The following is a 55,990-nucleotide window of genomic DNA, read 5'->3' on the forward strand; positions in this document are numbered from 1 at the left end:
CGAGGGCCACGGCCGCGACGAGCGTGTAGGCGCCGATCGTGTTGCCGACGACGGTGGTCAGCGCGGCGCGCCGCCCGTGGGCCAGCGCCCGCCCGACCACGAAGAGCACGCTGGGGCCGGGGATCACGATCAGCAGGGAGGACAGGGCCGCGAAGGCGAGCAGCCGGTCGGTGGACACCATGGGCTCATGCAAGCACAGGGCTGCCACCGCCCGGCAAGCCGTTTTCCTCAGGCCACCGACTCGATCCGCCCCACCCGCTGGGCCGCCGTGTCGTGGTGGATCGGGGTGTGCGCACCGGTCAGCGACACCCCGCTGCCGCCCCGCCGGGCCGCGACGATCTCCGCGGCGATCGACAGGGCCGTCTCCTCCGGCGTACGGGCGCCGAGGTCCAGGCCGATCGGGGAGCGCAGCCGGGCCAGCTCCAGCTCGGTGACACCGACCTCGCGCAGGCGCAGGTTGCGGTCGAGATGGGTGCGCCGGGAGCCCATCGCACCGACGTAGGCGACCGGGAGGCGCAGGGCGAGCCGGAGCAGCGGTACGTCGAACTTGGCGTCGTGGGTGAGGACGCACAGGACGGTGCGGCCGTCGACCTCGGTGCGCTCCAGGTACTTGTGGGGCCACTCGACGACGATCTCGTCGGCCTCGGGGAAGCGGGTCCTGGTGGCGAAGACGGGCCGGGCGTCGCACACCGTGACGTGGTAGTTCAGGAACTTGCCGACACGGACCAGCGCCGAGGCGAAGTCGATCGCGCCGAAGACGATCATGCGGGGGGCGGGGACGGAGGACTCGACCAGCACGGTGAGGGGCGCGCCGCAGCGCGAGCCCTGTTCGCCGATCTCCAGGGTGCCGGTGCGGCCGGCATCCAGGAAGGCGGCGGCCTCGGCGGCGACGGTGCGGTCTAGCTCGGGGTGGGCGCCGAAGCCGCCGTCGTAGGAGTCCTCGGGGGAGCCGTCGGGGCGGACCAGGAGGGCGCGGCCCATGAGTTCGGCGGGGCCCGAGACGATCCGCGCGACCGCCGCCGCCTGTCCACGGGCGGCGGCGGCCAGCGCGGTTGCGAGCACCGGCCGGGCGGGACCGTCCGCCCGGACCGGGGTGACCAGGATGTCGATGATGCCGCCACAGGTCAGGCCGACGGCGAACGCGTCCTCGTCGCTGTACCCGAAGCGTTCGAGGACGGTCTCCCCGTCCTCCAGCGCCTGCCGGCACAGCTCGTACACGGCCCCCTCCACGCACCCGCCGGAGACCGAGCCGATGGCCGTGCCGTCGGCGTCCACCGCGAGGGCGGCGCCGGGCTGGCGCGGTGCGCTGCCGCCGACGGCCACCACGGTGGCGACGGCGAAGTCACGGCCCTGCTCGACCCACCGGTTCAGCTCCTCGGCGATGTCCAGCATCTCTCGGTCTCCTAACGGGGTTACGTGGACGAGGCGTTGACCGGTCCGGCTACTTCACGCCGAGCCAGGCCTCGATGGGATGGAGTGCGAAGTAGATCAAAAAGATGACCGTCAGACCCCACATGAATGCCCCGATCTCACGGGCCTTGCCCTGGGCCACCTTGATGGCCACGTAGGAGATGACGCCCGCGGCGACACCGGTGGTGATGGTGTACGTGAACGGCATCAGGACGACGGTCAGGAAGACGGGGATCGCGGTGGCCCGGTCGGCCCAGTCCACGTGCCGTGCGTTCATCATCATCATGGCGCCGATGACGACGAGGGCCGCGGAGGCGACCTCCTGGGGGACGACCGCGGTCAGCGGGGTGAAGAACAGGCCGGCCGCGAACAGCAGACCCGTGACGACCGAGGCGAGACCGGTGCGGGCGCCTTCGCCGACGCCGGTGGCGGACTCGATGAAGACGGTCTGGCCGGAGCCGCCCGCGAGGCCGCCGATCGCGCCGCCGGCGCCGTCGATGAACAGCGCCTTGGACAGGCCGGGCATCCGGCCCTTGTCGTCGGCCAGCTCGGCCTCGGTGCCGACGCCGATGATGGTGGCCATGGCGTCGAAGAACCCGGCGAGCACGAGCGTGAAGACGATCATGCCGACGGTCATCGCGCCGACCTTGCCCCAGCCGCCGAACTCGACGTGTCCGAAGAGCGAGAAGTCGGGCATCGAGACGGCGCTGCCGTGCAGTTCGGGGGCGCCGCCCGCCCACTGCTCGGGGTCGATGACGCCGGCGCCGTTGAGGACGGCGGCGACGACGGTGCCGGAGACGATGCCGATCAGGATGGCGCCGGGGACGTTCCGCGCCTGGAGCATGAAGATCAGCAGCAGGGTGCCGGCGAAGAGCAGCACCGGCCAGCCGGTGAGCTGGCCCGCGGGGCCGAGGCTGACCGGGGTCGCCTCGCCCTTGTGCACGAAGCCGGACTTGTAGAGACCGATGAAGGCGATGAACAGGCCGATGCCCATGGTGATGCCGTGCTTGAGCGCGAGCGGGATCGCGTTCATGATCATCTCGCGTAGGCCGGTGACGACCAGCAGCATGATGACCACGCCGTACATCACGCACATACCCATGGCCTGAGGCCAGGTCATCTGCGGGGCGACCTGCGAGGACAGCACGCCGGAGACGGAGAGGCCGGCGGCGAGCGCGAGGGGGACCTTGCCGACGAAGCCCATCACCAGCGTGGTGAAGGCCGCCGCGAGCGCGGTCGCGGTGATGAGCGCCTTCTGCCCGAGCGTGTCGTGGTGCGCGTCCTTGCCGGACAGGATGAGCGGGTTGAGCAGGAGGATGTAGGCCATCGCCATGAAGGTGGTGACGCCGCCGCGCACCTCACGCGCGACCGTGGATCCTCTGAGGGATATGTGGAAGTACCGGTCGAGCCAGGACCGACCTGCGGGGACGCGGCTGCCATCGCCGGCGTCGTCGCTTGCGGTCCTCGGCTCCACTGACTGCTGGGTCATGGTGCCATCTCCCAAGGTTCACAGGGGCACCCGTGCAACCGCCTTGACGGCCACGGGATTTGGGAATGGACGACCCGGGGGACGGCCCGAGACGAACGAATTTCCTGGTACTTCAAGGACCGCGAGCGGTGCGGAACTCAAAGGGGGTTCCTCCGGGCGGCGCGGCGGAGTGTGTGACGTTCCCTCACGCCGCCCGGAGAGCTGGGGTGTTACGCGGTCCCCGTGAGGTGCTCGGGCCGAACCGGAGTGCGGTTGAGCTCCAGCCCCGTCGCGTTCCGGATCGCCGCGAGGACGGCCGGGGTGGACGACAGGGTCGGGGCCTCGCCGATGCCGCGCAGCCCGTACGGGGCGTGCTCGTCGGCGAGTTCGAGCACGTCGACCGGGATGGTCGGCGTGTCGAGAATCGTGGGGATCAGGTAGTCCGTGAAGGAGGGGTTCCTGACCTTGGCGGTCTTCGGGTCGACGATGATCTCCTCCATCACCGCCACGCCCAGGCCCTGGGTGGTGCCACCCTGGATCTGGCCGATGACGGAGAGCGGGTTCAGCGCCTTGCCGACGTCCTGGGCGCAGGCCAGCTCGATCACCTTGACCAGGCCGAGTTCGGTGTCGACCTCGACGACGGCGCGGTGTGCGGCGAAGGAGTACTGGACGTGGCCGTTGCCCTGGCCGGTGACCAGGTCGAAGGCCTCGGTCGGCCGGTGCCGCCACTCCGCCTCGATCTCCACGGCCTCGTCGCCGAGGACGTCGACCAGGTCGCCGAGGACCTCGCCGCCGTCGGTCACCACCTTGCCGCCCTCCAGCAGGAGTTCGGCCGTGGCCCAGGCCGGGTGGTAGGTGCCGAACTTGCGCCGGCCCAGCTCCAGGACGCGCTCGCGGACGAGTTCGCAGGCGTTCTTGACGGCACCGCCGGTGACGTACGTCTGCCGGGAGGCCGAGGTCGAACCGGCGCTGCCCACCTGGGTGTCGGCCGGGTGGATGGTCACCTGGGTGACGCCGAGCTCGGTGCGGGCGATCTGCGCGTGGACGGTGACACCGCCCTGGCCGACCTCCGCCATCGCGGTGTGCACGGTGGCGACCGGCTCGCCGCCGATGACCTCCATGCGCACCTTGGCGGTGGAGTAGTCGTCGAAGCCCTCGGAGAAGCCGACGTTCTTGATGCCGACCGCGTAGCCGACCCCGCGTACGACGCCTTCGCCGTGCGTGGTGTTGGACAGGCCGCCGGGCAGCTGCCGTACGTCGGCGCCCTCGCTGGACTCCCACTGGCGCTCGGGCGGCAGCGGCATCGCCTTGATGCGGCGCAGGAGTTCGGCGACCGGGGCCGGGGAGTCGACCGGCTGCCCGGTCGGCATGATGGTCCCCTGCTCCATGGCGTTCAGCCGGCGGAACTCCACCGGGTCCATGCCGAGTTCCTTCGCCAGCTTGTCCATCTGCGCCTCGTAGGCGAAGCACGCCTGGACCGCGCCGAAGCCGCGCATGGCGCCGCAGGGCGGGTTGTTGGTGTAGAGGGCGATGGCCTCGATGTCGACGTCGTCGACGACGTACGGGCCGACGGAGAGCGAGGAGGCGTTGCCGACGACCGCCGGGGAGGCGGAGGCGTAGGCGCCGCCGTCCAGGACGATCCTGCACTTCAGGTGCGTGAGCTTGCCGTCCTTGGTGGCGCCGTGCTCGTAGTAGAGCTTGGCCGGGTGCCGGTGGACGTGTCCGAAAAAGGACTCGAACCGGTTGTAGACGATCTTCACCGGCTTGCCGGTGCGCAGCGCCAGCAGGCAGGCGTGGATCTGCATCGACAGGTCCTCGCGACCGCCGAAGGCGCCACCGACGCCGGCCAGCGTCATGCGCACCTTCTCCTCGGGCAGGCCGAGGACGGGCGCGATCTGGCGCAGGTCGGAGTGCAGCCACTGGGTGGCGATGTAGAGGTGGACGCCGCCGTCCTCCTCGGGCACGGCGAGGCCGGACTCGGGGCCGAGGAAGGCCTGGTCCTGCATGCCGAAGGTGTACTCGCCCTTGACGATGACGTCAGCGCGCCTGGCGGCCTCGTCCGCGTTGCCGCGGACGATCGGCTGGCGGTGGACGATGTTCGGGTGCGGGACGTGCCCGGCGTGGTGGTCGTCGCGGCCCTCGTGGACGAGGATCGCGTCGGGCGCGGTCGCGGAGGCCTCGTCGGTGATGACGGGCAGCTCCTTGTACTCCACCTTGATCTTGGCGGCGGCGCGCCGGGCCGTCTCCGGGTGGTCGGCGGCGACGATCGCGACGGGCTCGCCGTGGTGGCGTACCTTGCCGTGCGCGAGGACCGGGGTGTCCTGGATCTCCAGGCCGTAGTTCTTCACCTCGGTGGGCAGGTCGTCGTACGTCATGACGGCGTAGACACCCGGCGTCGCGAGGGCTTGGCTCGTGTCGATCGAGACGATCTCGGCGTGCGCGACGGTGGAGCGCAGGATCTGGCCCCACAGCATGTCCTCGTGCCACATGTCGGACGAGTACGCGAACTCACCGGTGACCTTGAGGATGCCGTCCGGGCGGAGGGTGGACTCGCCGATGCCGCCCTTGGTCTGTGAACCCTGCGTGATCTTCGTGGGAGCGCCGTTGGTCGGCATGCTCAGACCCCCTCGGACTGGCGGGCCGCGGCGAGGCGCACCGCGTCCATGATCTTCTCGTAGCCCGTGCAGCGGCACAGGTTGCCCGACAGTGCCTCGCGGATGTCCGCGTCGCTCGGGTTCGGGTTGTTCTCCAGCATCTCGTCGGCGGCGACGAGCAGACCCGGGGTGCAGAAGCCGCACTGGACGGCGCCGGCGTCGATGAACGCCTGCTGGATCGGGGACAGTTCGGTGCCCTCGCCGGTCTGGGAGTCGGTGCCCTTGGCCTGCCACTGCTGGGCGGCCTGGAGGGACGTACCGCAGGCGCCGGTCGCGCAGCCGCTCTCGGCGCGCTGCTTGGCGTAGTCCGCGAGGCCCTCCACGGTCACGACCTCGCGGCCCTCGACCTGGCCGGCCGCGACCAGGCAGGAGCAGACCGGGACGCCGTCCAGGCGCACGGTGCAGGAGCCGCACTCGCCCTGCTCGCAGGCGTTCTTGGAGCCGGGCAGGCCGAGGCGCTCGCGCAGGACGTACAGCAGGGACTCGCCCTCCCAGACGTCGTCGGCCTCCTGCGGACGTCCGTTCACGGTGAAGTTGACGCGCATTACGCAGCTCCCTCAGATGCGCGGCGGGCGCCGCGGTACGACTCCCAGGTCCAGGTGAGCGTCCGGCGGGCCATCACGCCGACCGCGTGGCGGCGGTAGCTCGCGGTGCCCCGGACGTCGTCGATCGGGTTGCAGGCGGCGGAGCACAGGTCCGCGAACTGCTTGGCGACCGACGGGGTGATGATCTTTCCGTTGTCCCAGAAGCCGCCCTCTTCCAGGGCCGCGTTCAGGAAGTCCTCGGCGGCCTTGGCCCGCACGGGGGTGGGGGCGGCGGAGCCGATGCCGGTGCGGACCGTGCGGGTCTCGGGGTGCAGGGCGAGCCCGAACGCGCACACGGCGATGACCATGGCGTTGCGGGTGCCGACCTTCGAGTACTGCTGCGGTCCGTCCGCCTTCTTCACGTGCACGGCGCGGATCAGCTCGTCGGGCTGGAGCGCGTTGCGCTTGACGCCCGTGTAGAACTCGTCGATCGGGATGAGCCGGGTGCCGCGGGCCGCCGACGCCACCTCGACCTCCGCGCCGGACGCGAGCAGAGCCGGGTGGGCGTCACCGGCGGGCGAGGCCGTGCCGAGGTTGCCGCCGACGCCGCCGCGGTTGCGGATCTGCGGGGAGGCGACCGTGTGCGAGGCGAGCGCGAGGCCCGGCAGCTCGGCACGGAGGCTTTCCATGATCCTGGTGTACGGGACGGAGGCACCGAGCCGTACGGTGTCCTCGCCGACCTCCCACTCGTAGAGGTCGCCGATGCGGTTGAGGTCGAGGAGGTACTCGGGCCGGCGGTGGTCGAAGTTGATCTCGACCATCACATCGGTGCCACCCGCAATCGGCACAGCGGTGGGGTGCTCGGCCTTCGCGGCGAGCGCCTCCTCCCAGCTGGCGGGGCGAAGGAAGTCCATGACCGGCTCTCTTCTTCGTCTCGTGGGTCGTTCAGATTGAGCCAATCCGTGTGCGGCGGGCCCGGCTCGTTCATGTCCTGTTAACGCGGAGTGGAGCAAGTACACCGCTCCGTACTCCGGCGGGGTCAGTCACCGAAACCATGAAGGAGTTGGCTGGCCAGGGCGATCGTCTTGTAGATTCGTATGAACAGAGGCCCTCGGTAACCTCTCAGTTTTCCTGGGGAAACACAGGAAACAGCCCGGCGACCTCGCAGGACGGCCCGTGCGCCCCCGCACTGGACCCCTTTCCTGTCCCCCACCGAGATTCATCGTAGGTTTCGAGACAAAGAACGGCGGCGACGAGATGCGGCTGCGCGCACTGCTGGACACCGATGCGCTGGGCCTGCGGCTGCTCGGCGGCGAGGACGAACTGGACCGCACCGTGCGCGGGGTCATGACGACCGACCTGCGCGACCCGAGCCGCTACCTCTCCGGCGGCGAACTGGTGCTGACGGGCCTGGCCTGGCGCCGGGACGCGGACGACTCCGAGCCCTTCGTACGGATCCTGGTGCAGGCCGGGGTGGCGGCCCTCGCGGCCGGTGAGGCCGAGCTGGGCGATGTGCCGGAGGACCTGGTGCTGGCCTGCGCGCGGCACCGGCTGCCGCTGTTCGCGGTGCACGAGTCGGTGGCGTTCGCGACGATCACCGAGCACGTGGTCCGGCAGGTCTCCGGCGAGCGGGCCGGGGACCTCGCGGCCGTGGTGGACCGGCACCGGCGGATGATGACCTCGGGCCCGGCGGGCGGCGGCCCGGACGTGGTCCTGGACCTGCTCGGCACCGACCTGGACCTGCGCGCCTGGGTGCTCTCCCCCACCGGCCGCCTCATCGCGGGCTCCAAGGAGGCGGGCCCGGCACTGCCCCCGGAGACCTGCGCGAAGCTCGCCGCCGAGCACCTGGCCGCCACCCGCACCGGCCGGCGCGGACCGCACCGGGTGCTGCTCGGCGGGGCGACGTACTCCCTCTTCCCGATCCGCTCCACCGGCCGCTCCCCGCAGGCCGCCCGCGACGTGCGCGAGTCGGTGCTGTCGGACTGGCTGCTGGCCGTCGAGGCGGACGCCGGGGACTGGCCGGAGGAGCGCCTCGACCTGCTCCAGGGCGTCACCCAGCTGATCGCCGTCGAGCGGGACCGCAGGGACGCGGCGCGTACCGTGCGGCGCCGGCTCGCGCAGGAGGTGCTGGAGCTGGTGCAGACGGGCGCCGCGCCCGCCGAGATCGCCGCGCGCCTCAGGGTCGCCGCGCCGGTGCTGCTGCCCGGCCTCGGCGCCGCCCCGCACTGGCAGGTGGTCGTGGCCCGGGTCGAGTGGGAGGGCGGCGAGGTCGAGGGCGGCCCGGTCGCCCAGTCGCTGCTGGAGGAGGTCCTGGTCGACCCGCTGGCCACCGGCCCCGAGCCGTCCGACCGGATTGCCGTAGCGCACACCGGCGACGAGGCGATCGCGCTCGTCCCGCTGCCCGCCGTCTCCACCGAGCACGACGGCTCCGAGCGGGGTCTGCTCGCCGACTCCCTGCTCCAGGCGGTGCGGGAGTCGCTGTCGGCGGGCCTGAACGACGACGGGCGGCTGACCCTCGGCGTCAGCGCGGCCGTGCACTCCGCGGAGGGGCTGCGCGGCGCGCTGGAGGAGGCCCGGCACGCCCGCCGGGTGGCCGCGGCCCGCCCCGGCCGGGTCTGCGCGGCCGGCCACCAGGAACTGGCCAGCCACGTCCTGCTGCTGCCGTTCGTCCCCGACGACGTCCGCCGCGCGTTCACCGCGCGTCTCCTCGACCCCCTGAAGGACTACGACCGCCGTCACCGCGCGGAGCTGATCCCCACCCTGGAGGCGTTCCTGGAGTGCGACGGCTCCTGGACCCGCTGTGCCACCCGCCTCCACCTGCACGTCAACACGCTGCGCTACCGGGTGGGCCGGATCGAGCAGTTGACGGGACGGGACCTTTCGCGCCTGGAGGACAAGCTCGACTTCTTCCTCGCGCTGCGCATGAGCTGAGGTCACGGGGGTGCATGGCACCCAGCCCAAGTCACGCCAACCTCACGCCACTTTGTGAAATCTTTCACCCAGCCTCTTGGCCCCGCGCGGAGATTGGTGCTGGAATGCCGCCACCACTCAACAGCTCGATGGCGTGCTCGGGGAGGGCAACGTGGCGCATTCCGCCATGTCTGGTGACGGAACGACCTCCGCTGACGATCCGCTCCAGACCGCGGTATGGCGCTTGCGCTCGCGGGCCTGCTGGGCCGACGCGGCGGCCCTTCTGCCGCCCGACACCCCTGCCTCGGCGCTGCAACGGGCCGTGCTGCTGGTGGAGCGGTGCCTGTACACCGAGCGCGGCTGGGCGGAGGCCGAGGACGCCCTGCGCGTGGCCGAGGCGCTGGCCCACAGCGACGAGGAGCGGGGTGCGGCGGCCTGCGAACGCGGCCAGCTGGCCTACGCGGCCACGCTGCACGGCGTACGGGACCGGGCGGACGAGGCGCGGGCCGCGCTCGGCCGGGCGGCGGCGCTGATCCCTCCGGGGGCGCCGGACCGTTCCCTGCTGGACTTCCGCCGGGGCCTGCTCGCGGAGAACCTGACCCGCTCCCCCCAGGCGGCGCGCGCGGCCTACCGCCGCGCCCACGCGGGCGCCACCGCCCACGCCGACCCGCTGCTCCTGTCCTTCACCTGGCGCCACCTGGCCGGACTCGCCCTGCGGGACGGCGAGTTGGCGGAGGCCCGCCACGGCTTCGCCGAATCCCTGCGCATCAGGGAGGAGCTGGGCTACTTGGTGGGTACGGCCCCTGCACTGGCCTCACTCGCAGACGCCGAATCCGAGCCGGAGGCGTCCCGGCTGCGGGAGGAGGCCCGCCGCTTGTTCCGACTGCTCGGCGGCGTACCGACATGGCTGGCCCGACAGCTGACACCGCCGGCCCCGGCGCCGGGGGTGGCTACGGCGTAGGCGGGGTGCCGCCGTAGCTGCGGGAAGTCGTGCCGCAGGGCGGCCGATCAGCTCGCGCCCGCGAAGTGCTCCCCCACCAGCCCCCGCACCACATCGAGGTCACGGGCGATCAATGCATCCAACAGCGCCGTATGCTCCGCCGCGTCCGCCAGCAGGTCCGCCCTCCGCTGCCGCACCGGCCCCCCGACCAGCGGCAGCTGCGCCCGCCGGTGCAGATCCTCCGCGATCTGCACCAGCTGCCCGTTGCCCGACAGGGACAGCAGCGCCCGGTGGAAGGCCCGGTCGGACTCCGCGTACGTCGCCGCGCAGCCGGAGGACGCTGCGCGCACCGTCTCCTCCGCGAGCGGCCGGAGCTCGGCCCACCGCTCGACGGCCACCGTACGGGCGAGCCGCAGCACCACCGGCACCTCGATCAGCGCCCGCACCTCCGCCAGCTCGGCCAGCTCACGGGCCCCCCGCTCGACGACCCGGAAGCCACGGTTGGGCACGACCTCGACGGCGCCCTCGAGGGCGAGCTGCTGCATGGCCTCCCGCACGGGCGTCGCGGAGACCCCGAAGCGCTCCCCGAGCACCGGCGCCGAGTAGACCTCGCCGGGGCGCAGCTCGCCGGCGACCAGGGCCGTACGCAGCGCGTCCAGAATCTGCCCGCGCACGGAGGAGCGCTGTACGGCGGGGCGCTGCTGCGGAACCGTCCGCTCACTGTGCGTGTGCTCACCAGGCGTGCCCCACACGGCGGCGGGAAAGCCCTGTGCGCCCTGCTCCACGGGGTCCTCCTGGCGGCTTGTCGGCACTTGGGTCATTAACGACGGGTTGTCTCCTGTTCGTCAAGCACCTTAGGCGTACCAGGCGGTAGTTCAAACTCCGAGCCAAATCAGTAAGGTTAGGCTTACCTTTTCAGGTCGTCCTTCCCTGTCCCCGCGTCCACTAAGATCATCCCGATCGGACCGCCCATCCCGGATGGGTAATTCACGTCTTCCTCACTCATCACGGGAACTTTCCGAGGAAGCATCCGTACGGGTAGTCTTATTCGAACTCAACTCCCGCCCCTCATGCGGCAGTTCGAGCAGAACGCCGTCCTGGGCATCCCCTTGCACTTCCTTGGCGGCCTCTTGCCCCGAAACCCCCTGAGGGCCCTCGGGAGTGGGCCACTATGGCGGGCGTTACGCCCTATCCCAATGCAAGGGACCCCTGATGAGACTGACCGACATATCGCTGAACTGGCTGCTTCCGGGCGCCGTACTGCTCCTGGGCATGCTGGCGGCGGTGGCGGTGCTCGCGCGCGGCAAGCGCTCCTCCGGGGAGAACGCGAGCGCGGAGGACTCGTGGGAGCGCAGCGAGGAGCGCCGCAGGCGCAAGGAGGCCATCTACGGCACGGCCTCCTACGTGCTTCTTTTCTGCTGTGCGGCGGTGGCGGCTGCCCTGTCGTTCCACGGTCTGGTGGGCTTCGGCGAGCAGAACCTCGGGCTGACCGGCGGCTGGCAGTACCTGGTGCCGTTCGGCCTGGACGGGGCGGCGATGTTCTGCTCCGTCCTCGCGGTGCGCGAGGCCAGCCACGGTGACGCGGCCCTCGGCTCCCGGATACTCGTGTGGATGTTCGCCGCGGCGGCGGCCTGGTTCAACTGGGTGCACGCGCCCCGGGGCGCCGGGCACGCGGGCGCCCCGCAGTTCTTCTCGGGCATGTCCCTGTCGGCGGCCGTCCTGTTCGACCGGGCGCTGAAGCAGACCCGCCGGGCCGCGCTGCGCGAGCAGGGTCTGGTGCCGCGTCCGCTGCCGCAGATCCGTATCGTGCGCTGGCTGCGGGCCCCCCGGGAGACCTACGCCGCGTGGTCGCTGATGCTGCTGGAGGGCGTGCGCAGCCTCGACGAGGCGGTCGAGGAGGTCCGCGACGAAACGCGGAAGAAGGATGAGGAACGGCAGCGCCGGCGCGAGCAGCAGCGGATGGAGCGCGCCCAGCTGAAGGCCATCAGCCGGGGCCACCGCGGCCTCGTCGGCCGTACCGCCGGCCGGCAGGTGGAGGTGCAGGCCGTGGAGCGCGGGCCCGCGCAGGCGACCGCGGAGCCTGCCATATCGACCGCGGAGCAGCTGCCGGTACGCTCTCGGCCCTCCCTCCAGCCGGTTCGCCGTGGCTCTGACCCGGTCGCCGTCGACCTCACCGCGGAGGACGACACGATGGCCCTGCCGCGACTGGACTCCCTGGAGCGCAAACTGAAGGACCTGGAACAGCAGTTCGGCTGAGCCGTACGTAAGCCGGGTCCAAGACTTCGGACGCTTGGCACATGACGGGCCGGGGGCGTGACCGTACGGGTCACGCCCCCGGCCCGTTTCCGTCGCCGCTCCGGGCCGTCCTTCCGTTGCCGCCCGCGCTCATGCGGCCTCGGCGCCCAGCTCGAACCACACCGACTTGCCCACCCCGTGCGGCCGCACACCCCACGCGTCCGCGAGGGACTGCACCAGGACCAGGCCCCGGCCATGGGTGTCGCCGTCCGCTTCGGGCGTGCGCAGATGCGGCCTGCGTGCCATGAAGTCCCGTACCTCCACCCGCAGTCCGCCCGGCCCGACCACGGCCGTCAGGACGGCTTCGTCGTCGGTGTGGACGAGCGCGTTGGTGACGAGTTCGCTCGTCAGCAGTTCGGCGATCTCCGAGCGGCCCGGTCTGCCCCAGTGCCGCAGCAGTTCGCGCACCTCCCGGCGTGCCTCGGGCACCGCCCTCAGATCGGCCCGCCCCAGCCTGCGCCTGAGCCGGTGCGCCCCCGCCCTCTCCACGCCGGCACCGGCACCGGCCTCTTCCGCCCCCTGTGCCGACTCCCCCGACCGCGCCGGGACGCCCCCGACGGCCACGGGTCCGCCCCCTCGTGCCTGCCTGTCCATGACCCCCGCCCGCACGCCGCTGAACTTCCCTTCCGTCGAACACGTTCACGGGGATCCTTGCCCAGCCGAATCCCGGACACTCCTGACCGCCCGCCCACGCCCGTCTGTTCGGCCACTGTTCGACACCCCCCACCGCCGGTCCTCCGGCGCCCTCCCGCCCGCGCCGCGCCCGGCGAAACCGCCGTGGGACACCGGGGAGTCGCCGCACCGCAACCCGTTCGCCCCGGCACGCAGGGGCGATGCCCCCGGCACCGGGTGTCGGGCTGCCGCCGCGGGGCGGGAAACTGGCCGGAAACCGACGTTCCGCGCCGTCCGGTCCATGCGGGGCTCAGGGCCGGGGGACGTTGCGCAGATTGGAGCGGGCCATCTGGAGCATGCGGCCGACGCCGCCGTCCAGCACGATCTTCGAGGCGGACAGCGCGAACCCGGTGACCATCTCGGCGCTGATCTTCGGCGGGATGGACAGCGCGTTCGGATCGGTCACCACGTCCACCAGCGCGGGCCCCTTGTGCCGGAAAGCGTCCTTCAGTGCGCCGGCGAGGTGCTTGGGCTTTTCCACCCGCACCCCGTAGGCACCGCAGGCGCGGGCCACGGCGGCGAAGTCGGGGTTGGTGTTCGCGGTGCCGTACGAGGGAAGTCCGGCGACCAGCATCTCCAACTCGACCATGCTGAGGGAGGAGTTGTCGAACAGAACGATCTTGACCGGCAGGTCGTACTGCACCAGCGTCAGGAAGTCGCCCATCAGCATGGCGAATCCGCCGTCCCCGGACATCGACACGACCTGGCGGCCCCGGTCGGTGAACTGCGCGCCGATCGCCATGGGCAGCGCGTTCGCCATCGAGCCGTGCGAGAACGAACCGATGATCCGGCGGCGCCCGTTGGGCGAGATGTAGCGGGCGGCCCAGACGTTGCACATGCCGGTGTCGACCGTGAACACGGCGTCGTCGTCGGCGACTTCGTCGAGTACGGCGGCCACGTACTCGGGATGGATCGGGATGTGCTTCTCGACCTTCCTCGTATACGCCTTGACCACGCCCTCCAGCGAGTCGGCGTGCTTCTTCAGCATCCGGTCGAGGAAGCGCCGGTCGGTCTTCTCCCGCACCCGCGGGATCAGACAGCGCAGCGTCTCGCGCACGTCGCCCCACACCGCGAGTTCGAGCCGGCAGCGGCGGCCGAGGACCTCGGGCCGCACGTCGATCTGGGCGATCCGCACGTCGTCCGGCAGGAACGCGTTGTACGGGAAGTCGGTGCCGAGCAGGATCAGCAGATCGCACTCGTGGGTGGCCTCGTAGGCGGCGCCGTAGCCGAGCAGACCGCTCATGCCGACGTCGTACGGGTTGTCGTACTGGATCCACTCCTTGCCGCGCAGCGCGTGCCCGACCGGTGACTTGATCTTCCCGGCGAACTCCATCACCTCGGCGTGCGCGCGGGCCGTGCCGCTGCCGCAGAACAGGGTGACCTTGTCGGCGGCGTCGATCATCGCGACCAGCCGGTCGATCTCGGCGTCACCGGGCCGGACGGTGGGCCGGGAGGTGACGAGGGCGCTCTGCGGGGCCTTCTCCGGGGCGGGCTCGGAGGCGATGTCGCCGGGCAGCGACACCACGCTGACCCCGCTCTGCCCGACCGCGTGCTGGATGGCGGTCTGCAGCAGCCGGGGCATCTGCTTCGGACTGGAGATCAGCTCGCTGTAGTGACTGCACTCCTGGAAGAGCCGGTCGGGGTGGGTCTCCTGGAAGTAGCCGAGGCCGATCTCGCCGGCGGGGATGTGCGAGGCGAGGGCGAGCACCGGGGCCATGGAGCGATGGGCGTCGTACAGGCCGTTGATCAGGTGCAGGTTGCCCGGGCCGCAGGAACCGGCGCAGGCGGTCAGCTTCCCGGTGATCTGCGCCTCGGCACCGGCCGCGAAGGCGGCGGTCTCCTCGTGGCGTACCTGGATCCAGTCGATGGCGGCGTTGCGGCGCACGGCGTCCACGACCGGGTTGAGGCTGTCGCCGACCACGCCGTAGAGGCGGCGCACGCCGGCGCGGGAGAGGATGTCGACGAACTGCTCGGCGACGTTCTGTTTGGCCATGACTCCATACAGTCACAGCACTCGCTGTTACGCCTCCCAGACGGCCGCCGCCGTACGGTCGTCCGCGTATCCCTTCACGCGCGCCTGGGCGTCCGCTAGGAACGCCGCGAGGCCGGGCGGGGTGCTGCCGGACCAGCGCCGCGCCAGGTGGGCGCTGAGCTCGGGCTCACCGCGCAGCGGGTCGGCCAGGCCCGCGCTGCACATCACCAGCGCGTCACCCGGGCGGCCTACCGAGGCCCGGAAGCGGAAGGGTGCGCGGGACGGCCGAGGGGCCGGCTCGAACGGGCTCGGCGGGGCCGGTATGCCGAGGTCCATGGTGAGGCGGTCGCCCTCGGGGGTCTCCACAGGCAGCGAGCCGAAGCCGAGGACCGCCTCGCCGGTGGTGTCCTCCGGCGACACGTCCGGTTCGATGTCCTGCCACTCGCCGTCCCGCAGCCGGAACAGTCCGCCGCCGCCGACGCCGAAGAACACGCGGGTACGGCAGTCCGGGTGGGCGGGCAGCAGCAGGCAGCGCAGGCTCGCCGTGTACTCCTCCGGGTCGATGCCCTGCTCGGCGGCGCTCGCCCGGAGCCTGCCGAGGCTGCGGTCGGTCAGCCGGTGCAGACCCGACTTCAGGTCGCCGCGCCGGGCGGCCCGGATGTCCTCGGCCAGCCGCTGGTGGCTGCGGCCCACGGCCCGCCCGATCCATTGGCACGCCTCGGCCGCCGCCCGGTGCGCGCCCGGGGTCGCGCGCGCTCCGGTCGCCATCGCCACGAGCACCAGCGCCTGCTCCCCCGTGCCGAACCGTGCGGTGAGCAGCGCGTCCCGGCGCGGCTCGCCCCGGTAGCGCGCCGAGTCCCCGCGCAGCGACACGGCCCGCAGCGTGCACACCCCGTACTGGGCCCCGTCCAGCACGGTGTCGGCGACCAGTTCACCCAGCTCTTCGGGGTCGGCGGGCGGGAGCGCGGTGGGTTCGGGGGCGTAGGTGGGCGGTCCCGTGCCCACGTAGGCGAGGGCGGCCTGCTCGGGAGCCGGTCCGGCGACGGGCTCCGCGGTGCGCTGCGCGGGCACGGAGGGCTCGGCAGGCCCGGACGGCTCCGCGGGCTCGGCGGGCGTCACGGCCTGTGCAGCAGCCTGAGGCTCCCCCGGTGGTTGCGCCGGTTCCGGTGCCGTCACCGTGTCCTTCGCCGAGGCGAAGCGGTCGTCCAGGGTGTCGGGCGCCGCCGTGGCGCCCGTGTCCTCGGTGGAGTCGTCGTACAGTTCCCGCCACCAGTCGTCCTCTTGGCGCGCGGGTCCCCCCTGCTGGCTCATGCCGGTAATTGTCCACCGCACGGCCCGCGGGAAAACGGGGCATCGAAAAAATCCTGCCGTCGGGACACCTCGAACGGCGTGTCGAGTGAAGTACTGAACAGCCGTACGACACAGGGCCGATGATGTGATGGCCTGAACTCGGCGGAGGGAAGCGGGCGATGCCGGCAGCGACAGGGCTGGAGGAGACGCACGAGGCGGCGTACCGGGCGCTGGTGTCCGTGGGCGCCGCCGATGTGCCGGATCCGGCGCGGCGCCTGACGCCGGCCGAGCAGGACACCGAGCGCGCGCTGCGCCGGCTGGAGCGGCAGGGCCTGGCGGCGCGGTCGTCGGCGCGGCCGGGCCGCTGGGTGACGGCGCCGCCCGGGGTGGCGCCGGGCGCGCTGCTGGCCCGGCAGCGGCACGAGCTGGAGCGGGCGGAGCCGGCGGCGACGCTGCCGGCCGAGGAGTACCGGGCGGCGGCGGCCGAGCCCGCGGTGCACGACCTGGCGAAGGTGGTGACCGGCGCCCCGACGGTGGCGCAGCGCTTCCTCCAGCTCCGGCTGGGCGCCGCCGAGGAGGCGTGCGCGCTGGTCGCGGACCGGCCGATGGCGGTCTCCGGGACGGAGAACGACGCGGACGAGCGGGCGGCGGCGCGCGGGGTGCGCTACCGGGTGGTGGTGGAGCGTGCGGTGCTGGACCTGCCGCACGGGCTCACCGAGCCGACGGCGGCGCTCGGCCGGGACGAACAGGTGCGGGTGGTGGACCGGGTGCCGACCAGGCTGGTGGTCGCCGACCGCTCGCCGGCCCTGGTGCCGCTGACCGCGAAGAGCACCGAACCGGCCGCGCTGGTGGTGCACGCGAGCGGCCTGCTGGAGCTGCTCACCGAGCTGTTCGAATCGGTGTGGCGCGAGGCGCTGCCGCTGCGGCTCGGCGCGGGCGGGGTGGCCGAGGAGCAGCCGGACGGGCCGGACGCCATCGACCTGGAGGTGCTGTCGCTCCTGCCGGCCGGGCTGACCGACGCGGGCGTGGCCAAGCGGCTCGACCTGGGCCTGCGGACCGTACAGCGGCGGGTGCGGCGGCTGATGGAGCCGGCGGGTGTGACGACCCGGCTGCAACTCGGCCGGCACGCGTGCGAGCGGGGCTGGGTGTCCGGCGAGCCGGCCCCCTGACACCGGGCTGTCTCTGACTGGTCTTTGACCTGCGTCTTCTCCCGCGCTCCGGCACTCTGGGCAGATGGGAGTGTGGGAACTCCTGCTGGTCGGCGTGGTGATCGTGCTCGGCCTGTGCGGAGTACTGGTGCCCGGTGTGCCGGGGTCGTGGCTGGTGTGGGCCGCGGTCCTGTGGTGGGCGCTGAAGGATCCGCGGCCGGTGGCCTGGTTCGTCCTGGTGGGGGCCACGGCGGTGCTCCTGCTGTCCCAGGTGGTGCGCTGGGCGCTGCCGCCGCGCCGGCTGCGCGCGAGCGGCGCCACACCCCGGATGGGGGTGTACGCGGGCGTGGGGGCGTTCCTCGGCTTCTTCCTGCTGCCGGTGGTGGGCGCGGTGCCGGGCTTCATGACAGGGATCTATCTGCACGAGCGGCTGCGTCTCGGCCGGCACGGCGAGGCGATGGCCGGGCTGCGGACGGCGATGCGCTCGGGCGGCTCCAGCGTGCTGGCCGAACTGTTCGCCTGCCTGCTGATCGCGGGGGCGTGGCTGGGCGCGGTGCTGTGGGGCTGAACCAGTGGCGCCGAAGCTGCGGGTGCTGAACTCTCAGCCGGCGAGCGCGAGACCGACGGCGTCGGCGACGGCGGCCATGCCCGCGTCGTTGAAGTGCAGGTGGTCGCCGGGGTCGTAGCCGGGCACGATGCGCTGCGGGGCGGCCGGGTCGCGTACGGCGGCGTCGGCGTCGGCGACCGCGTCGAAGGCGCCGCCGGTGCGGATGAAGTCGTTGACCTGCTGCCGTACCGACTCACCGGCGGCCGTGTAGGCGGGGAAACCGCCGTACGGGGTGAGGGTGACGCCGACGACCCGGATGCCGCGCGCGTGGGCGCGGGCGACGAGGGTGCGGTAGGCGTCGGCGAAGGCGGTGACGTCGGTGGCGGGCGGGGTGCCCTTGATGTCGTTGATGCCCTCCAGGACGACGAGGACCCGCACCCCGGCCCGGTCCAGGGCGTCCGCGTCCAGGCGGGCGAGGGCGCTCGGCCCGGCGCCGTCGCGCAGCAGCCGGTTCCCGGAGATGCCGGCGTTGAGGACGCCGAGCCGGTACGCGTGCAGCAGCGCGGCGAGCCGGTCGGGCCAGCGGGAGTTGGTGTCGGGGGTGGACCCGTTGCCGTCGGTGAGGGAGTCGCCGAAGGCGACGACGCTGCCGGCGGCGGTGCCCCGCACGTCGACGCCGGTGACGTAGTACCAGGAGCTGGTGCGCCGCGTGTACGCGGTGCCGTCCTCGTCACCTGCGTGCCCGGCGCCGTCGAGGGCCACGTAGCTGGTCTGCAGGGCCCCGTGGTGGTAGGTGGCGCGACCGCAGTCGACGGCGCTGCGGACGGTGACGAGCAGGTCGGCGCCGTCCGGCACGGGCAGCGCCACCGGGTCGCTGACGGTGTCCTGGCCCGGCGGGACGGTGACGGTGGGCGCTCCGCCGAAGCCGGCGGCGCGCATGCTGCCGGGCACGGCGTCCGCGCCGGCAGCCTGCCTGAGTGCGACGGTGACGGCGTCCAGCCGCAGCGGCACGGTGCCGAGCCGGTTGCTGAGCTGCACGCGCAGGGCGGTGCCGCCGACACTGACGTGGACGACGTTGCGGATGGCGGCACCGGGCAGGCAGGCGGCGGTGCCGGTAGGGGCGGTCTCCCAGGTGCCGGTCCAGCGGGCCCGATCCGTGTACGGGGCCGGTTCGGACGATTCGGCCGGTGGGGTTGCCAGCGTCGTGACCGCCAGCACAAGAAGTACCACCGAGAGAAGTCGCCCGACCCTGACCATGCCTGTGTCCGCCTTCCCGACCCCCGCAGGGCAGACGCTGACACACCGGCGGCCCGAACCGCGCCCGCCGCACCATCGAAACCCCCACTCGGCCCAACGCTGCGTCCGTCGGCCACATCGCCCTCGATGTCGTCGCGCTACGGCCGGCCGGGCTACTGTCGGGGGACGACGAAACGGCGCCCGAGGCACACACCCCAGGGCCCCGGAGGACGGCCGGCTTGCGTCAGCCGCCGAGCGCGCCCTCCAGTGTCAGCAGCCACACCTTCCGGTCGAGGCCGCCCGCGTAGCCCGTCAGGGAGCCGTCCGCGCCGATCACCCGGTGGCAGGGGCGGACGATGAGCAGCGGGTTGGCGCCGATCGCCCCGCCGACCGCCCGAACGGCGGCCCGGGAGGCGCCGACTCGCGTGGCGATCTCGCCGTAGGTGGTGGTGGCGCCGTACGGAACGGCGTCGAGGGCGCTCCACACGCGCTCCCGGAACTCGGTCCCATGGGTGCGCAACGGCAGCTGGAACTCCTTGAGTTCACCGGCGAAGTAGGCGGCGAGCTGCTCCCTGGCCGCCCGGAACGGCCCGGGGTCGTGCGACCAGCCGTCCTGGAGGGTCCGCCCGCCCTTCTGCCCGGGTACGGACAGCGAGGTCAGCGCGCCGTCCGCGTCGGCGGTGAGCAGCAGCGGCCCCACCGGTGCGTCCACACGTGCCCAGTAGATGGTCTCCATCACTCGCTCAACTCCCCCGCGACCCGCAGATGCTGGACCGCGTACGACCGCCAGGGCCGCCATGTGTCGGGTACGTCCACGCCGGGCGGCGCGACGTCGGGATCGCCGAGGGCGCGTATCCGCACCACGGCGACGAGGGCCGGGTCCATGCCGGGCAGCGCGAGCAGCGCCGCCTGCGCCTCGTCCCGGTCGACCCCCGGGTCCAGCCGCACGGTCCCGTCGGCGAGGGCGGCGGCCAGCGTGCCCAGCGGCCCGGCGGCCTGGGCCCCGGCCTCGGCCTCGGCCTCGGCGAGGACGGCGGCCTCGGGGAACAGGTGCGTGAGGCTCCCGCAGGGCGCGTCGAGCGCCTTGCCGTACCGGCGTACGAGCCGCTCCAGGGCGTCCTTCGTCCCCACCAGGGCCCGTACGACGGGCTCCAGCGGGTCGACGGCGCCGGGCGAGCGCAGTCCGGGCCGGGCGGCGACCAGCGGGGCGAGCCGCGGGTCGGCGGTGAGCCGCTCGTCCACCGCGTACGGGTCGGCGTCGAGGTCGAACAGCCGTCGCAGCCGCTGCACGGCGGTGGTCAGGTCCCGGGGATCGGTGAGGTGCAGGCGCGCCTCCAGCCAGCCGCCCGGATGCGTGCCGCCGCCGCCCGCCCTCGGCCCGCGGGCGCGCTCCTGGACGGCGACGAGCGCGGTGCCGTACGGCAGCCGCAGCGTGCGCCGGTAGGTACGGGCACCGGGGGTGCCGCTCACCTCCTCGACGCCGGGCACGGCCTCCCGCGCCAGTTGATCGAAGACGGCGGCGGCCTGGTAGGGCCCGCGGTGGGCCAGCCGCAGCGGGATGCCCGCGCCCGGCGTGGCCCGGCGGACGCCCCTGCCGCGGGGCGCGGCGGTCCGCACCTCGGTCGGCGTGGCCGCGTACACCTCGCGGACGGTGTCGTTGAACTGCCGCACACTGGCGAAGCCGGACGCGAACGCGATCTGCGTGATGGGCAGGTCGGTGGTCTCCAGCAGCGTCCGCGCGGTGTGGGCCCGCTGGGCGCGGGCGAGCGCGACGGGCCCGGCGCCGAGTTCCCCGGTCAGCTGCCGCTGCACCTGCCGGGCGCTGTACCCGAGCCGGGCCGCCAGCCCCGCGACGCCCTCCCGGTCGACCACACCGTCCGCGATCAGCCGCATGGCCCGCCCGACGACGTCCGCGCGCACGTTCCACTCCGCCGACCCCGGCGCGGCGTCCGGCCGGCACCGCCGGCAGGCCCGGAACCCGGAGCCCTGCGCGGCGGCGGCCGTGGCGAAGAAGCGCACGTTCCGCCGCTTCGGCGTCACCGCCGGGCAGCTGGGCCGGCAGTAGATGCCGGTGGTCTCGACGGCGAAGAAGAACGCCCCGTCGAACCGCCCGTCGCGGCTGCGCACGGCTTCGTACCTGCTGTCTTCCTCCATCACGCGTTCCAGTGTGGGGGTGGGCGACAGGGACGGGCTAGCGGAAATCGGACGTGGAGCTGAGCCGCACCGTCAAGCGACCGTCAAGCAGGGGCCTGGGGGCGGCAGCCCCCAGACGCCCGCTCCGGCACAGGGCGCCTACGACCAACGCCCCCGCTTGGCCTCCATCGCCGCCCTGCCCTCGGCTCCCTTCCGCTTCCAGTCCCGCCGAAGCTCCGCACGGACCCTCGCATCGGTCTTGGCCACGATCCACTGGTTCTCCCGGACCAGCTTCCGGTAGCTCTCCAGTCGGCGCACCGGAAGCTCCCCGTTCTCCACGGCGGAGCGCACCGCGCAGCCGGGCTCGGTCTCGTGGGCGCAGTCCTGGAACCGGCACTGCTCGGCCAGTTCCTCGATCTCGGAGAAGGTCTGCCCGACCCCGCTCTCGGCATCGAAGAGGCCGACGCCACGCAGGCCCGGCGTGTCGATGAGGACGCCCCCGCCGGGCAGGGCGAGGAGGTTGCGGGTGGTGGTGGTGTGCCGCCCCTTCCCGTCGACGTCGCGTGCGGCCTGTACGTCCATGACGTCCTCGCCGACGAGGGCGTTGGCGAGGGTGGACTTGCCGGCGCCGGACTGCCCGAGCAGCACGGTCGTACCGGAGCCGACGAGGGCGCCGAGCACGTCGAGCCCGTCGTCGTGCAGGGCGCTGACCGTGACGACGGGCACGCCGGGCGCGACCGTCTCGACGTCCTGGACGAGGTGGCCGAGGGTGACCGGGTCGGGTACGAGGTCGGCCTTGGTGAGGACGACCACGGGCTGCGCCCCGGACTCCCAGGCGAGGGCGAGGAAGCGTTCGACGCGGCCGAGGTCGAGTTCGACCGCGAGGGACACGGCGACGACGGCGTGGTCGACGTTGGCGGCGAGGATCTGCGCCTCGGACCGCTTGGAGGAGGTGGAGCGCACGAAGGCGGTGCGGCGCGGCAGATACGCGCGCACATAGCGGGGGTTGCCGCCGGGTTCGACGGCGACCCAGTCGCCGGTGCACACGACCCGCATCGGGTCGTGCGGGGTGACGAAGGCGGTGTCGGCGCGGACGACCCCGCCCGCGGTGACGACGTCGCACTGGCCGCGGTCGACACGGATCACCCGTCCGGGCAGCAGCCCTTCGGCGGCGTAGGGGGCGAAAGCGTCGGCCCAGTCCGCGTCCCAGCCGTAGGAAGCGAGCGCGGAGAAAACTGCAGAGGTCGAAGTCAAGGGAGACCCTTCACAAGGGTGGCCCCGGAAAGGCGCGCGCAGGGCGCCGGATCGTCAGCCGGTGGCCACGGAGGTGGACTTGAGGAGTTCCTGGATGAGGGCAGCGCCCAGCACAGTGACAGCCATCGGTCACACCTCCCGTTTCTCACTCGGCAGACGGCAGCGGCCAACAGCCACTGCGTGAAGCGGATCTCACCCTAGAGGCGGCCACATTCCGGCGCCACCCGATTTTCTGGCCGGGTCACAGGCCGTGCTGCTCGAGGAGTCGCATCAGGTTCCGTTTGCGCTTCCGGCCAGCACGCAGAGCGGCGAGGTACGCGGTGACCTCGTCTTCGGTGCCCAGGCGGCGATGACAGTCGCGCATGCTCAGCAGCAGACCGGTCAGTTGCTCGTAGATGGCGTTGCCCGTCTGTTTCATGAGCGGTCCGGACAGCCGCAGGTAGACCCCGAGCGCTTCGGCAGGACGGACGGCGCGGGCCTGGTCGGCGAGGGCGAGCCGCTGCCGGTCGTGCGCACGCGTTTGGGGCGCGGCTCGCCAGGCGGCGTCGACGTCTCCGTCGTCGAGCAGGGCATCGACCGGGACCGGGCCGCCGTACCAGGACCGCTGCCGCTGCCCGGTGTCGGCGCGCAGCAGCACAAGCGCCGGCTCCCGCTCGACCTGCCGGCAGCCGGCCGCCCGTGCCGCCGCACGCAACTGCTGGTACGCGGCCGGGGAACGGCGCGCGGCGAACCGGGCGCGGCGCAGGGCGACGGTGTCCAGGAGCCCGTCGGCGCGGGTGTAGCGGTCACAGAGGTAGTCGATCAGGGCGTTGTCGGGGGTGACGTCGTCGGGTGTTTCCTGTATGCCACGTTCCGCCCACCGCAGGGCCTCGTCCCGGCGGCCACCGGCGTCCAGTTCGCGGGCAACACTCAGGTGGGTACTGCCGTCCGGGGCGAGGTCGGCCGCGTGCACGGCGACCCATCCGTCCACGTCCCCTTCCGCCTTGGCCAGCCGCTCCATCAGGTACTTCTCCACCCAGCCGGTGCGGTTGCGGCGTCAGGCTGCAGCCGCCAACTCCCCCACCCGGCACATCCCTTGCGCGCACATGGCGCGGCGATGCTCGCGAGTGTGGGAAAACCTTCAAAGGGCGGCCCCGACTCCGGCATCTCATCCGCCGCATCGGCTTCACGGGCCACGGTGCGTTGCCCACCCCTCACCGTTCCCAAACTATAGTTGGCGACGCGTTGGTCGACACGCTTTGAAACACTGTCCGGGTCTGGTGACTTGAACGCGGTTTCCGGGGTGTCGTCGGGCCAGGGTGAGGAGAACGGATGACGGGGTGGATCGCGCGATCCGCCGCAGGAGCGGACACCAGGGCCGTACAAGCAGGCCCTCGAGCCACGCACCGGGCATGGCTCCGGCAACCGGGCACCGCAGATCGATCGACCTGCCATGAGTCGCGTCGCTCCCGCGGTACCGCGCCACCCAAACATGATCATCGTGCTGTGCGGACCGCCGCCCTCGTCGGCGAGAGGTTCCGTGTCGGTCCGCAGGTTCGGCTGCATGGGTTCAGCCGACGCGCGGTGGCCACGGACCCCGGCGGAAGGGAACGAGGATGCAGCCGATCGTGAGGACAGGCCGTCGGCAACCGGAGTGGTCACGCTGGATCGGCATGGTCAGGGAAGAGCTCGCCATACGCCGCGAAACCTACGCGGCTGCCCGGCAGATCCGCAGAGACTTGGGCCTCTCACGCGTCCAGAGCATCGACGGTCTGGTGGAGCTCGTCGCCGAACGGCGCGGCAACCCCATTACTGTACTGTACATCGACATACCACCCACCGTCAGTGCGTTCTCCCTCGCCACCCCTGACCAGGACTACATCGCAGTCGACGAGTACGCCAGCGAACTCACCCAAGTGAACTCCATCGCCCACGAACTGGGGCATTTCCTCTTCGACAAGGCGGAGGACGTCACGGTGCCTGTCGGGGCGGGCAACGACAGCCCGCTGACGAGGGAGTTGGCGGTTCAGCTCACGCCGGCGCTCAACCCCGATACGGTCACGGCGTTCTTCCAGCGGTCTCACTACGACTCGCCGGTCGAGCGAAAGGTCGAGGCCTTCGCCACTGTGGCACTGGACCGCAAGATCGCGCTCCAAGAGCTCGACGCACATGGCCTCGCCTTCAGCTTCACCCACCGGAGGACTGGTGTCTGAGAGCAGCGCGACCACTGTCTACCTGGTCATCGGCTCACTCCATCTGACGATCGCCCTCTGGAAGGCCTCGGCCCTCGTACGTTCCCCTTCTGTCGGGCTGGGCCTGCAGGTCGTCACCCACGGACTGGGCGGCATCGTCTACGTGGTCGCCTCTCCTTTCGGGTACCGGAGCCTCGGTTCGGCGTCCGGTCAACCGTGGCTCCCTACGCTGCCGATCTACCTGGGTATCCTGTTGTGCTTCGGGACGCAGCACCTGTTGACGATCTTGTGGACACCGTCCCCGTCGGATCAGCCGGGGCGGGACCAGCGGCCGATCGCGGCCTGGGCGGTCGCCTACGGCATCTCCTTGGCGGTCATGATCGTCGCGTTTCTGACCACGGATCTCGGCGGATCGGCCGATCCGCTCAAGTTCAATACCGCGCAGGTGAACCATCCGCAGGTACAGGTCTTCCTCAGTGTGTTTCTGACCATGCTCACCTGCGGAACGGTGCACACATGGCGTCGCACGCGACGTGCGCGGGCCGACGACAAGGCGATCATGCATTCCGTCCGCTGGTACGGGCGCAGCATGCTCGTGACGTCCGGGTACGTGGTGTGCTCGGCCCCCGCGGCCGCAGCCGCTGCCCTCGGTCACCACCAACTCGACGACGTGGGGGTGCTGGGCTCCGCCTTCGGAGTCGTGGGATCCATCATGACCTGCTACGGAGTCTCCGGAGCGGCGTTGAGCAAGTGGCTCGGCGAACGTCGGGACATCGCGGTCCTGCAGCCGTTGTGGGATCTCGTCGTCGCAGGGGTAGACCAGGAGCTGTCTCTGGGCTCGGGGCAGCGCCGGTCGGATCACCAGCACGCCTCAGCCGGTCCCGAGCGATCCGAGCCGAATCGCTTCTTCAATGTCCGGTGGACACTTCATCGACGAGTGATCGAGATCCTCGACGGAATCCGGCAGTTGGAACGGCGCGCCTGGATCAGCGACTTGCCGACGCGGGCGGTCGCGAGTCTGCACAGCGAGGCCATGAAGACTGACGCTCTCCGAAGCCGGCTGGGCCTGGGGAAGAAGGGCCTGTCCCCCCATGAGCTCGAAGCCGCCGTCACGGCCGCGGTCCTGCGTGACGCGGTCGAACGCCTCCAGGCGGCAGGCTCTGACGGCGCGGCACCGGCCGCTTCTGCTGGGCCCGCACTGTTCGCCCCGGGAAAGAACACGCCCGCCGCCCAGGAGAGGTCCCGCCTGGTGCGCGTGGCCCGAGCGCTCCGCTCCCCTCTGGTGGAATCATCGCTACAGGTGGTCCGCTCTACCCGGGAGGGCGAAGGAGCGCCCAGGACTCGCACAGCGGCACTGTAGTGTCCCGTCCGGTCGCGCTTCTCAGCGACGCACCCATTCGAACGGAGCTGAGCCGTCACGGGCTCGGAGGGGAGCCCCGTGCAACGGGCAGTTGTGCTTGGCGGAAGCTACGCGGGTCTACTGGCGGCCCGCGTGCTGAGCGACTTCGCCGAAGAGGTCGTCATCGTGGAACCAGACCACCTCGACGGTGAGGCAACCGGCCCAGGCGCACCGCACCGGCACCAGTTGCATGCCCTGCTCGCCATGGGGCATGCGCAGCTGGAACGCTGGTTTCCCGGCATCACCAGGGAGATGACCGCCGACGGTGCCCTGGTCGGAAGCGGCCGAGCGGTCCAGTTCTACGTCGACGGCAGGCCGCGCCCTCCCCTGGACGACGTCGACATGCTCGGCGCCACACGCCCGTTCATCGAGCGCGCCGTACGACGGCGCACGCGAGAGCTGCCCAATGTGCGCTTCCTCGCCGGCCGCGGCCAAGGACTCCTGATGCGGGGCGACCGCGTGTGCGGCGTCCGCTACGCCCCGGCCGGGCACGAGCACGAGCACGAGCACGAGACAACGCTCGCCTCCGACCTCGTCGTCGATGCCATGGGCCGGTCGAGTCGCCTGAGCAGTTGGCTCGACCGGGAGGGATGGCCCGTGCCGCCTGTGGAGCGGATGCGGATCGACCTCGGCTACGCCACGGCCGCATTCCACCGGGGCAGCGAACTCCCGGGGACAGTGATCGCGCACTCCTCCCCAGGACCCGAAAGCGGCTACCAGCCCGCGCGCTGCGAACCCGGAGCACTCGCGGCGGTCGAGAACAGCCGGTGGACGGTCGTCCTGGCCGGTTACGCCGGTCTCCGCCCTACCAGGGACCCACGGGAGTTCATCGCCAGAATGCGCCGTTGCGTCGCCCCGCTGCGGGAGGTCGCCGAGCACTGCGCGCTTCAGGGCGACGTCGGCACCTTCCACTTCCGCGAGAGCCGACGCCGCCTGTTCCGCGCGACAAGTCGCTTCCCGGGCGGACTGGTCGCGGCGGGCGATTCCATGGCCTCCGTCAACCCGGTCTACGGGCAAGGGCTCACCCTCGCGGCTCTGCAGGCCCGCGCGCTCGCCATGTACCTGCGCTCCGGAGCCGCGCCGCACGCTCCGGCCTGGGACTACTTCCGTCGCGCGGACGTCTTCATCGACGCCGCGTGGAAACTGTCGACGACCGCCGACCTGGCCCAGCCTCACGTGACCGGCCCCTATCCACGCGGCTATCCCCTGATCCGCTGGGTAGGCGACAAGATCACACAAGCATCGGTCCGGGATCCCGAGATCAACCGCGTCTACATGGACGTCGTCCAGATGCGACAGCATCCGCGAACCCTCACCCGCGCGCATGTCCTGCTGCGCACGGCGCGCGTCCTCCTGGACCGCTGACCGTCCGTGCCCGTACCGGAACCACCAACCGAAGGAGAACAGTGCCCCGATGGCCCGCGGCCCTGACCGAGGCCGGCATCGCTGACCCGACGCTGCGGCGAGCCTACGACGCCCAGCGCGACCTGGTACGGAAGTTCGCCCTCCACCAGTACCTCGCCACCCGGCTGCTACTCCCCGCGAAGCTCCATCCGTCCGTCGTCGCCATGGTCGCCTTCATGCACGAAACCGACGAGCGGATCGACGCCGGAGAGGTCAGCGCCCGCAAGGAAGCACTGGGTTCATGGCACCGTGAGGTCAGGGCGGCACTCGATGCAGGCCCCGGCCCGGGGGCTCCCGCGTCCGCTCTGCTCCGGGCGCTCGCCGACACCGCACGCCGATGGCCGCACATGGCTGCACGCGTGCACGACTTCCTGGACGGGGCGCCCGTCGAGGCCGAATGGACCGGCTTCGACAGCGAGGCCGACTACCAGGCCTACATCGACAGTTACTCGCTACCCGCCCTGATGCTCACCGCGTCGCTGATCGCGCCGGCGCCGAAGGCAGGTGTGAACGAGCTGTTCCTCCAGGGATGCCGGGCGCTGATCGAGGGGTGGCAGCGCATCGACTTCCTGGCCGATCTCGCCGAGGACGCCGAGCAGGGCCGTATCGGCATCGCACGCGAGGAACTGGACCGGTACGGGCTGACCATCGAGGACCTGCGGAGCAAGTCGCAGGCATGCGTTCCCGCTCTGGAGCGGCTGGTCGGCGCGCAAGCCGATCTCGCCGAGACCGCGCTCACCGCGTGCCGGGGACTGCCTGATCTGGTCGACGCGCCCTACCGGCCGTTTCTGCGAGCCCTGATCTCCCTTCAGCTTCTCCACCTCCAGGCCGTACGACGCAAGGGAGGTTCCCTCCTGCACGGCGGGGCGCGACCGTCGATCCCAGCCGCCCTCGGCGTCCTGGCGCGGCAGTACCGCGCCGCGAGAAGCGTGCGGCTCCTGTCGAGGTGACGGACGGTCTCCCCGGGCCGGCCGGGCGCCACGAGGCCGCGGATCGCATCGAGAAGCTGTCATCAATCGTCGTGCTTGGCCAGGCCTACCGCATTTCTGAGGATGCCCATCACGCTCCTGCGGCGTTTGGCCGACAACGAGCGCATCGTGGCGGCGAGTTCGCTGAGTTCAGGGTCCTCGTCGCCACCGTCCGCAGCCGCCGACGCCTGGGACGCGCGCTGGGCCGTTTCGACCACCTGGTGGATCGCCGCCTGCAGCTGCCGTGACAACTGGTCACTGCCGGCCGACACACCCCCCCGCAGAGCCACGCGCTGCACCCGCCGACCCTTGAGTTCGGCGATCAGCCGTGCCTGCTCCAGGACGGGCTCAAGGGCCGTCAGGAGTGCCGTCTTCGGTCCGAGCGTGAAGAAGCCCGGGGCGTTGAAGAACTCCGCCAGGTCTTTGCTGACGTCGAATCCCGGGTTGCGCGAGCCGTTCAACAGGTTGGTGATCGTCGACTTGGCCACACCGACGGCGTCGGCGACCTCCTGGAACGTGTGCTTGCGTCCGTTCTCCTTGAGCCTGGTGTCCAGGAGGAATCGCAGGCGGTCCTTGAAGGGCGGGTCGACCTCGTCAGGGCTGACGGAATCCCCCGCGAAGAGTTTGCGGACCGTCGCCTCGGCGATGCCCGTTTCGACGGTGAGCCGGTCGAAGTTGATCACCTCGATGGTGTGGCCCAGTTCCTCAAGCTCCGCCTTGATCGATGCCAGGGCCGCCGCAACGTCCTCCACCCCGGTAGTGCTCTCCATAAACAGGCGGTCTCCTGCCTCGTCGTCGGTACACCCGCGTGGGCGGCGCACAGAAGATTAGCGCCAGAGAGGCGCACCCCGCACGAGGGGGGTCACATTTGTAGCCCATCGGGAGCGTCGACGGAATGATCGAGGCGCCAATTGACATCCACGAGTAGGTGCAGCATGATCCCTGATCGTGATGGCGAGCCGACCGCCGGAGAAGTACGGCCGCCGCACCTCACCTACAGCCATCTCATGCCACAGACGTGTAAGGCGCGCGGCCCGGTCACTCACGGCTCAGGAAACCTACTGACCGGACCTGGCGTTCTCGCCTCCACAGGAGACATAAATGAGCGCTACACCATCACGGCTCTCGCCGCTCACCGATCGCCAGAGCACTGTCGCGTCATTGGCCGCCCCGGTGTCCGACGGTACGCCGGGGCAGGGTGGCGGGCTTGGGGTCGGGCCATGGTGGGCCGGCCGGTGGTGCCGATGATCCGCCTCCGGACGGCGAAGCGGACGGCCGTCCCGGCTCGGTGGTGATGTGCAGTCACAGGAGCAACGGCTTCTCGATCTCGCGGAAGCGCTCTGCCCCTGAAGCTCCGACGGTCACACCGCCACAGGGGAGCGGTGTGGCCGTCGGGTCGGTCGAGTACGCCCGGCCCGACCTCGGCGAGGCTCATCTCGACCACTCCGCAATGCTCCGCACCGTCGAGCTTCTGCGGCGACTTCTACCACGTCTTCCCGCTCCCCGGCGGCCTCTGGGCGCTCATGATCGGCGATGTGTCCGGGCGCGGCACGCCGGCGGCCACCACCATCGGAATGGTCCGCCACACCGCACGCGCCGCCGCCCGCCTCCTGAACGACCCGGCGGCGGTGGTCGCCGCCATCAACAACGCGTTGACGGCAGGCACCGCCGATGAGGACCAGTTCGTTTCGCTCGCCTACGGCGAACTGCGGCACACCGCGTCCCACCTCGCGCCCCACCTGATTCGAACAGGCCACGTCCCGCCGCTCGTGCGCCGCGCCGACGGCACGGTCGTGGAACTCGCCGAACCGGGGCGGCGGTTGGGCATCGGTCCCGACCCCGGCTTCTGCCCGTGCGGCATCGAACTGCACCGTGGCGACAGCCTGGTCCTGGTCACCGACGGCATCACCGAGGCCTGTTCGGCCGACGGCGAGTTCTTCGGCGAGGACCGCTTGGCCGACGCGCTTGTCGCCGTCCGGACCACCACGCCCGCCGCCGCCCTCATCGAGTCCGTCACCGCCGCAGTCACCGCGTTCGCAGGCAATGCCACCCTCGGCGACCAGGCCGTACTGGTGGTCACCGCCACCTGACAGTCCGCCGGCGTCCAGGGCGATGTCGACGAGCTGCAGGCCCGCATGCAGGGCCGGCCCTTCGGCTGGCCCGTTCAGCGGACAAAGGAGATCTCCGGGTATTTCTTGTCGGGGCCGTCGAGCAGGGTGCTGTGCTGGTGGCGCAGTTCCTTGTCGAAGAAGGCGGCGAGGTAGACGCGCTGGATCTCGATCGCGCGGTTCGGGTCGAGCGTGCCGAGTATCTGCTGGAGCTGGGCCTGGGAGAGCCCGCGCAGGCTTGCCTCCTGTGGCACCATCGCCTCCGTGTCGCCGAACGACAGGTGCGCCGAGCCCTGGAGCTGGATGTCGACCCGGTCTCCCTTCAGATGCGACCACAGCGTGCGCCACGACCCGTCGTTGTTGCGGTTGTGGGTGCCGGAGCTGAAGAGCATGAAAGGGCGGTCCAGGTCCTTGCTCGGCGCCGAGCCGAAGAACTGACCGTCCAGGTCGGCGCCGGCGGCGATACGGTGGTCGAGCTGCATGGCGGTGTCGACCGCCCCGCCGCCCAGCGACCAGCCGAACATCCCGATGCGGGACATGTCCACGGCGTGCGACAGCCCGGTGGGGAGCCTGGCGTGGTCGACGTCCGGGTTGTAGCCCTTGCCGATCGCGCCGAGCTGGTTGATGACGAAGCGGATGTCGGCCGCACGCACGTTGAGCGTGTCGGAGGAGTGCGCGCCGGCCGGCATGGTGTCGCCCTCAAGCCGTCCGCCGGGGAACTGCACCTCGTTGGCGTCGTGGGTGTGGTCGACGGTGACGACGAGATAGCCGCGGCTGGCCAGGTCCTCGACGAGTGCAGTGCTCCCGGCGCGGTCCCCGTGCAGCCCGGCCGAGTACAGCAGGACGGGCAGCTTGCCGAGCTTGGTGTCGACCGGAGCGAGCACATGGCCCGCGGTCTTCGGCAACGTCACCTGTTGTGGCGTCAGGCCCTGAGAGGCGAGGAAGTGGGCGCCGGAGGCTGACGGCATCCACGGTGCCTCGTAGTGACCGCGAGTGGAGGCGGCCGGGTACCAGAACGACACCATCAGCTCGCGCGGCTTGTTACCGGGTACGTACGGGTCCGTGCGGGACTTGTCGATGAGGTGCAGGCTGAACTTGCCCACGCCATGGCGCCCGGTCGGTGCGGGCAGGCTGAGCTGGAGAGTGGACGTGCCCGCGCGGGGCGTGACGACCTCCGGACGGACGGCGGTGTGCTGCTTCGGCACCTCGTCGTGTCGAGGCGCCCAGGGCGCGTCGTCCTGGTCGGGCTGGTCGGGTGAGAACCCGGTGGCGGTGGGCTTGTTGGCCATCTTCCCGGAGGCCATCGCCGGCGTCATCCCCGCCCCCAGGGCGATGGCCAGCGTACCGGCCGTACCGACCGCTCTGGCGATCACTCTGCGACGGTGGCGCGGTCGGCGGTGTTTCATGGGACCCCTTTGCTGGGCAGCGAATCGAGGAACTGGCGATCGGATTTCGCACCCGTACCGCCGCAGTGGCCTACGGATTTCGGGCCCCTGGCGTTCACCGCGGCGGCGGGCGGGACGAGCAGCTGAACCATGCGACTTGGTGGGATCGCCGACCAGACGATGAAGGTCCCAACCGCTGAGCGGTCAAGACCTTCATTTGCCCAGGTGGGCGGCTGCGGAGGATAGAGATTCGAACTCGCGACGGGTTGCCCTCGACACGCCTCCCAAACGTGCGCCTGCCCGATTTCCAGGTCGCGCCGGACTCCCGGGCGAGGGCGAGGAAGCGTTCGACGCGGCCGAGGTCGAGTTCGACCGCGAGGGACACGGCGACGACGGCGTGGTCGACGTTGGCGGCGAGGATCTGCGCCTCGGACCGCTTGGAGGAGGTGGAGCGCACGAAGGCGGTGCGGCGCGGCAGACACGCGCGCACATAGCGGGGGTTGCCGCCGGGTTCGACGGCGACCCAGTCGCCGGTGCCGGCCTCACGGCTGGTCAACTCACGGCCGCGCGGCCGGCCTTCCCGGCGGTCGTCGACCGACCGCCGGGACCGGGTCACACCGCCGGGTCACGCCTCTGCCGTCTCCTGCGCGGGTGCGGGTTCGTTCGCCGGGAGGCTGTCCATGAAGGAGCTGACGGAGAAGACCGCGCGGCCGGGTCCGGGCGGGCCGTAGCCGGGCGGGGAGGAGAGCCCGAAGTCGTCCATCGTCTGGCGGTAGGCCTCCAGCAGCCGGATGTGGTACTCCAGCGGCGCGCCCTGCGGGTTGGCCTTGCCGAGCGGGGTGGTGGGCTCCGGGCACCAGGTGGTGAAGCGGGGCGTGATGCCGTGCGACATGAAGAAGCGCAGCCCCTCGGTGGTCGACGCGATCGCCTCGTCCACCGTCGTGAACCCGAACGGCTCGGCCATCTCCACGCCCGCCACGAAGTTGGGGATCACGTTGCGCGCGCCGAACACCTCGGCCGAGTCCAGGATGCGGCGGTGCCACTCGTCCCGGCCGACGTAACGCTCCTTGCCGGGGCAGTACAGCTCGAACAGCCGGCGGTCCCACACCTCGAAGTTGGGGTGGTAGATCTGCACGCCGTAGTCCTTGAAGCGCTGCACGTCCGACTTGGGCAGGGCCTGCGCGACCACCTTGCCGATCCAGCGGCCCGGGAAGCGCTCCTCGATGGCCTTGGCGTAGCGGCCGTAGAAGTCGGCCTCGTCACGCCCGCCGACCGTCTTGGTGATGGCACCGCCGGTGAGGGTGTAGGCAGTGGAGGCCTTCTGGGTGTCGTACCGGTCGATGATCTCCAGGGCCTCGAGGACCTCGTCGACGTCCTTGACTCCTGTATACGGTCGACCGGCGGCCTTGTGCTGGCGCCAGTTGTGGTTGATGTCGCAGTACTGGCACTCCTCCTTGGCGCCGAAGTACTGGCAGACCCGGAAGACGGTCAGATAGATCAGGTAGCCCCACTGGATGGTGGGGGCGACCTCCATCACGGACTTCCCGTTGGAGAGGGTGTGCCGGTAGTACTCCGGCATCGGCGGCACCCCCACGTCGGCGATCCGCTTCCCGTCCAGATACAGCCCGAGCAGCCCCTCCTCATCGGCGGCGACCCGGTACGGCGAGGCGGGGTTCACCCGCACGGAGACGACGGTACGGCGCAGGTCGTACGGCCCGCCGGTGAGGATGATCTCCTCCGGCGGCCGGCGCAGCGCGGCCTCGCCCAGCTCGGGCAGGGTGCCGTGGTCGAAGGAGAAGATGAAGTAGGACTTCGGCTTGACGTCCCCGTCCTCGTTGTCACTCAGGGCGGATCGGTCGAAGGCGACGCCACCCCGGAGCAGGTCTTCCTTGAAGACGGCCTCTCGCGGTACGTGCGGAAAGCGCTCCATCAGATCTTCGACCAGCGCGGTGCGACTGCCCATCCGTACATCTCCTTCAGGCTCAGGCATACGGCTCTCACCGTATGCCCCCGCTTCCGGGTCAGCCGTGCCGGGTCCCCGCACGGCGCGCGATGTGCGCCGGTACGGCCGTCTCGGGCGGCAGCGCCGGGTCGGGCACGGGCGCTCCCCAGACGGCGGTGAGCGGCAGCACCCCCGCCCACAGGCCGAGGGCGGCGTCGGGCCCGTCGCCGTCGTCGGGTGCACCGGTGCGGATCTTGACGGAGGCCTCCTCCAGGGAGAGGGCGAGGAGGGTGGTGGCGGCGAGTTCCTTACGGCTGGGCCGTCGGGCGTACGACCACTGTCCCGGCGCCGAGTGCTCGGTGAGCCGGCGCAGCCCCTCCAGCTTCTCGTCGGGGTCGGTGACCTTGCGGGCGTCGCCGTGGATCATGGCGCTGCGGTAGTTCACGCCGTGCTCGAACACGGACCGCGCGAGCACGAGCCCGTCGACGTGTGTGACAGTCACACAGACCGGTACGTCCCCGGTCAGACTGCGGCTCGCCACGGACCCGTGCAGATAGAGCCACCGCTCGTCCCGCCCGTACACGGTGGGCACGACCACCGGTCGCCCCTCGATCACCACCCCCAGATGACAGACGAACCCGGCATCGAGAATCGCCTCCAGCTCGGCCCGCTCCAGACTGCCCTGCTCGCGCAGGCGGCGGTGCCGGGTGCGGTCTGTCTGGGGAAGCTTGGCGGGGAGCGGCTGTGACGTCATGGGCGTGAAGCTACTGAAAGCGCAACCCAAGGGCCATCCATTTACCGAAACAGAGATCTGAAGGGGTTGGCTCGACGAAATCCGCATCCGGGGACACGGATGGCTTTCTACAGCCCCTTTCGTAACTCCTTGTCGAAGAACCCCGCAGCCCATAGCCTGACGCAGTGCCGGTGCCGAGTGCCGCCCCGGCCTGGTCGGGCTGGTCTGGACGGGATGGGATGGGTAGCTGCGTGAAGCGCACGTCACGTGACATCCGCACCGCGAACCGCTACGAGGTGCTGCGCCAGATCATCGCCGAGTCTCCCACCTCCCGGCAGGAGTTGGCCGCCGCCACCGGGCTCAGCCTGGCCACGGTCGCCACGCTCGTCGGCGAGCTGCTGGCCCTGAGCCTGATCACCGAGGTCGGCTTCGAGGACTCGGCGGGAGGCCGCCCCCGGGGACTGGTCGCCGTCAATGCGTCGGGGGGCTCGTTGATCGGTGTCGACATCGCGGAGACGTACGTCCACGTCGAGCTGTTCGACCTGGCGCTGAACGTACTGGCCCGCGCGGACGAGGAGTTGCGGCCCGGGGAGAGCCGCCCGGAGCAGGTGGTCGCTCATGTGGCCGCCGCCGTGGGCTCGGTGGTCGCGCAGGCCGGGGCGGAGGCGGCGCGCGTCCTGGGTGTCGGGGTGAGCGTGCCGGGCCAGGTGGACCGGGACTCCGGTGTCGTCGAGTTCGCCCCCAACTGGAACTGGCACGACGTGCCGTTGCTCGCTCTGCTCGCCGAACACATCGCGTATCCACTGCACTTGGACAATCCGCTGCGTGCGTGCGCGGTCGCCGAGCTGTGGTTCGGGGCCGCCCGGGGCCGCGGGGACGCGGTGGTGGTCAACCTCGGCACGGGCGTCGGCGCCGGCCTGGCGCTGGGCGGCGGGCTGCACCGGGGCGTGAGCAACAGCGCCGGCGAGTGGGGGCACACCACGCTCGTGCTGGACGGCCGGCTGTGCCATTGCGGCAACCACGGCTGCGTGGAGACGTATGTCGGCGCGCCCGGCATCATGCAGAACCTGCGCGAACTCAGCCCACAGTCAGCACTGTTGCACCCGGGCGACCAGACCGCGACCATCGACGCGCTCGCCCGCGCGGTCGCCACCGGCGATCCGGTGGCGCTCAAGGTGCTGCGCGACACCGCCCGTTACCTGGGTGCCGGTATTTCCGATCTGATCAACCTGCTCAACCCCGAGGTGGTCGTCCTCAGCAGCTGGGTCGCGTCCCGGCTGGGCGGGCCGCTGCTCGACGAGGTCCAAAAGGCCGTCGCCCGGCACGCGCTGCGCCGGCCGCTGGCCGCCACCGAGATCGTCCTCTCCCCCATCCCCACCGACCCGGTGTCCCTCGGTGCGGCCACGTTCGCGCTGGAGGGCGCGCTGCGGTCCGTCGGGCAGAGGCAGGGCGCCGGCAAGCGCACCGTCCCCGCAAGGAGCCGTACCGCAGCGCATTCATGACGACGGAAGGGATACACCTCCCTTCAAGGGCTGAGCCAGGAGACCTATGTCCTTCCCCACCCACACCGTCACCGCCTACATCGAGGACGTCTCACCGGGATCAGGGGCCCTGCCGCCCCGCGCCCGGTACGCGTCCTCGGACGCCAAGTCCCTGTCTCTGAACGGCACCTGGCGTTTCCGGCTGTCGCAGACGGCCGACGCCGAGGACGACTCCTTCGCGGCGGAGGGGTACGACGCCTGCGACTGGGCCGAGCTCTCGGTCCCCGGCCACTGGGTCCTCCAGGACGGTGGCCGTTTCGGATCCCCGATCTACACCAACCACCGCTACCCGTTCCCCGTCGACCCGCCACGTGTGCCCACCGAGAACCCGACCGGCGACCATCTGCGTGTCTTCGACCTGCCCGCGGACTGGCCCGCGGACGGCGGGGCGGTGCTGCGCTTCGACGGGGTGGAGTCCTGTGCCCGGGTGTGGCTGAACGGCACGGAGCTGGGCGAGTTCAAGGGGTCGCGGCTGCCGCACGAGTTCGCGGTCGACCGTCTACTGAAGACTGTGGGCAATGTACTGGCGGTCCGGGTCCACCAGTGGTCGGCGGGCTCGTACCTGGAGGACCAGGACCAGTGGTGGCTGCCCGGCATCTTCCGTGACGTGACCCTGCTGCACCGGCCGGAGGGCAGCGTCCTCGACCACTTCGTGCACGCCTCGTACGACCACACCACCGGCGTCGGCACCCTGTGCGTCGACTCGGACGTGGCCGGCCGGGTGACCGTGCCGAACCTCGGCGTCGACATCGCCACGGGCGAGCGGGTGACGGTGCCGGTTCAGCCGTGGTCGGCGGAGTCGCCGTGGCTGTACGACGGTGTGCTGGCCACCGCGGGCGAGCGGGTGCCGCTGCGTATCGGCTTCAGGACGGTCGAACTCGCCGACGGCCTGATCAAGGTCAACGGCAGGCAGGTCCTGTTCAAGGGCGTCAACCGGCACGAGTGGCACCCGGTCAAGGGCCGCGCGCTGGATCTCGCGACCATGCGCGAGGACGTGCTGCTGATGAAGCGGCACAACATCAACGCCGTCCGCACCTCCCACTACCCGCCCCACCCGGCCTTCCTCGACCTGTGCGACGAGCTGGGGCTGTGGGTGATCGACGAGTGCGACCTGGAGACCCACGGTTTCACCGAACAGGCCTGGCGGGACAACCCGGTGGACGACGACCGCTGGACCCCGGCGCTGATCGACCGCGCCGCCCGCATGGTCGAGCGGGACAAGAACCACCCGTCGGTGGTGATCTGGTCCCTCGGCAACGAGGCGGGCACCGGCCGGGGCCTGACCGCGATGGCGGAATGGATCCGCGGCCGGGACTCCTCGCGGCTCCTGCACTACGAGGGTGACCACAACTGCCGTGACACGGACGTGTATTCACGGATGTACGCTGACCACGCCGAGGTCGAACGGATCGGCCGCCACCTGGACGGCGGCACCCTCAAGCGCCGTCAACTCCCCTTCATCCTGTGCGAGTACGCCCACGCCATGGGTAACGGCCCTGGCGGACTCGCCGACTACCAGCGGCTGTTCGAGTCGTACGACCGGCTGCAGGGCGCCTTCGTCTGGGAGTGGATCGACCACGGCATCGAGGACGAGCGGTACGGCTACGCGTACGGCGGCGACTTCGGCGAGGAGCTGCACGACGGCAACTTCGTCTGCGACGGCCTGCTCTTCCCCGACCGCAGCCCCTCCCCCGGCCTCGTCGAGTACAAGAAGGTGATCGAGCCGGTCGCCATCGACGGCGACGGCAGCGGCGGCACGGTCCGGATCATCAACAAGTACGACTTCGCCGATCTGTCGGCGCTCGCGTTCACCTGGTCGTACCAGGTCGACGGCGAGACGGTGGACTCCGGCGCGCTGGCGGTGCCCGCACTCGCCCCCGGCGAGTCGGCCGAGGTCAAGCTGCCCGAACCGCCGCCCGCCGCCCCGCCCGGGGAGGCCCACTGGACGGTGCAGGCCTTGCTCGCCGCCGACACCCCGTGGGCGCCGAAGGACCACGTCGTCGCCTGGGGCCAGTTCGCGGCGTCCGCCCGCCGGGCGCCGAGCGTGCCGGCGACCGCCGCGCCGACGAGTGCGGACGGGGTGACCACCCTCGGCCCGGCCACCTTCGACGCCCGCACCGGCGCGCTGCGCGCGATCGGCGGCGTGGAGGTCACCGGTCTGCGCCTGGACGTGTGGCGGGCCACCACCGACAACGACGACGGCGCCGCCTGGCAGACCGACGTCCGCCACGGCCTGCTGTGGCGCGAGCTCGGGCTGCACCGCATGCGGCACCGCCTGGACGCGGTCGAGCCGGGCGCAAACGCGCTGACGGTACGCACGCGGGTGGCGCCGGCGGCCCGGGAGGTGGGTCTGTCGACGGTATACCGCTGGACGTCGGACGGAGATCGTCTACAGCTGACCGTATCCGTGACGCCGGAGGGCGGCTGGACGGTGCCGCTGCCCCGGCTCGGCATCCGCTTCGCACTGGCTGCGGCCGACCATGTGCGGTGGTTCGGCGGCGGTCCCGGTGAGGGGTATCCCGACACCAGGATGGCGGCTGCGGTCGGCCGTTGGCAGTCGACTGTAGACGGTATGCAGACGCCGTACATCCGTCCGCAGGAGAACGGCGCCCGCATCGACGTCCGCTGGGCGGAGTTCGGCGGTCTGCGCATCGAGGGCGACCCGTTGTTCTTCCTCACCGCCCGCCGCGGGACCACCGAGCAACTGGACGCGGCAACGCACCGCACCGACCTCTCCCCCGGCCCCGCATCCGACAGCGGCTCCGCCGCGGGGGTGTGGGTCAATCTCGACCACGGCCAGCACGGCATCGGCTCCCAGTCGTGCGGGCCCGGCCCGCTGCCCCGCTACTACCTGTGGGCAGAGCCGGCGCAGTTCTCCTTCGTCTTCTCGGCGACCACCCCGACGCCCCCGACCACCGCCCCGGAACTCCGTTGACGGGGGACCGGGTTCAACGCCGTGCACTCCCGGATCAGGTACGACCCGCCCGGCGGATCGGGGTCAGGAGCGCGATGGCAGCGATCAGGACGCAGGTGCCGCCCGCGGCGAGGGCCGCCGGTGTGGTGCCGTGGGCTTCGGCCGTCCGGGTGAGCAGGGCGGCACCGACGGGGGCAGCGGAGTACTGGAGGGTCCAGAACGCGGAGGTGACCCGGCCGAGGAGGGGTTCGGGGGTGATCTCCTGACGCAGTGACATGGAACAGGTGCCGGCGATGGCGACGCAGCCCAGGAAGGCGGCGCTGAGCAGGCCGAGCGCGGGCAGCTCGCGTATCCGGCCGAGACCGGCGAAGGCGAGGCCGCAGACCGCCGTCGCGCCGATCCAGGTCGGTCCGAAGCCGAACCGGCGGCGGACGCGGGCGACGAGCAGGGAACCCACGATGGTGCCGACGGCGCCGGCGGCCATGACCGTACCGACGGTGCCGTCGTCGTGACCCAGGTCGTACTTGAGGTGGTAGATGACGAGGTCGTTCAGACCGAGGGTGAGGAAGCTGAAGAGGAAGAGCAGCACGGTGATCGAGCGCAGGACGGGGTGCGCGTACAGGAAGGCCACACCGGTGCGGAAGTCCTGCCACAGGGTGGTGTCCTTGGGCGGTTGCCGGTCGTCGGCGGCGCGGGGGCGCAGTCGTACGAACGTCATGCAGACGGCCGAGACGGCGAAGCTCGCGGCGTCGACGGCCACGGCGGCGGCCGGTCCGGTCCAGGCGGCGACCAGGCCCGCGCACACCGGGCCGAGGACGCCGGCCGCGGCGGCGGTGGCGTTCAGCCGGCCGTTGGCCTCGGTGAGCCGACCGGCGTCGACGAGACCCCGGACGACGGTGACGTAGCCGACGGCGAAGAACATGCCGACGGCCTCGCACACGGGCAGGACCGCGTACAGCAGCCAGAGGCGGGGGCCGAAGGCCCACACGAGCGGGATCAGGCCGTACAGGACCATACGGATGACATCGCAGGTGATGAGGAGCCTGCGCCGGTCCACCCGGTCGACGACGGCTCCAGCGAAGACGGCGGCGAGGACGGAGGCCGCCGCGCCGACGGCGGTGAGCTGGCCCATGCGTGCCACGGATCCCGTGGCCTCGAGGACGAGCAGGGGCAGGGCGATCAGGGAGAAGGAGTCGCCGAGGACGGAGAGGGTCTGCGCGACCCAGAAGACACCGAAGTCGCGCTGTCGCCACAGGGACCGTGAGGATCCGGAGGATCCACCGGTCGGCCGAGTCTCTTCGCCGCGCCGCGTCCCGCCCTTCGAGTCCTTCGAGTCCTTCGAGCCGGTCGACTCCTTCGAGTTGACCGAGTCCGTCGAGTCCGTCCCGTCCGCCACTCTCTCCCCTCCCGCCCCTCTCGCGCCGGTCACTCTACGGCGGCTCGGGGCTGCACCCCATCGGTTTTCCAGGGCTGGCGAGTTCGCGACACCATGGGAAGATATGCCTACATACCGCCCTATTTCTGGGGGTGTAGGCCATGGCCGTGTCCGAAGAGACCCCTGCCAAGAAAGAACATCGGCCAGGGTTGCGGCGTGAGATCGGCTTCGTCGGGCTCATCTGGGCCTCGGAGGGGTCGATCATCGGATCCGGGTGGCTGTTCGGCGCGCAGGGGGCTCTGGCGGCGGCCGGGCCCGCGGCGATCATCTCGTGGGCCATCGGCGGCCTCGCGATCCTGATCCTGGCATTGGTGCACGCCGAGCTGGGCGGGATGTATCCGGTATCCGGCGGTACCGCCCGCTTCCCGCACTACGCGTTCGGCGGGGCCGCGGGTGCGTCGTTCGGCTGGTTCTCCTGGCTGCAGGCGGCCACGGTCGCGCCCATCGAGGTGCTGGCGATGATCACGTACGCCCAGCACTACTCCTGGGCGAAGGGCTGGGAGAAGATCAAGGGCGGCGAACACGTGCTGACGCCAACGGGGATCGCCGTCGCGGTCGGCCTGATGGCGGTCATCACCGCGGTCAACTTCCTCAGCATCCGGCTGCTGGCCCGCACCAACAGCGCGGCGACCTGGTGGAAGGTCGGCATCCCGCTGCTGACCATCTTCGTGTTCGCCCTCGCGCAGTTCCACACGGCCAACTTCACGGCGGCCGACGGCTTCAACCCCTACGGCGCCAAGGGCATCCTGTCCGCGGTCTCCACGAGCGGCATCATCTTCGCGCTGCTGGGTTTCGAGCAGGCCGACCAGCTCGCGGGCGAGAGCGCGCACCCCAAGCGGGACATTCCGCGGGCGGTGATCGGGTCGATCGTGCTCGGCATCGCCATCTACATCCTGCTCCAGGTCACCTTCCTCGCCGCGCTGCCCGCCTCGCAGATCGGCGCCCACTGGGCGAACTCCGCGTTCACCGCCCTGAGCGGGCCGTTCGCGCAGCTGGCGACGCTGATCAGCCTGGGCTGGCTGGCCACGGTCCTCTACCTCGACGCCGTCGTCTCGCCCGCGGGCACGGGCCTGATCTACATCACCGGCTCCTCCCGGGTGTCGTACGGCCTGAGCCGCAACGGCTATGTGCCGACGGTCTTCGAGACCACCAACCGGCGCGGTGTCCCCTGGATCGGGCTGATCACGGCCTTCGTGATCGGCTGCATCTGCTTCCTGCCGTTCCCGAGCTGGCGTTCGCTGGTCGGGCTGATCACCAGCGCGAGCGTGCTCATGTACGCCGGCGCTCCGCTGTCCTTCGGCGTGTTCCGCCGCCGGCTGCCGGAGGCCGACCGCCCCTACCGGCTGCCCGGCGGCAGCTGGATGTCTCCGCTGGCCTTCGTCGTCGCCAACCTGCTGATCCTCTGGTCCGGTTGGACCACCGACTGGAAGCTCGGTGTCGCGATCCTCATCGGGTACGTCATCCTGGTCGCCAACCGGGTGTTCAAGCTGAACCCCATCCAGCCGCAGCTGGACCTGCGGGCCGCCCAGTGGCTGCCCGTCTACCTGGTCGGCATGGGCCTGATCGTCTACCTGAGCGACTTCGGCCCGCTGAAGCATCCGTGGTTCCCGCTGTGGTGGGACATCGTCGTCACCGCGGCCTTCAGCCTCGCCATCTACTACTGGGCCATGGCGGTCGCACTGCCGTCGCAGCAGATCCAGGCGCTGGTCGACAAGGTCGTCGTCCCGGAGGAGGAAGCGATCCCCTGAAGACATCTGAAGACCTTTGAAGACCTCTGAAGATCCTCTGACGAGCCCTCTCCCTCTTTCCTGTGCATTCAAGCTAATATCCTAGGACCACTAGGAAACAGGGAGGAAAGGCGCATGGCCCGAGCAGGCCTCACCGCCGACCGAGTTGTCGCTGCCGCCGCCGAACTCGCGGACGAGGCGGGCTTCGAGAAGGTCACCCTGTCGGCGCTCGCCCGCCGCTTCGGCGTGAAGGACGCGAGCCTGTACTCGCACGTCCGCAGTCTCCAGGACCTGCGCACCCGGCTCGCTTTCTACGCGGGCGCCGAGCTGATCGACCGGATCGCGGCGGCCGTGGCCGGCCGGGCCGGCAAGGACGCGCTGGCCGCGTACGCAGGCGCCTACCGGGCCTACGCCCTGGAGCACCCGGGCCGGTACGCAGCCACCCAGATCCGGATCGACCAGGCCCTGGTCGCCGAGGCCCCCGCGCTGCGCCGCACCGCCGAGATCACGTACGGCATGCTGCGCGCGTACGGCCTCGCCGAACCCGATCTGACGGACGCCGTACGGCTGTTGCGCAGCACCTTCCACGGCTACTGCGCCCTGGAGTCGACGGGCGGGTTCGGCGCGGCCCGGGACGTCCAGGCCTCCTGGGACAAGGCGATCGACGCCCTGCATCTCGCCCTTGAGCACTGGCCCAAGGAAGAGGAAGAGAAGGGCGAGAGGGGAACGAACGATGACTGAACCGGCAGCGCACGACGTGTCGTACGACGTCACGGGCAGCGGTCCCGTGCTGCTGGTCGTACCGGGCGGGGCCGGGCACCCCATGGGGCTCGGGCCCTTGACCGAGCGGCTGGCGGCACGGTTCACCGTGGTGACGTACGACCCGCTGGGCCTCGCCCACGGGCGGCTCGGCGAGCCCGTCGCCGACCAGCGGGTCGCGGACTGGAGCGACGGGGCCCACCGGGTACTGGAGACGGTCCTGCCGCCGGGCGAGTCGGCGTTCGTGTTCGGGACCAGTGCCGGTGGCATCGCGGTCCTCGACCTCCTCGCCCGGCACCCGGAGCGGCTGGCGCACGTGGTCGCGCACGAGCCGCCGTGTGTGACCGTGCTGCCGGACGGTGCCAGGCTGCGGGCCGAGCTGATCGCGGGGCTCGACGGAGCCGAACGGCCGCCCGCCTCAGGTGAGTCGGCGACCCCGATGGGGGTCTTCCTGCACCACGTGCTGCACCCGTTCACGATGTATGCGCCCGCCCGCACGACATCCGCGGACAGGCTCACGCTCGCCGCCGGTGCCGACTCGCACGGCCAACTCCTGTACCGCGTCACCGAGTTCCTCGCCGGTCGGCTGCACGGCGGCTTCGCGGAGTTCCCGGGCGGGCATCTCGGCGCCCTCGATCACCCGCTGGAGTTCGCCGATCTGCTCTCCGAGACGCTGCGCTCCAGTGCGCGGACATCGGCGTAGGACGGCGTCGTCCCGCCCGGCACGCGCCCGGCGGCGATGTCGGCCATCGCGTCCAGGGCTGCGCCGAGGGCCCGCCGGTAGAGCAGCGAGCCGAGGCTGATGCGGCGCACCCCGAGGTCGGCCAGCTGGGGGACGCCGGGTCCGGCGGGCGTGTAGAGGATGTTGAGCGGGACTCCGGTGTGCCGGACGAGGGCGGCGATCCGGGCGGGATCGGTCGCGCCGGGGACGAACACGCCGTCGGCGCCCGCCTGTTGATAGGCGTCGAGTCGGCGCAGCGTGTCCTTCTCGTCGCCGTCGCCCAACCAGTGCGTGTCGGTGCGGGCGTTGACGAACAGGCCGGGCACGGCGGCCTTGACGGCGGCGATCTTCGCCGCGTGCCGGTCGACCGGTCCGAGTCCGTCCTCCAGGTTGATGCCGACCACGCCTGTGGCCCACAACTCCCTCGCAAACTCGGCGACTTCGTCGGGATCGGAGGTGAAGCCGTCCTCGGCGTCGACCGACAGAAAGTACGGCTCCGAGCCGAGGGTGAGCGCGAGGCGCAGGGTGTGCTCGCGGGTCGCCGCCTCCCCGTCGGGCAGGCCGACGGCCGCCGCCACGGCGAGGCTCGTGGTGGCGATTGCGGGGAAGCCCCGGGCGGCGAGGGCAGCGGCGGAGGCGTGGTCCCAGGCGTTGGGAAGCAGCAGCGGCTCGCCCGGACGGTGGTGGAGGCCGGTGAAGGAGGTCACGGCAGGCTCTGGGGTCATGGGTCCATGCTGCACGACGTGGCAGGATCGCCTCGCCGGGCCCGAGCCGGCCCGGCGAAAGCAGGCCCGCTCGTTCGCGTCCCGCTTCGACTAGCGTCGTGACATGACCAGCGACACCTCTCCCAGCCTGGCCGACGCCCTCGCCGCCGGGACGGTCGTACTCGACGGCGGCATGTCGAACCAGTTGGAGTCGGCCGGGCACGATCTGAGCGACGCGCTGTGGTCGGCGCGGCTGCTCGCCGAACGGCCCGAGGCGGTCACCGAAGCGCACCTCGCCTATTTCATGGCGGGCGCGGACGTGGCCATCACGGCCAGCTACCAGGCCACTTTCGAGGGCTTCGCCCGGCGCGGCATCGGTCACGCGGAGGCGGCGCGGCTGCTCGCGCTGAGCGTGGAACTCGCCCGCGAGGCGGGCCGGCGAGCCCGGGCCGCGGGTGTCGTACGGCCGCTGTGGGTGGCGGCCTCCGTCGGCCCGTACGGGGCGATGCTCGCCGACGGTTCGGAGTACCGGGGGCGTTACGGGCTGAGCGTGGCCGAGCTGGAGCGGTTCCACCGGCCGCGGCTGGAGGTGCTGGCCGCTGCCGCGCCGGACGCCCTGGCCCTGGAGACGGTTCCGGACGCGGACGAGGCCTCCGCGCTGCTGCGGGCGGTACGCAGGCTGGGGGTGCCTGCCTGGCTTTCGTATACCGTCGACGGTCGGCACACTCGTGCCGGGCAGCCCCTGGAGGAAGCGTTCGAACTCGCCGCCGGCGTGGACGAGGTGATCGCGGTCGGCGTGAACTGCTGCGCCCCACGGGATGTGGAGTACGCGGTGGAGACGGCGGCCCGCGTGACGGGCAAGCCGGTCGTCGTCTACCCCAACAGCGGCGAGGCCTGGGATGCGCGGGCGCGCACCTGGACCGGGCGCACGACGTTCGACGCCGAGCAGGTCAAGGCCTGGCGGGACGCGGGCGCGCGGCTGATCGGCGGGTGCTGCAGGGTGGGGCCGGAGGCGATCACCGCTCTCGCGCAGACGCTGACGGCGGACTGAGCCTGCGCCGCCACCGACATGAACCGTCACACCGGCGCGCCGACGGTCACCGCGCTGATGTGAGCGTCTCCGGTACGCCGGTCAGCGCCGCAGGGACCGTGCCCCCACCGAGCGTCGCAGCCGGCGCATCGCCGCGGCGAGTTCGGCGCCGGGGGCGCGCGGCTCGGATGCGGGTGATGCCGGTTCCGGGATGGTGTTGGCGGTCGACCACAGACCGAGTTCGGCATCCCGTGGACCGTATGCGATATGCGGTACGCCGTCGCCGAAGACCTGGACCGGATGGGAGGGATCCCAGGCCTGCCAGCCGGGGTAACCGGTCGTGACGAACCGCACCCAGGCCTGGTGCATCGCGTCGCACAGCTCCTGGGGTGCGCCCTCACCGGCGAGTTTCGCCGCGTCCGGTTCCCCGCGGGTGTCGAAGACGAAGCCCAGTTCCAGGGCGTGGCAGGCGCCGAGGTCGGGCAGGCGGGACGGCCAGGCGAACTCGTAGACGTACGAGGTGCCGGGGCGGGCGTCGGCGAGCCGGTGCAGCGGGACCCGGAGCAGGTGGTCGGTGACCATCTGGCCGACGATCTCGGCGGCGCCGGCGTCGGGGTGCAGGGCGCGGTAGCCGCGGGGTATCTCGTGGCCGGCGTGGCAGCGGGCCATGGCTCCGGCAAGGGCGACGGGGCCGAGCCGGTCGATGTGTTCCAGCAGTCCGCCGGGGACCAGCCAGAGCCGGTACTCGTCCCGGGTCCAGCCCATGAGCAGGTCGACGTCCCGGGCGGCCTCGCCGTCGACGAGGGCTTTGAGCGGGTCTCGGGGGACGAGGTCGCCGTCCACGACGATGCCGAAGGCGGGACCGCCGAGCACGGGGCTGCTGAGCCGGCCGGCCTCGGCCTGGGTGCGCAGCAGCAGCTCGGGGTCGACGGCGGCGAAGGCCGCGGCGGTGGCGGGGATCCTGAGCCGGGCCGCCATGCGGCGCACCATGCGCCGTACCTTGTCGCGTTCGATCGCCTCCGGTGGGCCGCTCTGCAGCACCGCGCGGCGGATCAGGCCCTGGCTCTGGGGTGCGGCGAGCAGGCCGCCGGTGCTGATCGCGCCGGCCGACTGCCCGGCCAGGGTGATCCGGTCCGGGTCGCCGCCGAAGGCGCCGATGTTCTCGTGCACCCAGCGCAGGGCGGCGAGCTGGTCGCGGAGCCCGGGGTTGGGGGGTGCGTCCGGGAACAGTCCGTAGCCTTCGACGCCCAGCCGGTAGTTGACCGAGACACAGACGACGCCGTCGCGGGCGAAGGTGCGGCCGTCGTAGATGGGCACGGCGGAGGAGCCCCTGGTCAGGGCGCCGCCGTGCAGCCAGACCAGGACGGGGAGCCGGGCGCCGGGGGCCGGTTCGGGGGTCCAGACGTTGAGGTTGAGGCAGTCGTCGCCGGGGATGACCGGGTCGGAGAGGTACTGGGCGAACGCCTCGGAGTACGGCGGTTTCGGCGCGGTGGGCCCGAAAACGGCGGCGGGGCGCACTCCGTCCCAGGGCTCGGGGGGCTCGGGCGGCCGGAACCGCCGGGGGCCGAAGGGCGGGGCGGCGTACGGGATGCCCCGGAACACCGCGATGCCGCGCTCGTACCTGCCGCGTACGGCCCCGTGGGGGGTTCTGACCACGGGGCCCGTCTGGTCTGCCGTCATCGCCCACCAGCCCTTCGCCGTGCTCGTGCACCGTTCACTTCAGAGCATCACAGTCCGCGGCTGTATTCCGGTGCACGGAACCCTCGTTGGACCGTTCGGGTGTGTGACGGTGTCCGTCCTTTCGGGCGCATGGTTGTGACCACCGCCCGCTCAAGATCGTTTGCCGGGCATGCATGCCCGCATGAACCCCACCACACGCACCGCTGCGGCCCTTGGTGTGGCCACGGTCGCGCTGGTCAGCGCGCTCGGTCCGGCCCAGGCCGCGACCCGTACCGTCGCCCCCGCACAGCACCGCGCCACCGTGTCCGCCACCGGGCAGCCCCCGCACGGGGTGCCCGGCCGCCTGTCGTCCTGACGCCTGCCGTCGTGCGGCATGCCGTCCCGGTGGTGGTGTGCTCAGTCCTCCTCGTCGTCCTCGGCGGCGCCCACCAGGGCCTTCACCACCTCGACCGCACTGCCGTCGTGGTCGCTTCCGGCCGTGCCGCGGCCGGTCTGGAGGTTGGCCGTGCGGTCGACCTCCAGCATCGAGTCGGAATGCGAGTGGTCGATGACGGTGATCAGGCTCCCGCCCGCGACCGCCGGTACGGCACCGGCGCCGAGGAGCGCCGCCGCGAGCGCGGCGGCGGCCCCGAGCCGGGGTACGGCACCCGTCATACGCCCACGCCCTCGGGGGTGCGCCGCTCGGGGTCGATGTTCCGTTCCAGCAGGGTCGTGGAGGCCTTCACGCCGATCCCGTTCGCGGGGTCCACGTGCGGCAGGCGGCCGTCGGCCGCCTTCAGTTCGGCGAGCGCCGAGTCCATCGCCTCGTGGGCGGCGAACAGGCACGGGGTGCTGTAGATGGCGACGTCCACGCCGAGGTCGGACAGTTCGCCGAGGGACAGTCGGGGCGACTTGCCGCCGGCGATCTGGTTGAAGAGCAGCGGCTTGTCACCGACGACCTTGCGAATGCGCTCGATCCACTCGACGCTGCGCACGCCGTCGACCAGGACCACGTCGGCGTCGGTCGCGGCCAGGCGCTCGGCCCGGTGCAGGATGTCGTGCTCGTCGGTTGCGTCCGTACGGGCGACGACGACCAGGTCCTTGCGGGTGGCCAGCACCTTCTCCAGCTTCTCCAGGTACTCCTCCAGCGGCAGCACCTGCTTGCCGTCGGCGTGGCCGCAGCGGCGGGGCCGCTTCTGGTCCTCCAGGATCACCCCGGAGGCGCCGATGCGTTCGAGTCCTTCGACGACGTGACAGGCGACCTCGGGGTCGACGTACCCGTCGTCGATGTCGACGAGCAGGTGGTGGTTCGGGAACGCACCCCGGAGCCGCTGGACGAAGGCCACCATGTCGGGCCAGGCGATGAATCCGATGTCCGGCAGTCCGTAGTACGAGGCCGCGAAGCCGAAGCCCGAGACGAACATCCCGTCGTAGTGCTTGGCGGCGATCGACGCCGAGTACATGTCGTACACGCCGATCAGTGGTGTGGTTCCGGGGCTTGCGATCTGGTCGCGCAGCTTCTTGCCGTAAGTCAAGGTCCGGCTCCTCTGTGGGTGGGTGACGCGGGGCGAAGGGGCCGCCACATCTCGACGCCCTTTGCCAAGACAAGAGCATCTCTAGGTACGCACATGACCTTCTCGATACGCCAGCTTTACTCACTCCGATGGGGGACGGGGTTCACCGCAGAAACGTCACTCACAGAGCCGTCCTGCCCAGGCGGGCGGATGATCGGCGGAGGGCCGGACTCCCTTGAACCGCGCGGCCGATGACCGTAGCCTCCCCCGGAATGAAGGCCATTCCCGCACTTCTGGACCATCTCGTCCTCGCCACGCCCGACCTGTCGGCGACGGTGGCGGAGTTCGCCCGGCGGACCGGGGTCACGCCCGCACCCGGAGGGGTGCACGTCGGGCTGGGCACGCGGAACCATCTGGTGGGGCTGGGCGGCCGGAGCTATCTGGAGATCATCGGCCCGGACCCGGAGCAGCCGGAGCCCGTGGAGCTGCGGCCCTTCGGCGTCGACCGGCTGGCCGAGCCGCGCACGGTGACCTGGGCGATCAGCCCGCCCGACCTGGACGCGGCAATCGAGGCCGCTCTCGTGCGGGGCTACGACCCCGGCCCGGTGCACCCGATGAGCCGGCGCACCCCCGACGGCACCCTGCTGCGCTGGCGGCTCACCGACGGCGGCACCGCGCACCCCTCCGGTCTGGTCCCGTTCCTCATCGACTGGGGCGAGTCCCGGCACCCGGCCGCCTCGGGGCTGCCGGTCACCCCTCTGCTGGAGGTGACGGCGACGGCTCCCGACCCGGACGAGATCCGCGGGCCGCTCTCGGCCCTCGGCACCGAACTCGCCCTCACACCGGGTCCGTCCGCGCTCTCCTTCACCGTGGACACGCCGAACGGACCGGTGACCTTCCGCTGAACCCCTGCGGGACCTGGGCAGGTCAGCCCTCAGACCCGCGGCCGGTCGGTGATCCAGCGGGCGGCGAGGAGGCCGGAGGCCGCGGTGAGGGCTGCGGCGGCCAGGACGGTGGCGTCGAGGCCGAAGGCGTCGGCGAGAACGCCGGCCACCAGGGCGCCGACGGCATAGCCGATGTCACGCCAGAACCGGTACGTGCCAAGGGCGTTGGCGCGCCAGGCGGGGTGGGCGTGGTCGGAGACGGAGGCGATGAGGGCGGGGTAGACCATCGCGGTGCCCAGACCGAGCGCGACGGCGGACAGCAGGCCCGCCGCCAGCGGGGTCTCCAGCAGGGCGAGGGCAAGGACGAATCCGCCGGCCTGGACGAGCATGCCGGTGACGATGAGTGGCTTGCGGCCGATCCGGTCGGCGAGGTGCCCGGTGGGGATCTGGCCGATGCCCCACAGGATCGGGTAGAGGCCCTTGATCAGGCCGACAGCGGCGAGTCCCAGGCCGTGGTCGGTGAAGAGCAGCGGGAAGACGCCCCAAGTGAGGCCGTCGTTCAGGTTGTTGACGAGTCCGGCCTGGCTCGCGCCGCGCAGGGAGCGGTCCCGCCAGGAGGTCCGGGCGAACACGGCGGCCGGCCCGGTGCTCTCACCGGCGGGCAACCGATCGGGGTGCTGGGCGAGTTCGAGGGCGACATGGGCGGCGGTGTCGCGCACGACCAGGGCGAGGGCGAGTCCGGCGGCGACGAAGACGACGCCGATGAGTTCGGGCACAGGGCGCAGACCGTGGGTGGCGGCGAGGTAGCCGGTGAGCAGGGCGGTGGCGCCGACCGCGGTGTAACCGGCGGCTTCGTTCAGGCCGGTGGCCAGTCCCCGGCGGGCGGGGCCTACGAGGTCGATCTTCATGTTGACGGTCATCGACCAGGTGAGGCCCTGGTTGAGGCCGAGCAGTACGTTCGCCACGACGATCCAGCCCCAGGAGGGCGCCCAGGCGAGCGCGAACGGCACCGGTACGCCGATCAGCCAGCCGGCCACGAGGAGTTGCTTGCGGCGGAAGCGGGCCGTGAGCGCACCGGCGGCGAGGTTGGTGAGCGCCTTGGTCAGGCCGAAGGCGATGATGAAGGAGAAGACGGCCAGGTCGCTGGTGAGGCCGAAGGTGTGGCTGCCGATCAGCGGGACGGTGGTGCGTTCCAGACCGACGAGTCCGCCGACGCAGATGTTGACGACGACGAGCAGGGTGAACTGGAGCCAGTTCTCCCGCAGTCCGAGCCGGACGGGACTGGCTGGGCTGCTCGTCATGGTGCTCATCGGGCCGCGCCCTCGGTGAGGTGCCGGCCGTGGGCGGCGGCGTACTGGCCGGGGCTGCCGTTCAGGACGGTCAGGCCGGTGTGGCCCGCGCGTTCCAGGACGCTGGCGGCGGTCATGGCGCGCTCGCCGTGGCCGCAGGCGACGACCGCTGCGCGGGGGACGTCGGCCACATGGGCGGCGAGGGCGCCGAGTTCGAGGTGGAGGGCGCCGGGGACGTGCCCGGCGACGTACTCCACCTTCTGCCGGACGTCGACGTAGGGGGCGTCCGGCGCCTGGTCGGGGGTGACGAACGCGGTGGCCGTCTCGGGCAGGCCGGCCTGCCGCCAGGCGGTCATGCCGCCCGCGAGGCGTCCGGCGAGCCGCTCGTAGCCGATCTTGTACGCCTGCCAGACCAGCTCGGCGAGGTCCTGGTCCGCGCCGGTGACGAAGGCGAGCGGGGCGTCGTCGGGCAGGAGCCAGCCCAGCCAGGTGGCGAACTGGTCGCGCAGCGGTATGGAGAGGGAGCCCGGGACGTGGCCTCGGGCGTAGTCGGCGGCGGGGCGGACGTCGACGACGTGACCGCCGTCGCCCAGCAGTGCGCCGACCTCGGCGATGGTGAGCGCGGGCAGGTCCGGTGTGCCGGTCAGGACGGCGGGGCCGCGGCGGTTGAGCTCGGCGAGCCGGTCGAAGTACGCGGGGTAGGTGCCGAGGCTCGCGGTCAGCTGCCGGACGAAGGTGTCCTCGTCGGGTGCGGCGAGCAGCGGGTTGGTGCGCTTCTCGGTCCCGATCGTGGTGGTGCGCGCGCTGCCCGGCGGGGCCGAGCAGAACGAGCCCGCTCCGTGGGTGGGCCACACGGCGGTCTCGTCCGGGAGCAGGGCGAGCCGCCGCAGGGACCGGTACTGGGCGCGGGCCAGTTCCTCGGTGCGCGCAGGGCCGAGGAGGTCGGTGCGGGCGGCGGAGTTCACGATCAGCGAGCCGCCGGTGAACACCCCGAGCTGCCGTTCTCCGTCCAGGAGCAGGAAGGACAGGTGCTCGTCGGTGTGCCCCGGGGTGGCGAGGGCGCGCAGCGTGAGCCCGCCCAGGTCCACTTCGTCGCCGTCGGCGAGGCCCTGGTGGTCGAAGGCGCGGCGGCCGGCGGCGGAGGCGAGCACGGTGGACCCGTGGTCGTTGCCGAGCTGGACGGCGCCGGAGAGGAAGTCGGCGTGCAGGTGGGTGTCGGCCGCATAAGCGACGGTCAGGCCGCGCCGGTCCGCGGCAGCGTGCAGGGTGCGCAGGTCACGGCCGGCATCCACCGCCAGGGCGCGGCCGTCGCCCAGGTCGACGAGGTAGGCGCTGTTGCCCAGTCCCTGGTCGACCAGCGGAATCAGATGATCGTCGGCGAAGCCCACGGCGGTTCCTCCAGGATCCGAAGAGGCGTGGCGAACGGGTGTGTGGTCACGACGTCCACCTTCCTCTACGATATTCCATGGATTTATGGAGGATGTCATGCCGGAGACCACGACCACCCGCTCGAAGGCTCAGCTCTACGACGCCTTCGCGGCCAGCGGCAAGGCGCTGGCCAGCGGAAAGCGCCTGGAACTGCTCGATCTGCTCGCCCAGGGCGAGCGGTCCGTGGACTCCCTCGCGAAGGCGGCCGGGCTCAACCTGACGACCGCGTCGGCCCACCTGCAGACGCTCAAGCAGGCCGGGTTCGTCACGACCCGCCGTGAGGGGGTGCGCATCCACTACCGGCTCGCCGGTGACGACGTGGCCCAGCTGTTCGCGCTGCTGCGCAAGGTCGCCGAGCGCCACCAGTCCGCCGTGCCCGCCGCCCGGGACGCCTACCTCGGCGAGGACGGCGCGCCGGAGGTCACCCGCAAGGAACTGCGCGCCCGGGTTGCGGCCGGGGACGTGGTGGTGCTGGACGTGCGGCCGGTGGAGGAGTACCTGGCCGGACACATCCCCGGCGCCGTCTCCATCCCGGTCGAGGAACTCGCCGACCGCATCAACGAGTTGCCCGAGGACGCGGAGATCGTCGTGTACTGCCGCGGCGAGTACTGCGTCCTCGCCTATGACGCGGTCCGCCTGCTGACCGACCTGGGCCGGCGCGCGATCCGGCTCGACGACGGGATGCTCGAATGGCGCTTGGCCGAGCTGCCGGTCGACGCGGGGGGGCCTGGGGTGACCGAGCCGTACGGCCTGCCCACAAAGCCGATCAACAACCTTGCTCCGCAGGGGCGTTGACGGTCGGCGTCCCCGAGATCGCATTCCGGCTCGCCCAGTCCCTCTGCTCCCCGCCGGTGCGCGTCCGCGCCAGAACGGCAGGGCGTCGCCGCCGCCCTTGACGCCGCCCGACCTGCCCACCCGGCCCGACTCGCCCTCCCGCCCCGGCCCGGCACCGGACACCTTCGCCACCTCAACTCCGGCCACCTCGACGGAAAGAGCCCGCTCGTGACGAGTACCTCCCCTGCCACCGCCTCCGGCATATCCACGCAGCCCGAGGCCCAGCGCCGCGTCCTGGCCGTTCTGGTCGCCTCCCAGATCCTGAGCGGGGCCGGGCTCGCGGCGGGTGTCACCGTCGGCGCCCTGCTCGCGCAGGACATGCTCGGCTCCACCGATCTCGCGGGCCTGCCCAGCGCCCTGTTCACCGCCGGTTCCGCTCTGTCCGCCGTCGCCGTGGGCCGGCTGTCCCAGGCCCGGGGCCGCCGCCCGGGTCTGACCGCCGGATACCTGACCGGCGCCGTCGGCAGCGCCGGTGTGATCGCCGCGGCCGTCGCCGACAGCCCGGTCCTGCTGTTCATCGCCCTGTTCGTCTACGGCGCCGGTACGGCGACCAACCTCCAGGCCCGATACGCCGGAGCCGACCTCGCCGCTCCCGCCCACCGGGCCCGCGCCCTGTCCACGGTGCTGGTCGCCACCACCCTCGGCGGCGTCGTCGGCCCCAACCTCGCCGCCCCCACCGGCGACCTCGCCGACAGCCTCGGCATCCCGACCCTGGCCGGACCGTTCCTCCTCTCCGGCACCGCCTACGCCCTGGCCGCCCTCGTCCTGGCCGTCTGGCTGCGCCCCGATCCCCTGCTGCTCGCCCGCGAGCTCGACGAACGGCGGCAGGCGGCAGCCGCCGCGGCGAAGGACATGGGCGACACCGGGGTGGCGGCCCCGGCACCGGCGCGCGGTCCGGGGCTGATGCCGGGCGCGCTGACGATGATCCTCACCCAGCTCGTCATGGTCTCGATCATGACGATGACCCCCGTACACCTGCACGACCACGGTCACGGCACCGCAGCCTCCGGCCTGGTCATCGCCATCCACGTCGGCGCGATGTACCTGCCCTCGCCGCTGACCGGGTGGCTCGTCGACAGATACGGCCGCATCGCCGTCGCCTCCGCCTCCGGCGTCACCCTTCTCGCAGCCGGGATCACCGCCGCCGTGGCGCCCGCGGACTCCGTCGGCCTGCTCGCCCTCGCGCTCGCCCTGCTCGGCCTCGGCTGGAACCTCGGTCTCGTCTCCGGCACCGCCATGATCACCGACGCCGTACCGCTCGCGACCCGCGCCAGGACCCAGGGCATGGTGGACGTCTCGATCGCCATCGCGGGCGCCACGGGCGGCCTGGCCTCGGGTGTCGTCGTCTCCGCCGCCGGCTACCCCGTCCTCGCCCTCACCGGCGGCGTCCTCGCCCTCGGTGTCCTGCCCGCCATCGCCGCCACCGCGAGCAGCCGGTGAACCGGCCCGGCCTCACCGTCGACGGCACCGGTCTGCTCTGCGTCACCCTGCTGCTGCGCCTGCGCAAGGAGATCGACAACGCACCGCCGGGCACGCTCGTGCACATCATCGCGACCGACCCCGCCGCCCCGCTCGACCTGCCGGCCTGGTGCCACATGACCGGACACGACTACCTCGGCCCCGTGCCGGGCCACGGCCGGCCCACCTTCGCGCTCCGCCTGGCCGACGGAGCACGCCGAACCCGCGCCGACGCTCCCTGGCACGCGGAGAGCCCCTGACAGGACGTACCAGCGCGGTGTCCGATTCCTTCAAGACCCGGCATCCCTCCCCCGCCTACGGTGACGCCATGACCGCACAATTCGCCGTGATCGGCGTGGTGGCCTCCGATCTGGCCGCCTCGCTCGCCTTCTACCGTCGCCTCGGGCTGGCCTTCCCCGCCGGGGCCGAGGAGCAGCCGCATGTCGAGTCCGAGCTGCCCGGTGGGCTGGTGCTCGCGCTGGACACCGAGCAGACCGTCCGGTCGTTCCACCCCGGCTGGCGTCCGCCCGCCGGCGGGGGCCGGGTGGGGCTCGCGTTCCGGTGCGGCTCGCCCGCCGAGGTCGACGCCCTGTACGAGGACCTGGTGGGCGCCGGGTACCACGGGGAGCTGAAGCCGTGGGACGCCTTCTGGGGGCAGCGGTACGCCACCGTGCACGACCCCGACGGCAACGGCGTCGACCTGTTCGCGCCCCTACCCGCCCAGTAGCTCCCCGAGCGTCCGCCCCGCCAGCTCCCGTACGTCACGGGAGAGGTGGGACTGGTCGGCGTATCCGGCGCGGATCGCGGTCTCGGCGTACGGCACGCCCGAGCGGGCCAGGTCCAGCGCCCGTCGCAGGCGCAGGATGCGGGCCAGTGTCTTGGGGCCGTAGCCGAATGCCGTCAGGCAGCGGCGGTGCAACTGGCGGGCGCCTATGCCGAGTTCGGCGGCGGTCGCGGACACGGGGCGGCCCTCGTCCAGGCACTCGACCAGGCGTCGCAGCAGTTGGTCGGGGGGCGGGGAGAGCGCCGCCCGGTCCAGGGCGATCTCCTCCAGCGCCGTCGCCGGGTCGGACGCCGCCTCGATACGGTCGCGCAGCCGCCGGACCCGGGCGGCGGGCCACAGGTCGGCCAGCTCCACCCGGCTGTCGCGCAGCTCGTGCGCGGGTACGCCGAGCAGGGCGGGCGCGGTGCCGGGAAAGAATCGGACGCCCGCCCAGAAGCGGGGCGGGCCCTCGGGGACGTACGCCCGGGTGTCGGGGCCGGCGACCAGCAGCCGCCCCTCGCTCCACAGCAGGTCCATGCAGCCGTCGGGCAGCACGGGCCGGGCGGCCAGGTCCTCCGGAGTCCGGCGCCACACCACCGCTCCGTCCAGCCGCGCCGCCCGCTCCTCGTACACAGAGGTCAGGCTACGGCGTCACTTGTCCTGGTGGGTCGGCTCCCCATGGTTCTTGTGGGCGTGGTGGGTGCTGCGCACATGGGCGCGGAGGCGGGCCGTGACGTCCTCGGGGGGCAGGAAGCGGGACCAGCGCT

Annotated in this window: 50 protein-coding genes and 1 pseudogene (2 of these 51 cut by a window edge); 22 read left to right on the top strand and 29 right to left on the bottom strand. The window is 71.8% G+C overall.

The features are described from left to right. The 6 genes from ACWD3E_RS17275 to ACWD3E_RS17300 all read right to left on the bottom strand — a co-directional run. Window positions 1-181, bottom strand: partial view of a LysE family translocator gene (locus ACWD3E_RS17275; protein WP_451388375.1) — the 5' end (the start) only. It extends 461 nt beyond the left edge of the window; the window shows 181 of its 642 coding nt (coding positions 1-181); its start codon is at window positions 179-181; the stop codon falls past the left edge of the window. A 47-nt stretch (window positions 182-228) separates the two neighbouring features. Further along, the gene (locus ACWD3E_RS17280; protein ID WP_451388376.1) at window positions 229-1,392 is read right to left on the bottom strand and encodes an XdhC family protein; all 1,164 of its coding nucleotides are present in this window, start codon (window positions 1,390-1,392) and stop codon (window positions 229-231) included. A gap of 49 nt (window positions 1,393-1,441) precedes the next feature. Then, complete coding sequence (locus tag ACWD3E_RS17285) at window positions 1,442-2,899, bottom strand: NCS2 family permease (RefSeq protein WP_451388377.1); 1,458 nt, start codon at window positions 2,897-2,899, stop codon at window positions 1,442-1,444. Window positions 2,900-3,108: 209 nt separating this feature from the next. Further along, window positions 3,109-5,493: a xanthine dehydrogenase family protein molybdopterin-binding subunit gene (locus ACWD3E_RS17290; protein ID WP_451388378.1), complete on the bottom strand. Its 2,385-nt coding sequence runs from the start codon at window positions 5,491-5,493 to the stop codon at window positions 3,109-3,111. A 2-nt stretch (window positions 5,494-5,495) separates the two neighbouring features. Continuing rightward, window positions 5,496-6,077, bottom strand: a complete 582-nt coding sequence (locus ACWD3E_RS17295; protein ID WP_451388379.1) for a (2Fe-2S)-binding protein — start codon at window positions 6,075-6,077, stop codon at window positions 5,496-5,498. Beyond that, on the bottom strand, window positions 6,077-6,970 hold the full coding sequence (locus ACWD3E_RS17300) for an FAD binding domain-containing protein (RefSeq protein ID WP_451388380.1): 894 nt from the start codon (window positions 6,968-6,970) through the stop codon (window positions 6,077-6,079). Before ACWD3E_RS17300 ends, ACWD3E_RS17295 begins: the two co-directional genes overlap by 1 nt. 343 nt (window positions 6,971-7,313) lie before the next feature. Between ACWD3E_RS17300 and ACWD3E_RS17305 the strand changes: the two genes are divergently transcribed. Both ACWD3E_RS17305 and ACWD3E_RS17310 read left to right on the top strand, forming a co-directional pair. Beyond that, a complete protein-coding gene (locus ACWD3E_RS17305) occupies window positions 7,314-8,987 on the top strand; it encodes a PucR family transcriptional regulator (protein ID WP_451388381.1) in 1,674 nt (557 codons plus the stop codon). Between the two features lie 166 nt (window positions 8,988-9,153). Continuing rightward, a complete protein-coding gene (locus ACWD3E_RS17310) occupies window positions 9,154-9,927 on the top strand; it encodes a hypothetical protein (RefSeq protein WP_451388382.1) in 774 nt (257 codons plus the stop codon). A gap of 47 nt (window positions 9,928-9,974) precedes the next feature. Here ACWD3E_RS17310 and ACWD3E_RS17315 read toward each other — a convergent pair whose 3' ends face one another. After that, window positions 9,975-10,691: a GntR family transcriptional regulator gene (locus ACWD3E_RS17315; protein ID WP_451388383.1), complete on the bottom strand. Its 717-nt coding sequence runs from the start codon at window positions 10,689-10,691 to the stop codon at window positions 9,975-9,977. A 427-nt stretch (window positions 10,692-11,118) separates the two neighbouring features. Here ACWD3E_RS17315 and ACWD3E_RS17320 point away from each other — a divergent pair, with 427 nt between their 5' ends. Beyond that, complete coding sequence (locus ACWD3E_RS17320) at window positions 11,119-12,162, top strand: DUF2637 domain-containing protein (RefSeq protein ID WP_451388384.1); 1,044 nt, start codon at window positions 11,119-11,121, stop codon at window positions 12,160-12,162. A gap of 129 nt (window positions 12,163-12,291) precedes the next feature. Here the strand turns inward: ACWD3E_RS17320 and ACWD3E_RS17325 are convergent, their stop codons facing one another. The 3 genes from ACWD3E_RS17325 to ACWD3E_RS17335 form a co-directional block, all read right to left on the bottom strand. Next, on the bottom strand, window positions 12,292-12,765 hold the full coding sequence (locus ACWD3E_RS17325; protein ID WP_451388385.1) for an ATP-binding protein: 474 nt from the start codon (window positions 12,763-12,765) through the stop codon (window positions 12,292-12,294). A gap of 358 nt (window positions 12,766-13,123) precedes the next feature. Continuing rightward, on the bottom strand, window positions 13,124-14,866 hold the full coding sequence (locus tag ACWD3E_RS17330; RefSeq protein WP_451388386.1) for a pyruvate dehydrogenase: 1,743 nt from the start codon (window positions 14,864-14,866) through the stop codon (window positions 13,124-13,126). Window positions 14,867-14,893: 27 nt separating this feature from the next. Next, complete coding sequence (locus ACWD3E_RS17335) at window positions 14,894-16,156, bottom strand: protein phosphatase 2C domain-containing protein (RefSeq protein ID WP_451388387.1); 1,263 nt, start codon at window positions 16,154-16,156, stop codon at window positions 14,894-14,896. A gap of 158 nt (window positions 16,157-16,314) precedes the next feature. On the opposite strand from ACWD3E_RS17335, the gene ACWD3E_RS17340 reads away from it, so the two are divergent. Together ACWD3E_RS17340 and ACWD3E_RS17345 are read left to right on the top strand one after the other, a co-directional pair. After that, window positions 16,315-17,304, top strand: coding sequence for a helix-turn-helix transcriptional regulator (locus ACWD3E_RS17340; protein WP_451388388.1), 990 nt, complete (start codon window positions 16,315-16,317; stop codon window positions 17,302-17,304). A gap of 64 nt (window positions 17,305-17,368) precedes the next feature. Continuing rightward, complete coding sequence (locus ACWD3E_RS17345) at window positions 17,369-17,851, top strand: DUF456 domain-containing protein (protein ID WP_451348933.1); 483 nt, start codon at window positions 17,369-17,371, stop codon at window positions 17,849-17,851. A 33-nt stretch (window positions 17,852-17,884) separates the two neighbouring features. Here the strand turns inward: ACWD3E_RS17345 and ACWD3E_RS17350 are convergent, their stop codons facing one another. From ACWD3E_RS17350 to ACWD3E_RS17370, 5 genes are all read right to left on the bottom strand, one after another. Then, window positions 17,885-19,087 (bottom strand): SGNH/GDSL hydrolase family protein, encoded by a 1,203-nt coding sequence (locus tag ACWD3E_RS17350; RefSeq protein WP_451388389.1) that lies wholly within the window; start codon window positions 19,085-19,087, stop codon window positions 17,885-17,887. Between the two features lie 223 nt (window positions 19,088-19,310). Next, window positions 19,311-19,802 carry a methylated-DNA--[protein]-cysteine S-methyltransferase gene (locus tag ACWD3E_RS17355; protein WP_451388390.1) on the bottom strand — a complete coding sequence of 164 codons (492 nt, stop codon included), beginning with the start codon at window positions 19,800-19,802 and terminating at the stop codon, window positions 19,311-19,313. After that, window positions 19,802-21,220, bottom strand: coding sequence for a DNA-3-methyladenine glycosylase 2 family protein (locus ACWD3E_RS17360; RefSeq protein WP_451388587.1), 1,419 nt, complete (start codon window positions 21,218-21,220; stop codon window positions 19,802-19,804). The genes ACWD3E_RS17355 and ACWD3E_RS17360 overlap by 1 nt, the downstream gene beginning before the upstream one ends. A gap of 138 nt (window positions 21,221-21,358) precedes the next feature. Beyond that, a complete protein-coding gene (gene rsgA, locus ACWD3E_RS17365) occupies window positions 21,359-22,453 on the bottom strand; it encodes a ribosome small subunit-dependent GTPase A (RefSeq protein WP_451388391.1) in 1,095 nt (364 codons plus the stop codon). Window positions 22,454-22,694: 241 nt separating this feature from the next. Further along, window positions 22,695-23,468, bottom strand: a complete 774-nt coding sequence (locus ACWD3E_RS17370; protein ID WP_451388392.1) for a hypothetical protein — start codon at window positions 23,466-23,468, stop codon at window positions 22,695-22,697. 637 nt (window positions 23,469-24,105) lie between these two features. Between ACWD3E_RS17370 and ACWD3E_RS17375 the strand changes: the two genes are divergently transcribed. From ACWD3E_RS17375 to ACWD3E_RS17390, 4 genes are all read left to right on the top strand, one after another. Beyond that, on the top strand, window positions 24,106-24,645 hold the full coding sequence (locus ACWD3E_RS17375; protein WP_451388393.1) for an ImmA/IrrE family metallo-endopeptidase: 540 nt from the start codon (window positions 24,106-24,108) through the stop codon (window positions 24,643-24,645). Continuing rightward, entirely contained in the window at window positions 24,602-25,984 is a 1,383-nt protein-coding gene (locus ACWD3E_RS17380) for a DUF6545 domain-containing protein (protein ID WP_451388394.1), read from the top strand. Before ACWD3E_RS17375 ends, ACWD3E_RS17380 begins: the two co-directional genes overlap by 44 nt. A gap of 78 nt (window positions 25,985-26,062) precedes the next feature. Further along, a complete protein-coding gene (locus tag ACWD3E_RS17385; protein WP_451388395.1) occupies window positions 26,063-27,388 on the top strand; it encodes an FAD-dependent oxidoreductase in 1,326 nt (441 codons plus the stop codon). A 41-nt stretch (window positions 27,389-27,429) separates the two neighbouring features. Further along, entirely contained in the window at window positions 27,430-28,377 is a 948-nt protein-coding gene (locus ACWD3E_RS17390) for a squalene/phytoene synthase family protein (protein WP_451388396.1), read from the top strand. 62 nt (window positions 28,378-28,439) lie between these two features. On the opposite strand, the gene ACWD3E_RS17395 is transcribed toward ACWD3E_RS17390, so the two are convergent. Further along, the gene (locus tag ACWD3E_RS17395; RefSeq protein WP_451388397.1) at window positions 28,440-29,216 is read right to left on the bottom strand and encodes a helix-turn-helix domain-containing protein; all 777 of its coding nucleotides are present in this window, start codon (window positions 29,214-29,216) and stop codon (window positions 28,440-28,442) included. Window positions 29,217-29,777: 561 nt separating this feature from the next. On the opposite strand from ACWD3E_RS17395, the gene ACWD3E_RS17400 reads away from it, so the two are divergent. Further along, complete coding sequence (locus ACWD3E_RS17400; RefSeq protein WP_451388398.1) at window positions 29,778-30,485, top strand: PP2C family protein-serine/threonine phosphatase; 708 nt, start codon at window positions 29,778-29,780, stop codon at window positions 30,483-30,485. 74 nt (window positions 30,486-30,559) lie between these two features. On the opposite strand, the gene ACWD3E_RS17405 is transcribed toward ACWD3E_RS17400, so the two are convergent. From ACWD3E_RS17405 to ACWD3E_RS17420, 4 genes and pseudogenes are all read right to left on the bottom strand, one after another. Continuing rightward, on the bottom strand, window positions 30,560-31,876 hold the full coding sequence (locus ACWD3E_RS17405) for an alpha/beta hydrolase family protein (RefSeq protein ID WP_451388399.1): 1,317 nt from the start codon (window positions 31,874-31,876) through the stop codon (window positions 30,560-30,562). A gap of 325 nt (window positions 31,877-32,201) precedes the next feature. After that, window positions 32,202-32,423 (bottom strand): annotated as a pseudogene (gene rsgA / locus ACWD3E_RS17410) (GTPase RsgA); the annotation flags it as partial. 90 nt (window positions 32,424-32,513) lie between these two features. Beyond that, window positions 32,514-33,851, bottom strand: a complete 1,338-nt coding sequence (locus ACWD3E_RS17415; protein WP_451388400.1) for a radical SAM protein — start codon at window positions 33,849-33,851, stop codon at window positions 32,514-32,516. Window positions 33,852-33,909: 58 nt separating this feature from the next. Continuing rightward, the gene (locus ACWD3E_RS17420; protein WP_451388401.1) at window positions 33,910-34,584 is read right to left on the bottom strand and encodes a pyridoxamine 5'-phosphate oxidase family protein; all 675 of its coding nucleotides are present in this window, start codon (window positions 34,582-34,584) and stop codon (window positions 33,910-33,912) included. Between the two features lie 230 nt (window positions 34,585-34,814). Here ACWD3E_RS17420 and ACWD3E_RS17425 point away from each other — a divergent pair, with 230 nt between their 5' ends. Then, window positions 34,815-36,065, top strand: a complete 1,251-nt coding sequence (locus tag ACWD3E_RS17425) for an ROK family transcriptional regulator (RefSeq protein WP_451388402.1) — start codon at window positions 34,815-34,817, stop codon at window positions 36,063-36,065. A 46-nt stretch (window positions 36,066-36,111) separates the two neighbouring features. After that, on the top strand, window positions 36,112-39,039 hold the full coding sequence (locus tag ACWD3E_RS17430; RefSeq protein ID WP_451388403.1) for a glycoside hydrolase family 2 TIM barrel-domain containing protein: 2,928 nt from the start codon (window positions 36,112-36,114) through the stop codon (window positions 39,037-39,039). Between the two features lie 34 nt (window positions 39,040-39,073). Here ACWD3E_RS17430 and ACWD3E_RS17435 read toward each other — a convergent pair whose 3' ends face one another. After that, a complete protein-coding gene (locus ACWD3E_RS17435; RefSeq protein WP_451388588.1) occupies window positions 39,074-40,273 on the bottom strand; it encodes an MFS transporter in 1,200 nt (399 codons plus the stop codon). Window positions 40,274-40,554: 281 nt separating this feature from the next. Between ACWD3E_RS17435 and ACWD3E_RS17440 the strand changes: the two genes are divergently transcribed. The 3 genes from ACWD3E_RS17440 to ACWD3E_RS17450 all read left to right on the top strand — a co-directional run bounded on the left by ACWD3E_RS17440 (window position 40,555) and on the right by ACWD3E_RS17450 (window position 43,642). After that, a complete protein-coding gene (locus ACWD3E_RS17440) occupies window positions 40,555-42,201 on the top strand; it encodes an APC family permease (RefSeq protein WP_451388404.1) in 1,647 nt (548 codons plus the stop codon). A 114-nt stretch (window positions 42,202-42,315) separates the two neighbouring features. After that, window positions 42,316-42,921, top strand: a complete 606-nt coding sequence (locus ACWD3E_RS17445; RefSeq protein WP_451388405.1) for a TetR/AcrR family transcriptional regulator — start codon at window positions 42,316-42,318, stop codon at window positions 42,919-42,921. Next, on the top strand, window positions 42,914-43,642 hold the full coding sequence (locus ACWD3E_RS17450) for an alpha/beta fold hydrolase (RefSeq protein WP_451388406.1): 729 nt from the start codon (window positions 42,914-42,916) through the stop codon (window positions 43,640-43,642). Before ACWD3E_RS17445 ends, ACWD3E_RS17450 begins: the two co-directional genes overlap by 8 nt. Here the strand turns inward: ACWD3E_RS17450 and ACWD3E_RS17455 are convergent. Further along, window positions 43,576-44,385 (bottom strand): isocitrate lyase/PEP mutase family protein, encoded by an 810-nt coding sequence (locus tag ACWD3E_RS17455; protein WP_451388407.1) that lies wholly within the window; start codon window positions 44,383-44,385, stop codon window positions 43,576-43,578. The genes ACWD3E_RS17450 and ACWD3E_RS17455 overlap by 67 nt on opposite strands. A gap of 103 nt (window positions 44,386-44,488) precedes the next feature. On the opposite strand from ACWD3E_RS17455, the gene mmuM reads away from it, so the two are divergent. After that, window positions 44,489-45,415 carry a homocysteine S-methyltransferase gene (gene mmuM / locus ACWD3E_RS17460; protein ID WP_451388408.1) on the top strand — a complete coding sequence of 309 codons (927 nt, stop codon included), beginning with the start codon at window positions 44,489-44,491 and terminating at the stop codon, window positions 45,413-45,415. An 81-nt stretch (window positions 45,416-45,496) separates the two neighbouring features. Here mmuM and ACWD3E_RS17465 read toward each other — a convergent pair whose 3' ends face one another. Beyond that, window positions 45,497-47,074, bottom strand: a complete 1,578-nt coding sequence (locus ACWD3E_RS17465; RefSeq protein ID WP_451388409.1) for a carboxylesterase/lipase family protein — start codon at window positions 47,072-47,074, stop codon at window positions 45,497-45,499. A gap of 181 nt (window positions 47,075-47,255) precedes the next feature. Between ACWD3E_RS17465 and ACWD3E_RS17470 the strand changes: the two genes are divergently transcribed. Continuing rightward, complete coding sequence (locus ACWD3E_RS17470; protein ID WP_451388410.1) at window positions 47,256-47,429, top strand: hypothetical protein; 174 nt, start codon at window positions 47,256-47,258, stop codon at window positions 47,427-47,429. A 41-nt stretch (window positions 47,430-47,470) separates the two neighbouring features. Here ACWD3E_RS17470 and ACWD3E_RS17475 read toward each other — a convergent pair whose 3' ends face one another. Together ACWD3E_RS17475 and ACWD3E_RS17480 are read right to left on the bottom strand one after the other, a co-directional pair. Next, a complete protein-coding gene (locus tag ACWD3E_RS17475) occupies window positions 47,471-47,728 on the bottom strand; it encodes a hypothetical protein (RefSeq protein WP_451388411.1) in 258 nt (85 codons plus the stop codon). Continuing rightward, a complete protein-coding gene (locus ACWD3E_RS17480; RefSeq protein WP_451388412.1) occupies window positions 47,725-48,588 on the bottom strand; it encodes an isocitrate lyase/PEP mutase family protein in 864 nt (287 codons plus the stop codon). The genes ACWD3E_RS17475 and ACWD3E_RS17480 overlap by 4 nt, the downstream gene beginning before the upstream one ends. Before the next feature lie 251 nt (window positions 48,589-48,839). On the opposite strand from ACWD3E_RS17480, the gene ACWD3E_RS17485 reads away from it, so the two are divergent. After that, on the top strand, window positions 48,840-49,472 hold the full coding sequence (locus tag ACWD3E_RS17485; RefSeq protein WP_451388413.1) for a VOC family protein: 633 nt from the start codon (window positions 48,840-48,842) through the stop codon (window positions 49,470-49,472). A gap of 29 nt (window positions 49,473-49,501) precedes the next feature. Here the strand turns inward: ACWD3E_RS17485 and ACWD3E_RS17490 are convergent, their stop codons facing one another. Together ACWD3E_RS17490 and ACWD3E_RS17495 are read right to left on the bottom strand one after the other, a co-directional pair. After that, window positions 49,502-50,761: an MFS transporter gene (locus tag ACWD3E_RS17490; RefSeq protein ID WP_451388414.1), complete on the bottom strand. Its 1,260-nt coding sequence runs from the start codon at window positions 50,759-50,761 to the stop codon at window positions 49,502-49,504. Beyond that, a complete protein-coding gene (locus ACWD3E_RS17495; protein WP_451388415.1) occupies window positions 50,758-52,128 on the bottom strand; it encodes an MBL fold metallo-hydrolase in 1,371 nt (456 codons plus the stop codon). Before ACWD3E_RS17495 ends, ACWD3E_RS17490 begins: the two co-directional genes overlap by 4 nt. 97 nt (window positions 52,129-52,225) lie before the next feature. On the opposite strand from ACWD3E_RS17495, the gene ACWD3E_RS17500 reads away from it, so the two are divergent. The 4 genes from ACWD3E_RS17500 to ACWD3E_RS17515 all read left to right on the top strand — a co-directional run bounded on the left by ACWD3E_RS17500 (window position 52,226) and on the right by ACWD3E_RS17515 (window position 55,187). Beyond that, a complete protein-coding gene (locus tag ACWD3E_RS17500) occupies window positions 52,226-52,963 on the top strand; it encodes an ArsR/SmtB family transcription factor (protein ID WP_451388416.1) in 738 nt (245 codons plus the stop codon). Window positions 52,964-53,170: 207 nt separating this feature from the next. Then, window positions 53,171-54,442, top strand: a complete 1,272-nt coding sequence (locus tag ACWD3E_RS17505; protein ID WP_451388417.1) for an MFS transporter — start codon at window positions 53,171-53,173, stop codon at window positions 54,440-54,442. Then, complete coding sequence (locus ACWD3E_RS17510; protein WP_451388418.1) at window positions 54,439-54,720, top strand: sulfurtransferase TusA family protein; 282 nt, start codon at window positions 54,439-54,441, stop codon at window positions 54,718-54,720. The genes ACWD3E_RS17505 and ACWD3E_RS17510 overlap by 4 nt, the downstream gene beginning before the upstream one ends. A 68-nt stretch (window positions 54,721-54,788) precedes the next feature. Continuing rightward, window positions 54,789-55,187 carry a VOC family protein gene (locus tag ACWD3E_RS17515; RefSeq protein WP_451388419.1) on the top strand — a complete coding sequence of 133 codons (399 nt, stop codon included), beginning with the start codon at window positions 54,789-54,791 and terminating at the stop codon, window positions 55,185-55,187. Here ACWD3E_RS17515 and ACWD3E_RS17520 read toward each other — a convergent pair. Both ACWD3E_RS17520 and ACWD3E_RS17525 read right to left on the bottom strand, forming a co-directional pair. Next, window positions 55,173-55,856 (bottom strand): helix-turn-helix domain-containing protein, encoded by a 684-nt coding sequence (locus ACWD3E_RS17520; RefSeq protein ID WP_451388420.1) that lies wholly within the window; start codon window positions 55,854-55,856, stop codon window positions 55,173-55,175. The two genes, ACWD3E_RS17515 and ACWD3E_RS17520, sit on opposite strands and share 15 nt — an antisense overlap. 18 nt (window positions 55,857-55,874) lie before the next feature. Next, window positions 55,875-55,990 carry the 3' portion of a YihY/virulence factor BrkB family protein gene (locus tag ACWD3E_RS17525; RefSeq protein ID WP_451388421.1) on the bottom strand. 1,039 nt of this gene lie beyond the right edge of the window, so the window shows 116 of its 1,155 coding nt (coding positions 1,040-1,155); its start codon lies beyond the right edge, outside the window — the gene reads right to left on this strand; the stop codon is at window positions 55,875-55,877.

This window comes from Streptomyces sp. NPDC002676, assembly GCF_053592455.1.

What these genes read in the sequence shown, in the direction of transcription:
- ACWD3E_RS17295 (WP_451388379.1), bottom strand. Translation starts at nt 6,077, where the DNA reads ATGCGCGTCAACTTCACCGTGAACGGACGTCCGCAGGAGGCCGACGAC.
- ACWD3E_RS17490 (WP_451388414.1), bottom strand. Translation starts at nt 50,761, where the DNA reads ATGAGCACCATGACGAGCAGCCCAGCCAGTCCCGTCCGGCTCGGACTG.
- ACWD3E_RS17280 (WP_451388376.1), bottom strand. Translation starts at nt 1,392, where the DNA reads ATGCTGGACATCGCCGAGGAGCTGAACCGGTGGGTCGAGCAGGGCCGT.
- ACWD3E_RS17420 (WP_451388401.1), bottom strand. Translation starts at nt 34,584, where the DNA reads ATGACGTCACAGCCGCTCCCCGCCAAGCTTCCCCAGACAGACCGCACC.
- ACWD3E_RS17305 (WP_451388381.1), top strand. Translation starts at nt 7,314, where the DNA reads ATGCGGCTGCGCGCACTGCTGGACACCGATGCGCTGGGCCTGCGGCTG.
- ACWD3E_RS17355 (WP_451388390.1), bottom strand. Translation starts at nt 19,802, where the DNA reads ATGGAGACCATCTACTGGGCACGTGTGGACGCACCGGTGGGGCCGCTG.
- ACWD3E_RS17330 (WP_451388386.1), bottom strand. Translation starts at nt 14,866, where the DNA reads ATGGCCAAACAGAACGTCGCCGAGCAGTTCGTCGACATCCTCTCCCGC.
- mmuM (WP_451388408.1), top strand. Translation starts at nt 44,489, where the DNA reads ATGACCAGCGACACCTCTCCCAGCCTGGCCGACGCCCTCGCCGCCGGG.
- ACWD3E_RS17450 (WP_451388406.1), top strand. Translation starts at nt 42,914, where the DNA reads ATGACTGAACCGGCAGCGCACGACGTGTCGTACGACGTCACGGGCAGC.
- ACWD3E_RS17285 (WP_451388377.1), bottom strand. Translation starts at nt 2,899, where the DNA reads ATGACCCAGCAGTCAGTGGAGCCGAGGACCGCAAGCGACGACGCCGGC.
- ACWD3E_RS17415 (WP_451388400.1), bottom strand. Translation starts at nt 33,851, where the DNA reads ATGGGCAGTCGCACCGCGCTGGTCGAAGATCTGATGGAGCGCTTTCCG.
- ACWD3E_RS17360 (WP_451388587.1), bottom strand. Translation starts at nt 21,220, where the DNA reads ATGGAGGAAGACAGCAGGTACGAAGCCGTGCGCAGCCGCGACGGGCGG.
- ACWD3E_RS17430 (WP_451388403.1), top strand. Translation starts at nt 36,112, where the DNA reads ATGTCCTTCCCCACCCACACCGTCACCGCCTACATCGAGGACGTCTCA.
- ACWD3E_RS17300 (WP_451388380.1), bottom strand. Translation starts at nt 6,970, where the DNA reads ATGGACTTCCTTCGCCCCGCCAGCTGGGAGGAGGCGCTCGCCGCGAAG.
- ACWD3E_RS17310 (WP_451388382.1), top strand. Translation starts at nt 9,154, where the DNA reads ATGTCTGGTGACGGAACGACCTCCGCTGACGATCCGCTCCAGACCGCG.
- ACWD3E_RS17485 (WP_451388413.1), top strand. Translation starts at nt 48,840, where the DNA reads ATGAAGGCCATTCCCGCACTTCTGGACCATCTCGTCCTCGCCACGCCC.
- ACWD3E_RS17440 (WP_451388404.1), top strand. Translation starts at nt 40,555, where the DNA reads ATGGCCGTGTCCGAAGAGACCCCTGCCAAGAAAGAACATCGGCCAGGG.
- ACWD3E_RS17455 (WP_451388407.1), bottom strand. Translation starts at nt 44,385, where the DNA reads ATGACCCCAGAGCCTGCCGTGACCTCCTTCACCGGCCTCCACCACCGT.
- ACWD3E_RS17465 (WP_451388409.1), bottom strand. Translation starts at nt 47,074, where the DNA reads ATGACGGCAGACCAGACGGGCCCCGTGGTCAGAACCCCCCACGGGGCC.
- ACWD3E_RS17290 (WP_451388378.1), bottom strand. Translation starts at nt 5,493, where the DNA reads ATGCCGACCAACGGCGCTCCCACGAAGATCACGCAGGGTTCACAGACC.
- ACWD3E_RS17345 (WP_451348933.1), top strand. Translation starts at nt 17,369, where the DNA reads ATGGGAGTGTGGGAACTCCTGCTGGTCGGCGTGGTGATCGTGCTCGGC.
- ACWD3E_RS17515 (WP_451388419.1), top strand. Translation starts at nt 54,789, where the DNA reads ATGACCGCACAATTCGCCGTGATCGGCGTGGTGGCCTCCGATCTGGCC.
- ACWD3E_RS17375 (WP_451388393.1), top strand. Translation starts at nt 24,106, where the DNA reads ATGGTCAGGGAAGAGCTCGCCATACGCCGCGAAACCTACGCGGCTGCC.
- ACWD3E_RS17320 (WP_451388384.1), top strand. Translation starts at nt 11,119, where the DNA reads ATGAGACTGACCGACATATCGCTGAACTGGCTGCTTCCGGGCGCCGTA.
- ACWD3E_RS17340 (WP_451388388.1), top strand. Translation starts at nt 16,315, where the DNA reads ATGCCGGCAGCGACAGGGCTGGAGGAGACGCACGAGGCGGCGTACCGG.
- ACWD3E_RS17470 (WP_451388410.1), top strand. Translation starts at nt 47,256, where the DNA reads ATGAACCCCACCACACGCACCGCTGCGGCCCTTGGTGTGGCCACGGTC.
- ACWD3E_RS17380 (WP_451388394.1), top strand. Translation starts at nt 24,602, where the DNA reads ATGGCCTCGCCTTCAGCTTCACCCACCGGAGGACTGGTGTCTGAGAGC.
- ACWD3E_RS17475 (WP_451388411.1), bottom strand. Translation starts at nt 47,728, where the DNA reads ATGACGGGTGCCGTACCCCGGCTCGGGGCCGCCGCCGCGCTCGCGGCG.
- ACWD3E_RS17335 (WP_451388387.1), bottom strand. Translation starts at nt 16,156, where the DNA reads ATGAGCCAGCAGGGGGGACCCGCGCGCCAAGAGGACGACTGGTGGCGG.
- ACWD3E_RS17445 (WP_451388405.1), top strand. Translation starts at nt 42,316, where the DNA reads ATGGCCCGAGCAGGCCTCACCGCCGACCGAGTTGTCGCTGCCGCCGCC.
- ACWD3E_RS17350 (WP_451388389.1), bottom strand. Translation starts at nt 19,087, where the DNA reads ATGGTCAGGGTCGGGCGACTTCTCTCGGTGGTACTTCTTGTGCTGGCG.
- ACWD3E_RS17500 (WP_451388416.1), top strand. Translation starts at nt 52,226, where the DNA reads ATGCCGGAGACCACGACCACCCGCTCGAAGGCTCAGCTCTACGACGCC.